The organism is Pseudomonas kielensis, from assembly GCF_014236655.1.
GTDB classification, from domain to species: Bacteria; Pseudomonadota; Gammaproteobacteria; order Pseudomonadales; family Pseudomonadaceae; genus Aquipseudomonas; species Aquipseudomonas kielensis.
In genome coordinates, this window is record NZ_JACMYG010000002.1 from 287,505 (window position 1) to 345,175 (window position 57,671).

Annotated in this window: 43 protein-coding genes and 3 pseudogenes (1 of these 46 only partly in view); 21 read left to right on the plus strand and 25 right to left on the minus strand. The window is 56.6% G+C overall.

Features of this window, described 5'->3' with window-relative positions; all coding sequences use genetic code 11:
- Window positions 1-450 precede the first annotated feature (450 nt).
- Window positions 451-1,464 (plus strand): helix-turn-helix transcriptional regulator, encoded by a 1,014-nt coding sequence (locus H7995_RS02910; protein ID WP_182340395.1) that lies wholly within the window; start codon window positions 451-453, stop codon window positions 1,462-1,464.
- An 88-nt stretch (window positions 1,465-1,552) separates the two neighbouring features.
- Here the strand turns inward: H7995_RS02910 and H7995_RS02915 are convergent, their stop codons facing one another.
- Window positions 1,553-2,464, minus strand: a complete 912-nt coding sequence (locus tag H7995_RS02915; protein ID WP_166589583.1) for a LysR family transcriptional regulator — start codon at window positions 2,462-2,464, stop codon at window positions 1,553-1,555.
- Window positions 2,465-2,573: 109 nt separating this feature from the next.
- Between H7995_RS02915 and H7995_RS02920 the strand changes: the two genes are divergently transcribed.
- The 4 genes from H7995_RS02920 (at window position 2,574) to H7995_RS02935 (ending at window position 6,195) form a co-directional block, all read left to right on the plus strand.
- Window positions 2,574-3,413, plus strand: coding sequence for a HalD/BesD family halogenase (locus H7995_RS02920; RefSeq protein WP_166589584.1), 840 nt, complete (start codon window positions 2,574-2,576; stop codon window positions 3,411-3,413).
- Between the two features lie 112 nt (window positions 3,414-3,525).
- Window positions 3,526-4,494: an ABC transporter substrate-binding protein gene (locus H7995_RS02925; RefSeq protein ID WP_166589659.1), complete on the plus strand. Its 969-nt coding sequence runs from the start codon at window positions 3,526-3,528 to the stop codon at window positions 4,492-4,494.
- 108 nt (window positions 4,495-4,602) lie between these two features.
- On the plus strand, window positions 4,603-5,721 hold the full coding sequence (locus H7995_RS02930) for an S-(hydroxymethyl)glutathione dehydrogenase/class III alcohol dehydrogenase (RefSeq protein WP_166589585.1): 1,119 nt from the start codon (window positions 4,603-4,605) through the stop codon (window positions 5,719-5,721).
- Window positions 5,722-5,811: 90 nt separating this feature from the next.
- Window positions 5,812-6,195 carry a VOC family protein gene (locus tag H7995_RS02935; RefSeq protein WP_166589586.1) on the plus strand — a complete coding sequence of 128 codons (384 nt, stop codon included), beginning with the start codon at window positions 5,812-5,814 and terminating at the stop codon, window positions 6,193-6,195.
- A gap of 158 nt (window positions 6,196-6,353) precedes the next feature.
- On the opposite strand, the gene H7995_RS02940 is transcribed toward H7995_RS02935, so the two are convergent.
- The 6 genes from H7995_RS02940 to H7995_RS02965 all read right to left on the minus strand — a co-directional run bounded on the left by H7995_RS02940 (window position 6,354) and on the right by H7995_RS02965 (window position 13,191).
- On the minus strand, window positions 6,354-7,346 hold the full coding sequence (locus tag H7995_RS02940) for a LacI family DNA-binding transcriptional regulator (RefSeq protein WP_166589587.1): 993 nt from the start codon (window positions 7,344-7,346) through the stop codon (window positions 6,354-6,356).
- A 75-nt stretch (window positions 7,347-7,421) separates the two neighbouring features.
- Window positions 7,422-8,891 carry a glycoside hydrolase family 32 protein gene (locus H7995_RS02945; protein ID WP_425312217.1) on the minus strand — a complete coding sequence of 490 codons (1,470 nt, stop codon included), beginning with the start codon at window positions 8,889-8,891 and terminating at the stop codon, window positions 7,422-7,424.
- A 29-nt stretch (window positions 8,892-8,920) separates the two neighbouring features.
- Entirely contained in the window at window positions 8,921-10,066 is a 1,146-nt protein-coding gene (locus H7995_RS02950; RefSeq protein WP_166589589.1) for an ABC transporter ATP-binding protein, read from the minus strand.
- Window positions 10,067-10,093: 27 nt separating this feature from the next.
- On the minus strand, window positions 10,094-10,936 hold the full coding sequence (locus H7995_RS02955; RefSeq protein ID WP_166589590.1) for a carbohydrate ABC transporter permease: 843 nt from the start codon (window positions 10,934-10,936) through the stop codon (window positions 10,094-10,096).
- Window positions 10,933-11,895, minus strand: coding sequence for a carbohydrate ABC transporter permease (locus tag H7995_RS02960; protein WP_185817950.1), 963 nt, complete (start codon window positions 11,893-11,895; stop codon window positions 10,933-10,935). Before H7995_RS02960 ends, H7995_RS02955 begins: the two co-directional genes overlap by 4 nt.
- 21 nt (window positions 11,896-11,916) lie before the next feature.
- Window positions 11,917-13,191 carry an ABC transporter substrate-binding protein gene (locus H7995_RS02965; protein ID WP_185817951.1) on the minus strand — a complete coding sequence of 425 codons (1,275 nt, stop codon included), beginning with the start codon at window positions 13,189-13,191 and terminating at the stop codon, window positions 11,917-11,919.
- Window positions 13,192-13,359: 168 nt separating this feature from the next.
- On the opposite strand from H7995_RS02965, the gene H7995_RS02970 reads away from it, so the two are divergent.
- The 4 genes from H7995_RS02970 to H7995_RS02985 all read left to right on the plus strand — a co-directional run bounded on the left by H7995_RS02970 (window position 13,360) and on the right by H7995_RS02985 (window position 19,135).
- Window positions 13,360-14,925 carry a carbohydrate porin gene (locus H7995_RS02970; RefSeq protein ID WP_182340387.1) on the plus strand — a complete coding sequence of 522 codons (1,566 nt, stop codon included), beginning with the start codon at window positions 13,360-13,362 and terminating at the stop codon, window positions 14,923-14,925.
- Between the two features lie 91 nt (window positions 14,926-15,016).
- The gene (locus H7995_RS02975) at window positions 15,017-15,955 is read left to right on the plus strand and encodes a carbohydrate kinase family protein (protein ID WP_185817952.1); all 939 of its coding nucleotides are present in this window, start codon (window positions 15,017-15,019) and stop codon (window positions 15,953-15,955) included.
- A gap of 223 nt (window positions 15,956-16,178) precedes the next feature.
- Window positions 16,179-16,829, plus strand: coding sequence for a dTMP kinase (locus tag H7995_RS02980; protein WP_166589595.1), 651 nt, complete (start codon window positions 16,179-16,181; stop codon window positions 16,827-16,829).
- Between the two features lie 179 nt (window positions 16,830-17,008).
- Window positions 17,009-19,135 carry a TonB-dependent siderophore receptor gene (locus tag H7995_RS02985; protein WP_185817953.1) on the plus strand — a complete coding sequence of 709 codons (2,127 nt, stop codon included), beginning with the start codon at window positions 17,009-17,011 and terminating at the stop codon, window positions 19,133-19,135.
- A gap of 120 nt (window positions 19,136-19,255) precedes the next feature.
- Here the strand turns inward: H7995_RS02985 and H7995_RS02990 are convergent.
- The 6 genes and pseudogenes from H7995_RS02990 to H7995_RS03015 form a co-directional block, all read right to left on the minus strand.
- A pseudogene (locus tag H7995_RS02990) lies at window positions 19,256-19,378 on the minus strand (LysR family transcriptional regulator); the annotation flags it as partial.
- 126 nt (window positions 19,379-19,504) lie between these two features.
- Entirely contained in the window at window positions 19,505-20,206 is a 702-nt protein-coding gene (locus H7995_RS02995; protein WP_185817954.1) for a VIT1/CCC1 transporter family protein, read from the minus strand.
- Window positions 20,207-20,209: 3 nt separating this feature from the next.
- Window positions 20,210-21,208, minus strand: a complete 999-nt coding sequence (locus tag H7995_RS03000; RefSeq protein WP_182344711.1) for an FAD:protein FMN transferase — start codon at window positions 21,206-21,208, stop codon at window positions 20,210-20,212.
- Complete coding sequence (locus H7995_RS03005) at window positions 21,198-23,378, minus strand: PepSY domain-containing protein (RefSeq protein ID WP_185817955.1); 2,181 nt, start codon at window positions 23,376-23,378, stop codon at window positions 21,198-21,200. Before H7995_RS03005 ends, H7995_RS03000 begins: the two co-directional genes overlap by 11 nt.
- A 25-nt stretch (window positions 23,379-23,403) precedes the next feature.
- The gene (locus H7995_RS03010; protein ID WP_166589599.1) at window positions 23,404-23,874 is read right to left on the minus strand and encodes a DUF2271 domain-containing protein; all 471 of its coding nucleotides are present in this window, start codon (window positions 23,872-23,874) and stop codon (window positions 23,404-23,406) included.
- A gap of 72 nt (window positions 23,875-23,946) precedes the next feature.
- On the minus strand, window positions 23,947-24,270 hold the full coding sequence (locus tag H7995_RS03015; protein ID WP_185817956.1) for a PepSY domain-containing protein: 324 nt from the start codon (window positions 24,268-24,270) through the stop codon (window positions 23,947-23,949).
- A 131-nt stretch (window positions 24,271-24,401) separates the two neighbouring features.
- On the opposite strand from H7995_RS03015, the gene H7995_RS03020 reads away from it, so the two are divergent.
- From H7995_RS03020 to H7995_RS28800, 3 genes and pseudogenes are all read left to right on the plus strand, one after another.
- Complete coding sequence (locus H7995_RS03020; RefSeq protein WP_182340364.1) at window positions 24,402-25,061, plus strand: response regulator transcription factor; 660 nt, start codon at window positions 24,402-24,404, stop codon at window positions 25,059-25,061.
- Entirely contained in the window at window positions 25,058-26,395 is a 1,338-nt protein-coding gene (locus H7995_RS03025) for a sensor histidine kinase (protein WP_185817957.1), read from the plus strand. The genes H7995_RS03020 and H7995_RS03025 overlap by 4 nt, the downstream gene beginning before the upstream one ends.
- Window positions 26,395-26,735: pseudogene (locus tag H7995_RS28800) on the plus strand (3-ketosteroid-9-alpha-hydroxylase); the annotation flags it as partial. The gene H7995_RS03025 and the pseudogene H7995_RS28800, both read left to right, overlap by 1 nt.
- On the opposite strand, the gene H7995_RS03035 reads toward H7995_RS28800, so the two are convergent.
- From H7995_RS03035 to H7995_RS03060, 6 genes are all read right to left on the minus strand, one after another.
- A complete protein-coding gene (locus H7995_RS03035; RefSeq protein ID WP_166589603.1) occupies window positions 26,727-26,900 on the minus strand; it encodes a DUF2256 domain-containing protein in 174 nt (57 codons plus the stop codon). The pseudogene H7995_RS28800 and the gene H7995_RS03035 overlap by 9 nt on opposite strands.
- On the minus strand, window positions 26,897-28,435 hold the full coding sequence (locus H7995_RS03040; RefSeq protein WP_185817958.1) for a cryptochrome/photolyase family protein: 1,539 nt from the start codon (window positions 28,433-28,435) through the stop codon (window positions 26,897-26,899). The genes H7995_RS03035 and H7995_RS03040 overlap by 4 nt, the downstream gene beginning before the upstream one ends.
- Window positions 28,436-28,496: 61 nt before the next feature.
- Window positions 28,497-29,207, minus strand: a complete 711-nt coding sequence (locus H7995_RS03045; protein ID WP_166589605.1) for an SDR family NAD(P)-dependent oxidoreductase — start codon at window positions 29,205-29,207, stop codon at window positions 28,497-28,499.
- Between the two features lie 35 nt (window positions 29,208-29,242).
- Window positions 29,243-29,803, minus strand: a complete 561-nt coding sequence (gene folE / locus H7995_RS03050; protein ID WP_166589606.1) for a GTP cyclohydrolase I FolE — start codon at window positions 29,801-29,803, stop codon at window positions 29,243-29,245.
- 145 nt (window positions 29,804-29,948) lie between these two features.
- The gene (locus H7995_RS03055) at window positions 29,949-30,413 is read right to left on the minus strand and encodes a thiol-disulfide oxidoreductase DCC family protein (protein ID WP_185817959.1); all 465 of its coding nucleotides are present in this window, start codon (window positions 30,411-30,413) and stop codon (window positions 29,949-29,951) included.
- A 222-nt stretch (window positions 30,414-30,635) separates the two neighbouring features.
- The gene (locus H7995_RS03060; protein ID WP_185817960.1) at window positions 30,636-31,565 is read right to left on the minus strand and encodes a LysR substrate-binding domain-containing protein; all 930 of its coding nucleotides are present in this window, start codon (window positions 31,563-31,565) and stop codon (window positions 30,636-30,638) included.
- Between the two features lie 179 nt (window positions 31,566-31,744).
- Here H7995_RS03060 and H7995_RS03065 point away from each other — a divergent pair, with 179 nt between their 5' ends.
- From H7995_RS03065 to H7995_RS03075, 3 genes are all read left to right on the plus strand, one after another.
- Window positions 31,745-32,773 carry an alpha/beta hydrolase gene (locus H7995_RS03065; protein ID WP_185817961.1) on the plus strand — a complete coding sequence of 343 codons (1,029 nt, stop codon included), beginning with the start codon at window positions 31,745-31,747 and terminating at the stop codon, window positions 32,771-32,773.
- A gap of 2,072 nt (window positions 32,774-34,845) precedes the next feature.
- Complete coding sequence (locus H7995_RS03070) at window positions 34,846-35,424, plus strand: hypothetical protein (RefSeq protein ID WP_185817962.1); 579 nt, start codon at window positions 34,846-34,848, stop codon at window positions 35,422-35,424.
- An 8-nt stretch (window positions 35,425-35,432) separates the two neighbouring features.
- On the plus strand, window positions 35,433-38,315 hold the full coding sequence (locus tag H7995_RS03075; protein ID WP_185817963.1) for a CHAT domain-containing protein: 2,883 nt from the start codon (window positions 35,433-35,435) through the stop codon (window positions 38,313-38,315).
- Between the two features lie 409 nt (window positions 38,316-38,724).
- Here the strand turns inward: H7995_RS03075 and H7995_RS03080 are convergent, their stop codons facing one another.
- Window positions 38,725-39,378: an HNH endonuclease gene (locus tag H7995_RS03080; RefSeq protein ID WP_185817964.1), complete on the minus strand. Its 654-nt coding sequence runs from the start codon at window positions 39,376-39,378 to the stop codon at window positions 38,725-38,727.
- Entirely contained in the window at window positions 39,371-40,477 is a 1,107-nt protein-coding gene (locus tag H7995_RS03085; protein WP_185817965.1) for an AAA family ATPase, read from the minus strand. Before H7995_RS03085 ends, H7995_RS03080 begins: the two co-directional genes overlap by 8 nt.
- Before the next feature lie 632 nt (window positions 40,478-41,109).
- Here H7995_RS03085 and H7995_RS03090 point away from each other — a divergent pair.
- Window positions 41,110-42,279 carry a hypothetical protein gene (locus H7995_RS03090; RefSeq protein ID WP_185817966.1) on the plus strand — a complete coding sequence of 390 codons (1,170 nt, stop codon included), beginning with the start codon at window positions 41,110-41,112 and terminating at the stop codon, window positions 42,277-42,279.
- Window positions 42,280-42,350: 71 nt separating this feature from the next.
- On the opposite strand, the gene H7995_RS03095 is transcribed toward H7995_RS03090, so the two are convergent.
- On the minus strand, window positions 42,351-42,710 hold the full coding sequence (locus H7995_RS03095; protein WP_244647576.1) for a hypothetical protein: 360 nt from the start codon (window positions 42,708-42,710) through the stop codon (window positions 42,351-42,353).
- 36 nt (window positions 42,711-42,746) lie between these two features.
- On the opposite strand from H7995_RS03095, the pseudogene H7995_RS03100 reads away from it, so the two are divergent.
- Window positions 42,747-43,046, plus strand: a pseudogene (locus H7995_RS03100) (transposase); the annotation flags it as partial.
- Between the two features lie 265 nt (window positions 43,047-43,311).
- Here the strand turns inward: H7995_RS03100 and H7995_RS03105 are convergent.
- Window positions 43,312-44,181 carry a hypothetical protein gene (locus H7995_RS03105; RefSeq protein WP_167664334.1) on the minus strand — a complete coding sequence of 290 codons (870 nt, stop codon included), beginning with the start codon at window positions 44,179-44,181 and terminating at the stop codon, window positions 43,312-43,314.
- Window positions 44,182-44,596: 415 nt separating this feature from the next.
- Between H7995_RS03105 and H7995_RS03110 the strand changes: the two genes are divergently transcribed.
- From H7995_RS03110 to H7995_RS28415, 4 genes are all read left to right on the plus strand, one after another.
- Window positions 44,597-48,550, plus strand: coding sequence for an NACHT domain-containing protein (locus H7995_RS03110; RefSeq protein ID WP_185817967.1), 3,954 nt, complete (start codon window positions 44,597-44,599; stop codon window positions 48,548-48,550).
- A gap of 92 nt (window positions 48,551-48,642) precedes the next feature.
- Window positions 48,643-50,685, plus strand: coding sequence for an ATP-dependent nuclease (locus tag H7995_RS03115; RefSeq protein WP_185817968.1), 2,043 nt, complete (start codon window positions 48,643-48,645; stop codon window positions 50,683-50,685).
- Between the two features lie 2 nt (window positions 50,686-50,687).
- Window positions 50,688-52,715 carry a UvrD-helicase domain-containing protein gene (locus tag H7995_RS03120; protein ID WP_047293608.1) on the plus strand — a complete coding sequence of 676 codons (2,028 nt, stop codon included), beginning with the start codon at window positions 50,688-50,690 and terminating at the stop codon, window positions 52,713-52,715.
- A 165-nt stretch (window positions 52,716-52,880) separates the two neighbouring features.
- A complete protein-coding gene (locus H7995_RS28415) occupies window positions 52,881-53,864 on the plus strand; it encodes a hypothetical protein (protein ID WP_244647577.1) in 984 nt (327 codons plus the stop codon).
- An 815-nt stretch (window positions 53,865-54,679) separates the two neighbouring features.
- Here the strand turns inward: H7995_RS28415 and H7995_RS03130 are convergent.
- Together H7995_RS03130 and H7995_RS03135 are read right to left on the minus strand one after the other, a co-directional pair.
- On the minus strand, window positions 54,680-56,770 hold the full coding sequence (locus H7995_RS03130; protein WP_185817969.1) for a hypothetical protein: 2,091 nt from the start codon (window positions 56,768-56,770) through the stop codon (window positions 54,680-54,682).
- Window positions 56,757-57,671 carry the 3' portion of a site-specific recombinase gene (locus H7995_RS03135; protein WP_185817970.1) on the minus strand. 606 nt of this gene lie beyond the right edge of the window, so only the last 915 of its 1,521 coding nucleotides appear in the window; its start codon lies off the right edge, out of view — the gene reads right to left on this strand; its stop codon occupies window positions 56,757-56,759. Before H7995_RS03135 ends, H7995_RS03130 begins: the two co-directional genes overlap by 14 nt.

Sequence of the window (57,671 nt, forward strand, 5' to 3'; positions counted from 1 at the left end):
CTACCACTTGATAAAAGGCGAATGAAACTTGATCTATCACGAACACGCGGTGTGCAGGAAGCCGACTCGCCAGTTGTGGCCTCTCGATCCAGTCACTACTTGCAGCATGTCGTTGTTGGTCAGTTGCACGCGTGCTGCACCAGGTAACGGGCGGCCCGTCCCAGCACAAGGGCCGTGAATGCCGGCGCAAGCAAGCTCAGGCTGGAGTGGAGATGGGGGGGCTGGTCCAGAGCACTCCAGACGCTGTGAAGGTTGAGCCCAAGCTGAGTGAAATTCATGTCTGGTCGATGCCTTTGCGGCTGGGCAATGGTGAAGCAGGTAGCTGTGTCCGTGGGCGAGGTGAAACCCTTCAGCCCGACGTACAAGCTTATCCAGGAGCAATTCTGGCGACTTGACATCAGGCGAATAAAAGTTGATTGATTGCGAAAGTACCCCCCAAGGAAAAGCGCGATGTTCCTGTTACGCAGCGGCGCAATCGAAGGCTATAGCCCTCTGGTGTCCCAACTGGGCGAGAACCCGGTGAACCTGTTGCGTGACGCCGGGATGGTGGTTGCCCAACTGCGCCAGCCCAACAGTTACCTGTCCTACGAGAAAACCGCGGACTTGCTCGATGAAACCGCGCGGCAATGCCGGGAACCGTTGTTTGGCCTGCGCCTGGCCTCTTGCCAAAACCTGTTGGCTATCGGTGAGGTCGCCTTGTCGGGCAGCGGGCAGGCGACCGTGGCTGACGCCCTGGATTTTGCCCGCCAGTACCTGTACCTGCACGCCAGTGGTTTGCATCTGGAGCGCAGCAAGCGCGGCGAACGCGCCGAAGTCAGGTTGAGTTTCGACTTCACCAACGAGCGCGGCTTACTGCACTTGAGTCAGCTCAGTGCGGCGCAACTGTTCAATGCGGTGAAAATACTGACCGGTGTCGACAGCCCGCACATACGATTGCACCTGCAGCAGGGCGCAGTGAAGAGCCCTGGGTGGCAAGCGGCCAATGCGTATGGCAAGGTGCGATTCGACAGCGCATTCGACGGCATCAGCTTTCCTGTTGAGTACCTCAAACGCTCGCCGCAGGCCAATGAAGACCTGATGCGCGAACACCTGCTGCACCGAATGCAGCTGCTCAAGACCCAATACCCTGACAACCTCAAGGCGCAGGTTTGCCATTTGATCGGCAGCCTCCTGCACACCGGTGAATGTGGCATTGATGCCGTCAGCAGCTCTCTGGGTGTGCAACCGCGAGTCCTGCAGAAGCGCCTGCAGTGCGAAGACACCAGTTTCAGTCGGTTGCTACAGGAAACCCGGCTGGAAATCGCCAAGCAGAACCTGTTGCGGGACAAAACCAGCATCACCGACCTGGCATTGAATCTGGGCTACGCCGACGTCTCGGTATTCAGCCGTCATTTCAAACAATGGACCGGGCTTTCCCCGCGAAACTGGCGGGCCGAGCAACAACCCAGCGCTGAACTCCGATAGTCGTTTACCGGGTAGTTACGCTGCGGTATTCGGTAACGTGCCGAGGGCTACACGCGGGTGTGGCTCAAATTCACGGGCTGACCAAGGATTAGCTGCATGCAGGTTTTCCTGCATTTTTAATCCAGGTATCAAGCTCCCTCACCATTTTGTTGACCTCACTGTCCTCTCGTTCCGAGGGGCGGACTATGGCGTTCCAGGCGATGTCGAGGCCGTCATTCAGGGCGGCCCACGCCAGCTCCCCACGCTCAAGGCTGGGGCTCACCAGATCCCGTTGCAATATGCTGATTCCGTATCCTGAGCGAACCAGTTCGACGATGGCTTCGATCAATTCCACCGTGATCATGCGGCGCGGCAGGATGCTGGCGGGAGCGAAAAACCGGTCATATTCCCAGCCACTGGCGCGATCGGTTGAGTACGTCACCAGGTTGTACGTCTTGAAGTCCTGCGCGTAGATGTTTTTCCGGCCGGCAAGAGGATGATCGGTCGCCATGATCGCAATCAGGTCGTCCCGAAAAAGCGGCAGTTTTGCGACGCCACTGGGCACCATGCCGTCATCGATGATGGACACATCAAGCCGACCTTGCATCAGGCTCGCGTAAACGTCGTTGCGGGGCACGGTCACCAGTGTGATTTCGATGTCGGGCCGAAGATGGGAGTAGTGCTTGATGAATTTTGGAATCCAGCGAAACGGGCCGTAGGAGGTGACCCCCATACGGACAAACGCGGTGACGCCACCGGCCATGGACCGAGCTTCGGACTCGGCTTCATTGAGAGTGGCGATGATGTCCTTGGCGGCTCGCTCCAGGCGCACCCCGGCGGGGCTGAGTCGCAGTTTGCCACCTGATCGTTCCGTCAGGCTCACCCCCAGGCGCCGCTCCGCTTCGCGTATGCGGTGACTGACGGCTGAAGGGGTCAGCCATAAGCGCTCGGCCACCGCGGTGACCGAGTCGACTTCTGCCAAGGTTTGCAACATCACCAGATGATCGAGCGTCAGTCTCATTGTCGTGCGACCTGAAAATAATTCACAAAATTGCGTAAAATTATGAGCGTGACTTGTTTTTGGCGGCGATGCAATCTGAATCCAGCAGAACCACCGGAGACCAACAATAATGACTACCCTGCCTTTCACACCTGCGCCAACCCTGAGCGATATCATCGATCTCGAGCGTTATCCCATTACCGATCGCACCAGCCCCGCTTATCTCGAACTGGTCAAGCACAGCCAGTCGTTGCTGGGACAAGAGGGGGTCGCGATCTTCCCGGGTTTTGTTCGTGATTCATCGGTTCTCGCGATGGCGCAACAAACACTTGCCCTGCACTCGCACATGTTTCATTTTCGGGAAAACCACACGGTTTACTTCAAACCGCAGGATGAAAGTGTTGACCCGGCGCATCCGCTACGGCGGTTGATGAACACGGCGAAAGACACCGTCGCGTATGCCGATATTCCCGGCGATCATTTGATCCGGCAGATCTACGGATCGGACGAAGTCCTTGCCTTCATCAAGGATGTCCTGGCCCTGGACACGCTCTATCGTCATGCCGACCCACTGGCCGCCCTTAACTTGCAGGGCTTCACGGCTGGACAGGAGTTGGGGTGGCACTTTGACCGTTCCGACTTCAGCGTCACGCTGTCCCTTCAGGCGGCGAATGCTGGCGGGGATTTTGAGTACGTGCGCATGCTGCGCAATGAAAACGACGATTGTTATGACGCCGTCAGGGAGTTCCTCGATAACCCGAACACTCAGCAGGTCGAGGTTCTGCCTCAAGTGCCCGGCACCCTGACATTGTTCCGTGGCCGCTATTCATTGCACCGGGTCACGCCGGTGGAAGGGGACAGGCTGAGACTCAACGCAGTGTTTGCGTACGTGGACCAGCCCAATGTCGAGTTCAGTGCCTATGCCCGGCAATTGTTTTACGGGCGTACCTCCGTTGACCCGACAGCCTGAGTTTTGCCCATAACAATAAAAGTAATTTGCCTTACGTGTTTGCGCGCGTTTGTTCCTGTGTCGCACACAACAGTTCGCTGCCCCCAATAAAAACGATTCGGAGCGTCTGATCATGAAAAACAGGAAGCGTTTGCTGGCCTCGTTACTTACCCTCGGCCTGCTTGTCGGCAGTGCCTCAAGCCAGGCTGCGGGATGGTGTGAATCGGGCAAGCCGGTGAAGTTCGCCGGGTTGAACTGGGAGAGCGGGATGCTCCTCACCGACATCATGATGATCGTGCTCAAGGAAGGCTACGGCTGCACAACGGACCAGTTGGTGGGTAACACCATCATTCTTGAGACCGCGCTGGCCAGCAACGACATTCAAGTGTTTGGCGAAGAGTGGATGGAGCGCAGCGAAGTCTGGAAGAAGGCTTCGGCAGCCGGGAAGGTTGTCGGGGTTGGCGCTCCGATCGTTGGTGCGACTCAAGGCTGGTATGTGCCGCGCTATGTCGTGGAGGGGGACGCAAAACGCAATCGACCGGCGCAAGCACCCGACCTCAAGACAGTCGCGGACCTGAGCAAGTACCCGGGCGTTTTCAAAGACGCGGAGGAACCGTCCAAAGGCCGCTTCTACAATTGTCCCGCTGGCTGGATCTGCGAGCAGGAGAATACCGAGATGCTGAAGGACTACGGCCTTGAAAGCACCTTCATCAACTTCCGTCCAGGCACGGGTGCGGCATTGGATGCAGCGGTCCTGTCCAGCTACAAACGCGGCGAGCCGGTCCTGTTCTACTACTGGTCACCGACCCCGTTGATGGGCGAGATCGATGCCATAAGACTGGAGGAAAAGACCGGGGCCAACAAAGACGTCATCACCATGGTCGGGCTCTCCAAGGCGTTTCATGAACAGGCGCCCGAGCTGGTCGCCGTATTGGAGAAGGTCAACATTCCCATTGATCTGCTGAATCAGAACCTGGCCAGGATGACCCGCGAACGCATCGAGTCGCCGAAGCTGGCCAGGATATTCCTCAAGGAACACCCGGAAGTTTGGCATGCCTGGGTGGATGAAGGCGTCGCAAAAAAGATCGAGGCATCGCTCTAACCGGCCTCCAGGGCAAGGACGCCCGCCTTCTGTAACACCCCTCTGAACATAACCTCTTTACCCTTTCTACAACGTGGAGGCTTCTCTTTGCCTCCGGGAATCATGACGATGATCAAATCACGAGCGGCCGTCGCCTTCGCGGCGAACCAGCCTCTGCAAATTGTCGAAATCGATGTGGCGCCACCGCAAGCCGGTGAGGTGCGGGTGCGCATTGTTGCGACAGGCGTGTGCCATACCGATGCGTTTACCTTGTCCGGCGCCGATCCGGAAGGGATCTTCCCTGTCATTCTGGGCCACGAAGGTGGCGGTATTGTCGAAGCGGTGGGCGAGGGGGTGACCTCGCTTGCAGTGGGCGATCATGTGATCCCGCTCTACACCCCGGAATGCGGGGATTGCAAATACTGCAGGTCCGGCAAGACCAATCTCTGCCAGAAAATTCGCGCAACCCAGGGCAAGGGATTGATGCCAGATGGCACCAGCCGTTTCTCCTACAATGGCCAGCCCCTGTTCCACTACATGGGCACGTCGACCTTTTCCGAATACACCGTGCTACCGGAAATTTCCCTGGCCAAAATCCCCAAGGATGCGCCACTGGAAAAGGTCTGCCTGCTCGGTTGCGGTGTGACCACCGGCATTGGTGCGGTGCTCAACACGGCAAAAGTGGAAGAGGGCGCCAGCGTGGCGATCTTCGGTCTGGGCGGCATCGGCCTGGCCGCCATCATTGGCGCGACCATGGCCAAGGCCGGTCGCATCATTGCCATCGATATCAACCCGGCCAAGTTCGACATCGCCAGGCAACTGGGCGCTACCGACTTCATCAACCCCAAGGATTACGACAGACCGATCCAGGACGTGATCGTCGAGATGACCGAGGGCGGTGTCGACTATTCCTTCGAATGCATTGGCAACGTCCATCTGATGCGCGCGGCCCTGGAGTGTTGCCATAAAGGTTGGGGGGAGTCGGTGATCATCGGCGTGGCCGGGGCGGGTCAGGAAATCAGTACCCGACCGTTCCAGCTGGTGACCGGTCGGGTCTGGCGCGGCTCGGCATTTGGCGGTGTCAAAGGCCGCAGCGAACTGCCCACTTATGTGGAAAAGTCCCAGGCCGGCGAAATACCGCTCGACACCTTCATCACCCACACCATGGGGCTTGAGGACATCAACAAGGCCTTCGCGCTGATGCATGAAGGCAAGAGCATACGCACCGTTATCCATTTCGATCGCTGATTGAATCGTCCCGGCGTTGAGCGTCTGACGTCTCGCGCACGGGCCAACTGCACTATCCACTCACTGTGTCTTTATAAAGAGAGCATCAACATGAGCATCTTCACTCACGTCACCGTCGGTACCAACGATCTGCAAAAAGCCCGCAGTTTCTACGACAACGTGCTCGGCACACTCGGCCAGAAACGCATCGCGGATCTGGAAGACAATGGTTCGATCTGGGGGGTGAATGCCCCGTCCTTCTTCGTCCTGAAGCCAGCGAACGGTGCACCGGCCAGCGTCGGTAACGGGGTCACCATCAGCTTCGAAGCACCGGATCGCGCCGCTATCGATGCCTTCCACGCAGCCGCCCTGGCCTGCGGTGGCAGCGACGAAGGTGCTCCGGGCCCTCGAGGTTGGGCCCCTAACGCCTATGCGGCTTATGCGCGGGACCTGGACGGTAACAAGCTGGCCGTGTACTGCTTCAAGGCTGCGTAAGTCTCATACAAGCCGCTCCTTCACGCCTGTGAACCGCTCCATCCAACAGGAGGTCGTGGTCATTTCCAGAAGATGCCCATGACCCCCTGTTTCACGAAGCGCCAGTTCAATGTCGGTGACCCAACATGGTTGGGGGCACCGACATCACCATGCCGCGCCTACAGTGATGCCCTGACCACCAACGGACAATCAACGGGCTGGGCGCCCGACGCCTCGAGGGTGTCGATCAGGTGCCGGGCTGCCTTGCGGCCGATCTCGTAGTACGGCAGTTGCACGGTGGTCAACGGTGGGATGAACAACTGCGCGATACCGATCATGTTGTCGTAGCCGAGCACCGCGACATCGTCGGGAATCTTCAGGCCACGGCCCAACAACAGCTGATAGGCACAAAAGGCAATACGGTCGTTGCCACAGATCAGAATGTCGAATTGGGGGCGGCCATCAATGATGTGCCGATCGAGGATACCGGCCGTTTCGCCATAGGCGTCATGGTCGCCAAGGTCGTATTGCAGGAGCGCCTCAGGTGGCAGTCCGAATGCCTGGCAGGCACGCTGCAGGCCTTTTTGCCGCAGGCCCCAGGCCAGGCTCTGTTTTGGCAGATTGATACACAGCGGCCGCCTATAGCCGCGACTCAACGCGTGGTGTACGGCCCGATACTGGCCCATTTCGTCGTCTGGCACATAGCTGACCAGTTGACTGTCATCAGCCAGGCAATTGGCGAGCACCAGGGGTTTGCTCTTCAATCGCTCGGGAATGCACACCTGGCGCAAGCCCATGGCACTGAAGATCAACCCGTCGGGACGGTGCGATAGCATCAGGTCGATATTCTGGTCGGTGGGCGGGTTGCTCAGCAGGTTGAGAATGAAGACATTCCAGCCAGCCTGCTGCGCGGTCTGTTCGATGGAGAGCAGCAGTTCGACGGCGAACGGTGTGGTCGCGGTGTCCAGTGCGAACACACCGATGGTTCGGCTCTGGAGGTTGTCACCGCGAATCCTGCGCGCCGACAGGCTCGGTACGAATTGCAGTTCGTCAATGGCCGAACGCACCCGCTGAAGGGTTTCGGGGCTCAGTTTTTCTGGGTTGTTGAGCGCTCGAGAAACCGTCATCAGGGACACGCCAGCCAGCTGTGCAACGTCTTTCACTGAAGTCATGCGAGGCGAAACCGGTCAGGTTGACGCTCAATCATGACACAGGGCCGGCGCTTCTCGCGACCCGAATGACGCCGCTCATAACCATCCCGAAGCCAGAGGCCACGCCCTGGGAATCGACACACGCCCGCCAGCCCCGCTTGCAAGAAGCTTCACCCCCAGGCTATCGGGCCGTGGGTAGATGCGACTGCTGAGGCTGAAGCGCCCGTTTTCGTCGAACACCTCGATGGACGAGCGATCGAGGAACACACGCAGCGCCAGCAACCCTTGTGCCGGGTCTATCGACACGCTGCGCTGACCGGTGACTTGCGCACCCGAGTGGCTGCGATCCAGCACCAGGCGCTGCAACGCGGCATCGTAGTAGAGCAACGTTTGTTCTTGGCCATCCTCGCTGCAGCGCAAGGCGACTCCCAGATGGCCGTCGGTGCAGCCAAGTAAATCCAGGTGCACTTGGATTTCGAGCATATCGCCGGCCACGTCTGCGACCCATTGGGTGCCCGACGCCTCCCACCACGGCGTGCCTGGCAGCAGTGTCTTGCGCAACGCTGTGAGCTCTCGTGCCGGATACACGCAAAGGCGATCGGCGCACAGTTCAAGTTCGCGCGGCAATCCGAGCATGCCGCACCAGTGATGGGCCTGGCTCGGCATCGGGCTTTCCCACATGTCGAGCCAGGCCCACACAAGGCGCCGACCATCGGCGGCCACCAGCGTTTGCGCCGCATAGAAGTCATGGCCGTTATCCAGCTCGATAAAAGGGCCGCCAGTGAAGTTCCATTCGCTGTCGAGTCGACCCACCCGGTAACCCGTCTGGTATTTGTTGAGTCGCTCGTAACCTTGGGGCGACATGCCTTGTGGGGAGTACAGCAGCACATCGCGTCCGTTCAATCGGAACAGATCCGGGCACTCCCACATGTAGCCATCGTCCTCCCTGCCGCCAGACACATAGTTGAGGAACTCCCACGTGTGCAGATCCGTGGAACGGTACAGCGGGAGCAGCGGCATATCGCCCAGACGTGCGCCGACAATGAGGTACCAATAGCCATCCTCCTTCCAGACCTTGGGGTCACGAAAGTGCATGATCGCGTCTTGCGGCGCCGTCTCGATGACGACGCCGTGCTTGGTGAAGCTGATGCCGTCGACGCTGGTGGCCAGGCACTGGACTTGACGAATCGAGCGTTCATCACCCACTTCCCCCAGCCAGGTGTGTCCGGTGTAGATCAGCGCCAGGGTATCCCCGTACACCAAAGCGCTACCGGAAAAACACCCATCGCGATCGAAGTCATCGCCGGGTGCCAGCGCAATGGGCAGGTGCTGCCAATGCACCAGGTCGGCACTCTTGGCATGGCCCCAGTACATCGGGCCCCATTTCGAATCGAAGGGGTAATGTTGATAGAACACGTGGTATTCGCCACGAAAGTACACGACCCCGTTAGGGTCGTTCATCCAGCCTGCCGGCGGGGCGATATGATAACCAGGTCGATAGTCGTGGATGACGCGAGACAGGCCGTCACTCAGTGCACGCTGCGCAAGGTCAAGCTGATCAGGCATGGGGTCGCTCATGTTGTGTGAAGAAAGGGTCATAGGGCGCGAGCTCGGACCGGGTGCAGAGAGATGTCATTGGGCTGGTTTTCACCGGCTTGCGGTGGGCGCTCCAAGGCCGTGCCGTCGTCGTCGAACAGGTGCAGGTTGTGGATGTCCAGTTGCAGTTCGACCCGATCGCCCGCCCGCCATCCGGCGCTGACCTCGCAACGGCAGATCAGTGGCTCGTCCTGACCGGTTTCGAGGTGCACATAGGTTTCGCTGCCCAGGTACTCGACCCCGGTCACGACGATGCCACCGGTTCCCTGCGCCGCCTTGAGCGAAATGTGCTCCGGGCGAATGCCCAGGCTCAGCGACGTGCCCGCCGCCAGGTTCGTGCTGTCGAAGGGCAGGGAAGTCATGCCCAGCACAGGGGTGTCGACCAGGCTGATGGTGCCCGGGGTATGCAGGCGCGCCGCCAGGAAGTTCATTCGCGGAGAACCCAGGAAACCGGCGACAAAGCGGCTCGCTGGACGCTCATAGAGTTCGCGCGGTGAGCCGATTTGCTCCACCCGACCGCCATTGAGCACAACAATTTTGTCGGCCAGGGTCATCGCCTCCACTTGATCGTGGGTGACGTAGATCATGGTCGAGCCCAGTCGATCATGCAGCCGGGCGATTTCGTTGCGCATCTGCACCCGCAAGGAGGCATCCAGGTTGGAGAGCGGCTCATCGAACAACAGAATGTCCGGTTCACGCGCCATGGCTCTGCCCATGGCTACACGCTGACGCTGCCCGCCCGACAGTTCTTTTGGCTTGCGCTGCAGCAGTTTGTCCAATTGAAGGATCTGCGCTGTTTTCAGCACGCGCTCGCGCAGGCTGCTCTTTTCAGTCTTGGCCAGTTTGAGGCCGAAGCTGATGTTGTCGTAGACGCTCATGTGCGGGTACAGCGCATACGACTGAAACACCATGCCGACGCCTCGCTCGCGAGGCTCCAGGTCGTTGACCCGCCGCCCATCGATCAGCATGTCACCGCCGCAGATCGACTCAAGCCCGGCGATCAGCCGCAGCAGGGTCGACTTTCCGCAGCCCGAGGGACCGACGAACACCACGAATTCACCCGCAGCGATCTCCAGGCTGACATCGCGCAGAATCCGCATGCCGCCCAATTGTTTGTTCACATTGTCCAGTTTCAACTTGATCACGATGCTGTTCCTTGTCGTTGTTGGGCATCAACCCTTGAGCGCGCCGGCAGTCAGGCCGGAAACGATTCGGCGCTGGAAAATCAGCACCAGAATCACCAGTGGGACGGTGACCAGCACCGATGCGGCCATCAGCAGCCCCCACGGCAGCTCATGGGAGCTGCCACCGGAAATCAGGGCGATGGCAACCGGCACCGTGCGCTGTGTGTCGGTGAGGGTGAACGTCAGGGCAAACAGGAACTCGTTCCAGGCGGCGATGAAGGCCAGCAAACCCGTGGTCACCAGTGCGGGCCAGAGCAACGGCAACAGCACCCGGGTGAGGGTGATCCAGGGCGACGCGCCATCCATGATTGCCGCCTCTTCCAGTTCATGGGGCAGTTGGCCCATGAACGTGGTCAGCACCCAGACGGTGAAGGGCAGGGTGAAAATCGTGTAGCTGAGGATCAACGCCCAGGACGTGTTGTACAGACCCAGGGCGCGGATCACTTCGAACAGCCCCGACAGTACCGCGACCTGGGGAAACATCGACACGCCCAGAACCATCATCAATACCGTGCCCCGCCCACGGAACTTCACCCGTCCCAAGGCATAGGCGGCGGTGACACTGAGGAACAGCGCCAGCGTCACGACGCAAAGCGCAACCACCAGCGAATTACCGATAGCCCGCAGGAATGAGGCTTGGTTCAGTACCGCTGCGTAATTGGAGAAGTCAGGGTTGTCGATCCAGTAGCTCACCTCGAACAAGGCACTGGAGGGTTTTAACGACGTCACGATGGCGTAGTAGAAAGGGAAGACGGCGTACAGCAGCAACACCCCGATCAGACTCCAGAGGCCCAGGCGCAACAGCGCCTTTTTCAGTAGACGCAGGCTCATGAGCGCACCTCCATCTGGCGGCGTCCGAGGTAGAGATAAAGCATGGCGATTACCGCAACGACCAGAAACAGCAGAGTCGAGGCCGCGCTGCCATAGCCCACATCCTGGAACTCCACCAGGTGTTGGCGGGCATAGACCGACATGCTCATGGTGCTCGACGAGTTGGAGGTCAGCACATAAATGACGTCGAATACCCGCAGGGAATCGAGGATGCGGAAGATCGCCGCCACCAACAATGCGGGCATCAGCAGTGGAAGCGTGACGTGCCAGAACACTTTCAGCGGATGAATGCCATCGACCCTTGCGGCTTCGTAGCAATCACTCGGCAACATCTGCAAGGCCGCCAGCATCAATAGCGTGACAAAGGGCACGGTCTTCCAGACGTCGACGATGATCACCGCCCACATCGACAGATCCGCATCTGCCGTCCAGGCCAGGGGGGCATCAATCAGGCCGACGCTCAGCATCATGTGATTGATGATGCCGAACTGGTCGTTGAGCATCCACGACCAGATCTTCGCCGAGACGATGGTAGGAATCGCCCAAGGAATCAGAATCAGCGCACGTACCAGGGGACGGCCGGTAAATTTGATGTTCAACAGCAAGGCCACCAGTAGCCCCAGGACGACTTCCAGTCCCACCGACACCACGGTGAAATGCAAGGTGTTGCGCACCGCGTTCCACCATTGGGGGTCGACCAGGATGCCCGACCAGTTAGAACCGTCGTGGAACAGATAATTGCTCAAACCGACAAAGGATCCCTCACGGGTTTGCCCCAGGGTGGCGTCAGTCAGGCTGAACCAGAAGGTACGCAGCAGCGGCCAGGCGGCCACCAGGGCCAGGCATAGCAACATCGGTGTCAGAAACAGCCAGGCGGCGCGTACTCGGCGAAGCTGGACTGGCGTTTCCCTGGTGAGCAGAAGCTCATCACAGGGGGCATGGGTAGTTAAGGCAGACATGGTGATTTCCTTCCTTGTGGCTTACCAGTTCCGGCGTTTGATGCGCGTGAGTTCGCTTTCCAGCTCGGCCAGCGCCTGATCGACAGGCAGCTCGCCCGCCAGCACGCCATGCACTCGATCGAAGAACGCATTGGAGACCCTTGGATAGCGATCGGCGGTGATCGAGGCGGGACGCATGACCCCGTCGTTGAGGATGCTGTGCAGCTGACTGTAATAAGGCATTGCCGCGAGCAGTTCGGGATCTTGATACAGCGACTCGATCACCGGGTTATAGGCGGCACTCAGCGCACGATGTTTTTGCTGTTGGGCACTGGTCAGGTAGCTCACCAGCTGTGCGGCAAGTTCTGGATGGGCGCTGTAACGCGACACCGCCAGGCCCCAGCCACCGAGGGTGGAGGCATGGGTGCCGGTTGTGCCGCCGCGGGGCAGGGGAGCGACGCCGACCTTGTCTTTTACGACACTGCCCTGGCTTTGTACCAACGCCCAGACATACGGCCAGTTACGCATGAACAAGGCATTTCCCGACTGGAACACGCCACGTCCTTCTTCCTCGGTGTAGTTGAGTACGCCACGCGGGGAGATGTCACCTACCCAGCTTTTGGCCAGGGTCAACGCCGCTCTCGAGGCCGGGCTGTTGACCACGATGTCGCCTTGTGGATTGACCAGCCCGCCTTCCGGTTGGCTGCTGATCCACTCCAGCGCATTACACGTCAGCCCCTCGTATGCGCGCCCCTGAAAGACGTAACCCCAGGCATTGGGGTTCCCGGCAGTGCGCTCTGCCTGTTGCACCTCCCTGGCGGTAGTCGTCATTTCCTCCCAGGTCTGGGGAACCTGTTTGTTGTACTTCTCGAGCAAGTCCTTGCGGTAATACAACAGGCCCGAGTCAGTGAACCACGGCATCGTCACCAGCCGTCCATTCACCGTGGCGTTATCCACCTGTGCCTGGAAGTAGCCTTGGGTCGCGTTGGCGGGCAGCACCTCGCGCAGATCCATCAGGTGCTTGGCCAACATCCCCGGCCACACCATATCGATCTGAATGATGTCGATGTCAGTGGACTGGGCACTGAGAATCTGTTGGTAGAACGACAACCTTTCGGTCGCCGAGTTAGGCGTAGAGACCACTTCGACGTTGTTGCCGGTCTGTTTCGACCACGCCTCGACGGCCTCTTTGCACAGTTGCAACTCCGCACCCACCGCACCGCAGGAGATCGTCAGATCAGCAGCGTTCGAGACGGATGGCAGTCCGGCACAGAGGGTGATTAGTGCTGCGGGCAGGAGAGATTTCAGATGTTTCATGGAGCACCCTTTATTTTTGTTTTTAGAAAAGTTAACGTTAACATCGCCAAATGTATCAGCGTATTTGCGATGAGGCATCCTTTTTTTCGTCGATTGCCACAGTTTTCAACTCACGAAAAAAAGGCCGGTAGCGGAAATTGAACAATAAAAACAAAACAGGGAATTCACATGCACAAAGCATCAAGCTGGCTAATCGCAGGCGTGCTCGGCACATCGGCGGCGACCTCTCAGGCCGCGACGCTGGAACAACGTATGGCTGCCTTTGAGGCACGTGCCAGCGCAGCGGAAAAGCGCGCAGCGGCCGCCGAACAGCAAACCCAGGCACTCGCCAGGGAACTGCAGCAGATCAAACTCGCCACCTCCACCGCGCAGCCTGTTGCGTCCACTGCGACAGCCACGGCAGTGCCCACGCTTGACTCCCGCCTGGCAACACTTGAAGCCCGGCAACAAAGCATGGAAAAGCAGGGCAGTACCGAACACCTCACGGATGGCTTCAGCTTCAAGGGCTACGCCCGCTCCGGGTTGCTGGTGAACGATGGCCTGGGGGGCGGCCGTGGCGGCCCGTATGCAAGCCCCGCAGGTTCAGTCGGGGGGGCTGTCGGGCGACTCGGTAACGAAGATGACACCTACATGCGCATAGACCTGTCGAAAGAACTCTATGCGCAGAACGGCACCCGTTCCAAATTCACGGTGTCCATCGCCGATGGCGTGGAAAGCTCCAATGACTGGACCGCGGATGAAAGTAACCTGAACGTGCGCCAGGTGTTTACAGAGCTCGACCATCTCGCTGCATTCAAGGGCAATTCAATGGTGCAGAACGCCACCTTGTGGGCGGGCAAGCGCTTTGATCGAGATAACTTCGATATCCACTGGCTGGACTCGGACGTCATCTTCCTGGCCGGTACCGGGGGTGGAATCTACGATGTGCAGATGAACAAGAACTGGCGCTCCAATTACTCCTTGATCGGGCGTAACTACGGGGACTTCAGTGAAGGCGGCGTTGACGCCGATGTGGAAAGCTACATTCTGACCTCTAACCAGTTCTTCGATGAGGGTCAGTGGCAGTGGATGTTCAACGCCATTGGCTCAAAGAAAAACGACATTGGCACCCGCAGTAATGACGCCGGCCTGACGCCTGCGGACTCCGGTCTGCACAGCATGCTGGCCAATCACCAGAAAACCTTTTTCGGCGCAGAAGGCTTCTTCAAAACGGCGCTGCTGTATGGGCAAGGTCTGGGGGCCGAGGTCAAGAACGTCGGCTCGGACGGTGAACTGATTGACGAGGCCCGCGCAGTGCGCCTGGCACTGTACGGCGAGACCCCCATTGCAGCGGGTTGGCGCATCGGTCCCAGCTTGCTGGCCGAACAAAGCAAGGATCGATACGTCAAGGGTGACAACTACGCCTGGATGACCCTGAACATGCGTTTGGCCAATGCAATCAACAGCAATTTCGAGATGGCCTACGAAGTGAGTTGGCAAACCATGGACCTCGACCCGAAGGGGTATCTACAACGGAATGCCGTCGATGGTAACTTCTGGAAGTTCACAATTGCCCCGACGTTCAAACCAGACGTTGGAGAGCTGCTCACGCGTCCTGAACTGCGTGTGTTCGCGAGCTTCATGGATTGGTCTTCGGAGCTGGACGGATACAGTACCCAAGACGCCTTCGGCAAGACGGACTTCAACGCCGGAGGGGTCTGGCAATACGGTATACAAATGGAAACCTGGTTTTAGCATTTGAACGCATTGGCCAGGCCAGCACCGATCAACAGGCCTATTCACGCGATCAACCCTCTGTAGCGAGCCTTTAAAAGAGCAAACGACTATGTATTTGGTATGTGGCGAAGCGCTGTTCGATTTCTTTAGTGAAAACGCTCCAGGGAATCAACGTTCAAAAATAAACTACAAAGCCATTGCCGGCGGCTCACCGTTCAACGTTGCCGTCGGGCTACGGCGCCTGGGGATCGACGTGGCGCTGTTGGCCGGGTTGTCCACCGACTACCTGGGCCGGCGTTTACAGCAAGTCCTGCAGGAGGAGGGCGTGCGCCTGGACTACCTTCAGGACTTCGACGCACCGACCACCCTGGCCATGGTCGCCGTGGGTGCCGATGGCTCGCCGCATTACAGCTTTCGCGGCGAAGGCTGCGCTGATCGTCTGCTGTTGCTCGGGCATTTGTCTGTGCTGGGCGATGAGGTACGAGGGCTGCATATCGGCTCGTTCTCGTTGGTGGTGCAGCCGATTGCCGACACCCTGCTGGCGCTGGTCCGCCGGGAAAGCGGCAAACGCCTGATCAGCCTCGACCCCAACGTGCGGCTCAACCCGGAGCCTAATATCCAATTGTGGCGTGAACGCATCGGCGCTCTGGTCGAACATGCCGATCTGATCAAGGTCAGTGACGAAGACCTGAGCCTGCTCCACCCTGAGCGTGATCCGCAGAGCGTGATCGAGGGCTGGCTGGAGCACCGCTGCCAACTGGTATTCCTCACCCGGGGCAGCCAGGGCGCGACCGTTTTCAGCCGCCACCACGGCACTTGGTCGGTGCCGGCCCGTACCGTGGTGATGGTCGACACCGTGGGCGCCGGCGACACCTTCCAGGCGGCATTGATCGCCTGGCTGACGGAGCAGCAGTTGGATTCGGTGGAGGGTTTGCAGCGCTTGAGCCGTGAACAGATCGAGGCAATGCTCAGCTTTGCCATCGGCGCCGCTGCGCTGACCTGCGGCAAAACCGGGCCGGACTTACCCTTTCGGCATCAGTTGGCTTGATATCCGGCCAGAGGCGGTCGATGAACGGGTCACGCTATTGAGCATGGCCCTTGTTCATAAACGGCCGCAATCCTGGATTGTGAGACCTGTCAGCCACAAACCCGGTTAGAGTGTTGAGCACTACCTGCTCATGAGCCCCCTCCATTCGATTCCCGTAGCCGCCCCCAGCGCTTGCAGCGGACGAACCGGGTAAACAAACCGTATATCAATCGTTATGTGAAGAATGAATCGTTCGCTGTTTGTGTCACTGGATGGGCCCAAGGGAACCGGTAAAACCACACTGTTGGAGGCCGTGACGAAAGTACTGAGGGCAGACCACAATAAGGTGATCCGACTGTGCGAGAAAAAAAGCGACCCCTATCGGGGTGAAACCATGGCCCTCGTCAACCAGTTCGTCAGAAATCCCTCCCGAGACCTGGAGCTGCAGGTGTGTGAGCGCTTTGCTGATAGCCGTGGCTGGATTTCCCGGCACGTGCTGACGAAACAGCCACCGGACAGCATCATCCTGATCGATCGCTGGTACCCCTCTGATGCCGCGTTTCGCCGGCAGGTCCCGTTTGCAGAGATCCTGCAGCTGAACATCGATCGAAACGTGCGAGTGCCAGACCTGCATGTCGGGGTTGTCACCGCCCCCGAGATTTCATGGGCGAGGGCAGCGGCACGCCAGCGTGGGCTGAACAGTACGGTGATCCATAGGCTGCAAGAGCATGTCGCTTGTACCCAGGCATTCGAGCGAGCGATTGCCGATCACGGCTGGGTTCTATGCCGCAATGAAGGCACCCTCGAAGAAGCGACGATGCAGGTGGTTTCGCAGATTTATCGCGTTCTTCGTTGCATCGGCCTTGATCCGGTTGAGATAGGCAGCACTCAGTGATTACGAGACGCTGACAGATTGTTCATTGCTCCAACCCGTGAGCTTGATCTAAAGCTCAGGTGGAATCAGCAAAATATAAATACGAATGCGTATCGTACGCTAGTGAGGTGGTATACCATGCGCCGCGAATTATTGGCGCGTATGCCGCCCCATTTGGCTATTCACTCAAGGTTTCCTCGATGCGTCGTACTCTGGTTTCTATCTGTGTGCTCCAGGCGTTTTCCGTTCCCTCTTGGGCGGAGCAAGCTTCAACTGATAAAACCACTCTGGAGTTGCAGGCGACTGACATCGTCGGTACCTCGGATTACGAAACAGCCCAAGGCCCGGTGGAGGGCTATCGAGCAACCCGTTCCGCCAGCGCGACACGAACCGACACGGCGATTCATGAAACGCCGCAGTCCATCAGTGTGGTGACCAAGGATGTTGTAACGGACATTGAGGCCACTCGCCTCCAGGACGCGCTGGACTATGCCGGCGGAGTAGGGCGGGCTAACAACTTCGGTGGCCAGGGGCTGACCACATTCACGGTGCGTGGATTTACGACTGGCGAGTTCTATCGCAATGGTTTTCCGATCAATCGTGGTTATCCAAACATGCCGGACGCGAACTCCATTGAGCGGCTGGAAGTGCTGCGCGGCCCGGCGACCACCCTCTATGGCCGGGGCGATCCTGGTGGCACGTTCAACGTGGTGTCCAAGCAGCCGCTGGCTGAACGCAGCGTGACGCTGGGCAGCCAACTCGACGATCAGGGAATGCAGCGTGGCACTCTGGATGCCTCTGGCCCGCTCGACGAGGAAGGCCGCCTGGCTTATCGCTTGAACGTGGTGGGAGAGGGGGGTGACACCTTCCGCCGTCACGTCGAGACCGAACGTTACGGTGTGACGCCCGTTTTATCGTGGCAGGCCAACGACGACACCAAGGTGATCTTCGAAGGCGATTTCATGCGCAACAACCATCCACTGGATCGCGGTGTGACGCGCTATCCGAATCAGATCGGCACCGCGTCGCGTGACACGTTCTTTGGTGAAAAAGACGTCGGCAAATTGCACAACGACAACAACATGGCGCAGTTGCGTTTCGAGCACTTCCTCAGCGACAACTGGACATTGGGTGGTGGTTTTCAATGGCTCGATGGCACCTTGCAGGGCAATGCCGTTGAAGCCAATGGCGTAGCTGACGACGGACGCACGCTGGGTCGCAACTGGAACTATCGCAAGCTGGAGTGGACGGACAAGGACACCCAACTGAACCTCACCGGACATTTCTCCGCCGGCGGCTTCGATCACACCCTGCTGACCGGAGTCGAGTACGAGGATTACGACTATAAGTCCATTATCCAGCGCTCCAGCGGTGCGGTGAGTGCCTACCCGATTGATATCTTCAACCCGGTATATGGCCAGCCTCGTCCGGCCCTGACCCGCACGCCGACCAATGATAAGGAAAACCTCAAGACCTACGCGGCCTTTATCCAGGATCAGGTGGCATTGACTGAGCGCCTCAAAGTCTTGGCCGGCGCCCGTTTCGAGCGCTTCGAGCATGACTACGAAACCTTCGTGCCGGGTGGCAGGAGCTGGGAAGCGAGCGACAATGCGGTGACGCCACGTCTCGGCGTGCTCTATGACCTGACCGATACCGTGGCGGTGTATGCCAATACCGCGCGCTCTTTCAAACCCAATAGCGGAGCCAGCCGAGAGGGTGGTGGATTTGAGCCGGAAAAGGGCAAGTCCTATGAGATGGGAATCAAATGGGAAGCGCTGGATCGTCAGCTGAGTGTTGATGGGGCAATCTATCAGATTGAAAAACGCAATGTCCTGACCACCGACCCCGTGGACTCGACCTTCAGCGTGGCGGCTGGCGAAGTGCGCAGTCGTGGCTTTGATTTGAACGTGGCTGGCAATGTCACCCCTGAGTGGCGGGTGATTGGCGGTTATGCCTATGTCGATGCCGAGGTCACCAAGGACAATGTGATCCCGTCGGGCACCCGCCTGATGAACATTCCGAAGAACAGCTTCAGCCTGCTCAACGTCTACGAGTTCCAGAATGGCGGGCTAAGAGGGCTGGGGCTTGGCACAGGGTTCAAGTACGTCGATGAGCGCGCAGGGCAGACGGCGAATACGGCGTTTTCGATGGGCAGTTACGCCGTCGTCGATCTGCTCGGTTTCTACAAAATCAATGACAACGTCAGGATGAATCTAGATGTGAAGAATGTGTTTGACCGGGACTATGAGGAAGGCGCCTTCGGCAATGTCTACGCTTACCCTGGTGAACCGAGAACCGTTCAGGTCGGTTTTTCTTACACCCTGTAGGCAATCCGGTGAATTGAGTTTGAACGTAAAAGGCCCTTCCTGGGCCTTTTACGTGGGGTGTGTGATGAGGTGCGTGGACCTAGGCGTCTCCTCAAACAAGATCCAGATCTTGGAGTGAGGTCATTTCTCCCACTGTTCCAGCAGTATCGAGACGAATTTTTCCGCTGCCGGAGACAGTGAGGCGCCTCTTCGGTAAACCAGTCCCAACGATCGGTTAACGATGGGCTCTATCAAAGGGACGCTCTACGTTTACCGCTCTGACTATTCCCGTGGACGTGACAGCAACCGGATCTACTTTACCTACGACATCGCTCTCTGGTGATCCCCCTATCGCGGCCTCGCTTGTGTTTTTTGCAGCCTCCAGGCGCGCTAGACCACCGCCCCGAACAACGATCCCACCAGCGCGGTGATGCCCATCGCCAACACCCCCCACACCGACACGCGCCACGCGCCGGTCACTACGCTGGCGCCCCCGGCCCTGGCCGCCACGGCCCCCAGGCTGCCGAGAAACACCAGTGACATGCCGCACAACCACGGCACCACGCTGTTCGCTGGCGCGATAAAAATCACCGCCAGCGGCAACGCGGCACCGACAACAAAACTGGCGGCGGAGGCGAGGGCGGCTTGCAGTGGTTTGGCGGTGAGGGTCGCGCTGATGCCCAGTTCGTCCCGGGCGTGTGAGCCGAGGGCGTCATGGGCCATCAATTGGTGGGCCACTTGATGCGCCAGTTCCGGCGATACACCGCGATGCATGTAAATGTTCGCCAGTTCGATGTGTTCGGCTTTTGAGTCGTTGGCCAGTTCGGCCCGTTCGCGCGACAGATCGGCCCGTTCGGTGTCCGCCTGAGAGTGCACGGACACGTATTCCCCGGCCGCCATCGACATCGCACCCGCCACCAGTCCGGCCATCCCGGTGACCAGCAGCGTGGTGTGACTGGCGTTGGCGGCGGCGACGCCGATCAACAGGCTGGCGGTGGACACGATCCCGTCGTTGGCCCCCAGGACGGCCGCGCGCAGCCAGCCAATACGCTCACTGCGGTGTAACTCGGTGTGCCGGTGCATGAATTTCATGGTTTAGCGGGACTCACTGTCATTGGGCGGATCAAACGCACGGGTATCAATGTGCGCCTGCAACTGGCCGCCGACTATAGAAATCTCCTTGAACTGTTGACCGTCGTGCAGCACGAACAGCGCGTCCATCCCGCGTTCCTGAGCCAAACGTGGGCCTTCGATGTCCCCCAGCACCAGCAGCGCCGTGGCCCAGGCGTCGGCGAGCATGCACGAGGCCGCCACCACGGTGACCGCCGCCAGTGAGTTGCGCAGTGGGGCGCCGGTGACCGGGTTCATGGTGTGGGCGTAGGTTTGCCCATTCACCTCGACCCACTGTCGATAGTCGCCCGACGTCGCGATGGCGGCATCGCTGAGTTCCATCACGCCCATGACTTCACGCGTGCCCCGGCAGGGCTTTTCAAGGGCCACGACCCAGGGTTGCGCATCAGGCTTGAGGCCGCGGGCGCGCATTTCGCCGTCGATGCCCACCAGGTAGCGCGTGATGCCAAAACCTTCGAGGCAGCGGGCCAGTTCGTCGACCCCGAAGCCCTTGGCAATGCCATTCAAGTCAAGGTGCAGCGGCACACGTTTGCGCACCTGATTGCGCTGCGGATCCACCGTCAGCGCTGCGCAGACGGGTAGTCGGGGGCGCGCTGGCGTTGCGGTGAGCGCCTGTTCACTGACTGGCCGTTCGCCGGAACCGAACCCCCAGGCCTCCACCAGATCACCGACGGCGATGTCGAAAGCGCCGTTGGATTGCTGACTGACCCGCAGCGCGGCAGCCAGCACCGTGGCCAGTTCCTTGGGCACCGGCAGCCACTCTCGTTCAGCGGCGGCATTGAGGCGGTTGAGGTCGGAGTCGGCTTTCCACGTGGACATTTGCTGGTCCACCCGGCCCACGGCCTGGGCCAGGCGGCTACCGATTTCATCGGTGTCGACACCCGTATCGGCATAGAACAGTGCGGTGTAGCGGCTGCCCATGGTCTCGCCGTTCAGGCTGTAGCGTTGCCCATCAGTAGACATCTTCACGGTAGCGTCCTTGTGCCTTGAGAGTCAGTACACTCAGGTTGAGCGGCGCCAACACTTCATCCAGGGCCAGCATCACGCCTTTGGCCATTTCGCGACTGCCGCACACCAACACCTGAGCCCCTTTTTCAATCAACCGGCGCAAGGCCAGGGCATCGCCGATCAATCGGTCCTGCACGTAACTGCGGTCCTGAACCTGCGAGAACGCGGCGCGTAGCGCGGTCAGACGTCGGTCGGCCAGGTAACGGTTGAGCTCCGGTTCGTAGAGGAAATCCGACGCCGGGTTGCGTCCGCCCCAGTACAAATGCATCGGGTGCCGGGCCTTGTTGTTACGAATAAAACCGGCCAAGGGGCCAATCCCGGTGCCGGCACCGATCAGGATCACCGGGTGCGCGCCCGAGGCTGGACGAAATTGTGGGTTGGGCTGAATGAACGCTTCGATCGACTCGCCAATCGCCAGGCCATGCAGGAACGCCGAACACAGGCCACCTTCGTGTTTACGGACGCAGATTTCCAGCACGCCGTCGTCGGAACCGCTGGCCAGTGAGTAGAAGCGTGGTACGGGGCTACCCGGCGGTAGAATCCCGACCAGGTCCCCCGCCTGGAAGGCGGGTAATTCACCCGGCGCCTTGAAGCGCAGAATGTGGGTCGGCGCATTCACCTGCTCGCCGTAGACCCTGCATTCGTGCAATACCAGTTGATGCGTACGCGGCTGTTGCGGGGTGTGGACCAGGGTCAGATCATCTCCCAGCGCATCGCCTAACGCGTGCCCCCATCGTGCGAACTCTTGAGGGGACTGGCGATTGATTGTCTCCAGCCCCACTAATGCTGTGCCACCGGCCTGCACCAACGCATCGTGCACTTGATGGGCGTACTGACAGAATTTCGGAAACTGTCGATCCCCAAACCCCAGCACCGCAAACGGTAGGCCTGGCGTGAGGCCCACCCGGGTCAGCCGTGCCAGGAATTGCGACGCCGAGGCGGGGGCATCGCCGTCGCCATGGGTCGCGGTAAGAATGAACAGCCGTTGGGCGCTGCGGTAATCGCCTGTCCATTGATTCATCGCCGCGCTGTGCACCCGATGCCCGGCCCGGTGCAGGGCATCGTGCAGGGTGTTGGCAAAGCCCCAGGTGCTGTTGTTTTCACTGCCCACCACAATCACGCTGTCGGCGCAGTGAGCGGGGCTGTTGTGGCGGATGTTCGGGCCGGCCTTGCGGCGGCGCCACCAGAGCAGCATGCCGGTCACACTCATCAACGGTACGCACAGGGCGCACAGACCGAGCAGCAGGCCCAGCCACCAAAGGCCTTCACCGGTGTGCAACCGGTAGATCAGTTGGTAAACGTTGTGCATCGAGTCATGGGCTTGCCAGGACAACAGGGTGCCGCTGACCGGGTCCACGTAGCCGTCGCCCTGGGCCGTGCGCAAGGAAAACACGTCCTGCGGATTGCCGGGGCTTGGGTAGACCAGTTCGTGCAGGTCATTCAGGTCGATGGCCTGCAAGGCTTGCAGGTTCGCCACCGGCAACGCCTCGCCGGTGCTGATGTGATTGGGGAAGGGGGGCTCGTTCTGACTGCCGTCGGCGATCAAACCGAAGGTGGTGGCAGACATGTAGAGGCCACTGAGGGCTGACAACAACAGCCCCAGCAAGGCCAGGCGCCCGACTTCAGCATGCCAGCGCTGGCTTAACGTACCCCGCAGTGGTCGCAGTAGATTGCGCCAGCCGCCCAGGCGTCGGGCCAGCAGCAAGGCGCCGGACACCGAAAGGATCAACATGAACAGGGCGCCGGCGCCCGACACACCGTGGCCCGGCGTGCCCATGAACAGCGAGCGGTGCAGGTCTTTGATCCAGCGTGTGAAGGCCGACGGTGCATAGGGCGCAAGGCCCTGGCCGGTCAGTGGATCGACCATATCGGCCCCGGACTGACCGCCCTGGCTGTAGTAGACGATGACCGTTCCCGACGCGGTGCGCTGGATTTGCTCGGCGCCCCGATAGTGGTTGGCAATGCGCCCGGCCAATTGACCCACATTCAGTTGGCCGGCAGCAACAGGGGGGCTGTGCAGGCGTTCCAACGCTGGATCCACGGACAATATCGCGCCGCTGATGGCCAATATCATGACCAACAGGGCGGCAATCAGGCCGGGCAAGGAATGCAACTGACGAAGCATGTTCAGCCTCCAGTACGTGCAGGTGCTACAGATCGTAAGTAAAGGAATCGACGTAGGTGTTGCCCGGCGCGGGGACGCTCGAACCCTTGGAGGTCAGGGGGACGCTGATGTCGGCTCGGGCTTCACGCTTGTCCTCCACGGCGCTGTCGATGCGGATCTGGTAGCCGGCATCAATCAAGGTGTCCGCCAACTCAACGCTGACTTTGAGGGTCTGCCCACTGCCGACACTGGCGCCACTGACCCCGTCATACTCGCTCGGGCGCATACCGCTGCCCCGGGCCCAATCGGTCAGGTGCCGGTAGTACTTGGCCTTTTTGCCAGCCACCCAAAGCGTCTTCTGGTATTGGCCATTGGCGTCGGTGAGATAGATCGCCAGGTATGCATCGTTTCCGCTGTAGTTCTTCAGTTGCGTGGTCAGGGTCACTTCACGGGCCTGGGCCAGCCCCGGGAGGGCAATGGCACCGACCAGGCAGGTTGCAGCGATGATCTTTTTCATGAGGAAGTCCTGTTTGTACGATAGGGCGGGAGCCTGAACCTGCTTGCTGACAGCAACCTGAACGGCCATGAATCATTCGTGAGCCGGCTGGGCGAGGTAGTCCCCGGCGTCGCCGTCGTCACCGAAATTGATCTGCAACGAGCGCAAGCGTAGGGAGGCGGGGGCGTAGCGGGCTTCGATGGCGTTGCCCTTGCGGTCGGTTCCTTTGAGTTTGTAGCAACCGTCGTCGACCTTGATGCGCTGCACGCTCCAGCCCCATTGCTGTTCCACGTTCTGGCGCAGGGTTTCGCGCGGTTGCCAGTCGCTGACGGGCTCGCTGCAGTCGTCATCGGCCAGGGCACAAGCGCTGAGCAGCACGCTCAACAGGGCGGTACTGGCAATAAAAGCTGATTTCATGATCTGTCTCCTGTCGGGCCGGCGTGAGTGGCATACCCTAAGGTGCATTCCTGACAACCAGCTGAATCTTCAGATTCACGTCAGGCAAGGCGATTAAGGTGCTGCATGACAACGATCACAGGGGATGCAAGATGCGGGTTTTATTGGTCGAGGACGCACCGGGGCTAGGAGAGGCGGTACGCGAGCAGATTGCCGATGACGGTCACGCCGTGGATTGGGTGCAACGCCTGGACCATGCGCGCAATAGCGTACGCACGACGCCATACGACTTGATTTTGCTGGACCTGATGCTGCCGGACGGTCGCGGCCTGGATTTCCTGCGCCAGCAGCGCTTGGCCGGTGACGTGACCCCGGTGATCATCCTGACCGCCCAGGATCAGATCTCCGACCGTATTGCCGGTCTCAATGCCGGGGCTGACGACTACCTGGTCAAGCCGTTCGACCTGTTCGAACTGTCCGCCCGGGTTGCAGCCGTGGCCCGACGCTACAGTGGCAATCCCAATCCGCAGATCAGGCTCGGTGATCTGCAAGTCGATATGAGCGCCCGCACGGTACAGCGCGCCGGCGTCACGGTAGATCTGACGGCCCGCGAGTGGGCGCTGTTCGAGGCCTTTGTCCAGCGCCCCAGTGCGCTGCTGTCGAAGTCGCAGCTCGAGGAGCGCCTGTATGCCTTCGGCGCGGAAATCGAGAGCAATACCATTGAGGTCTACATCAGTCGCCTGCGCAAAAAACTCGGGCGCGAGCTGATTGAAACCGTGCGCGGCATGGGTTACCGGTTGATGCCCCTATGAAGTCTTCAAGCCTGCAAAAACGCCTCGGCCTCGGTTTGACACTGGGCATGACCTTGCTCTGGCTGGGAGCGACCGTTGGCGCCTGGCTGGTGGTGCAGCACGAGTTGAATGAAGCCTTCGACAGCGCGCTGGAGGAGACCGCGCAGCGCATCTTGCCTTTGGCGGCACTGGAAATCAGCAACCGTGAAGAACCACGAGATGCACAACACATCGCCACGCTGAAAATGCACAAGGAATACCTGACGTATCTGGTTCGCGATGCCAACGGCGAGATTCTGATGCAGTCCCACGATGCCAACCCAAAGATCTTCAACAAACGACCGAGCGAAGGCTTTTCCACCACCAAAAAGTACCGCCTGTACGGAGCTTCAGCGATGCGCGGAACACTGTTTATCGAAATCGCCGAACCGCTCGGCCATCGCCGTGAAGCGGCGCGCGAAGCGCTGTTTGCCTTGCTGTTGCCGTTGCTGGCGTTGATCCCCATCAGCCTGCTGGGCACCTGGGTGTTTGTTCGCATCAGCCTGCGCAGCGTGTTGGCCTATCGTCGGGCCGTGGAAGCGCGGGGCGTGGGTGACCTGTCTGCGATCAACGTGGCGCAACTCCCTGCGGAAATCGACCCGCTGGCCGATGCGGTCAACCACCTGCTTGAGCGTCTACGCAAGGCATTGGAGGCCGAGCGCAGTTTCACCGCCAACAGCGCCCATGAACTGCGTACACCGCTGGCGGCGACCCTGGCGCAGATCCAACGCCTGCGCCAAGAAGCGCCCGAGGGGCCGTTGCGGGTACGAGCGGCGAAGATCGAAAACTCCTTGCGTGACCTGGCACGGCTCTCGGAAAAACTCATGCAACTGGCCAAGGCTGAGGGCGGCGGGCTGTTGCCCGAAGCGCCTCAGGACCTGATTCCATTACTGGCCCATGTGGTCGATGAGTGGAACCACAGCAGCGGGCATCGGATCGAGTTGCAATTGCCAACCCAGGCCAGTGTGTACTCGGCAATTGACCCGGATGCCTTCGGCATTCTGTTGCGCAACGTAATCGAGAATGCGTTGAAGTACGGCGCAGCAGACCAACCGATCAACGTCAGTCTCACCAATCAGGCGCTGCTACGGGTAACCAATGGCGGCCCGACGGTGCCAGAGTCAGCCTTGCAGCAACTGACCGACCGCTTTGTTCGGGGTAACAACCAAGCCAGTGGCTCGGGGTTAGGGTTGGCGATTGCCAAAACCATTGTGCAAGGCGTCGGCGCCAGTATGACCCTGACATCACCGGCGAAAGGGAGGGCGGATGGCTTTGAAGTGAGCATCCAGTTTTGCTCGGCCGAGGCTCCTCGCTGACCCTCTGCTTCGCCAACGTCTTTGAAGGTCACATCGGGCACCCGATTTTCCATGGTGACTCCGAGCGCCTGGGCGGCGACCTGATCGCGCCATCGGCCTACTACCGACCTGCTACCCACTTCACACAGATCAGCTTGATGTTCGGCGATGTACGTATCTACGCCATTTTGCTCAACAGCCACGTGCCGTGATGCCGAACAGCTTCGATTTACGTTTTGGGTGCATGGTCAAACGGGTCCCGGGCTGGACTGAAGAACAGAACCAGGAGGTGGCCAGGGCGTATGTCCAGGGCAATCGGGATTCGTTCTATCAGGACGTCGTGATCCGCCAGTCATCCATTTCCAGCAGTTTGGGAGGGGATGACATGACGTCCACTGCTCCTGCGCCGTTGGCAACGCTCCGAGCAGTAGCGCACCTCAGCCCAGCAGCGCGCCCATTTCTTGCGCCAGGCGAAAGGCAATCCGCAGACCGCACACGCCTTTACAGGCAGTTCACTCTTCTTCAAAACGACTCCCCCGCATCGAGTTTGGCGAGCAGTTGTTGGCCCCGTTTCCAGAGTCCTTGCTGCTTGGCCTCAGTCATCCGATCGAGGTTCTTGTAGACCATGCCCATGCGCTGATTGCTGCGCAGAAGGTCGCCGTGACGCATTAGGAAATGCCAGTAAAGCGAATTGAAAGGGCAGGCGTCGTCCGTCGTGCTTTCACTGACTTTGTACGCGCAGTTTCGGCAGTAGTCGGACATACGCTTTATATACTGGCCGCTGGCGCAGTAAGGCTTGGAGCCCAAGTAACCACCATCGGCATGCATGACCATGCCCAATGTATTGGGTAGCTCGACCCAGTCGAATGCGTCCATGTAGATCGCCAGGTACCAGTCGCACATCTGGCTCGGTGCGATGCCCGCCAGCAACGCAAAGTTGCCGGTCACCATCAACCGTTGGATATGGTGGGCATAGGCATGTTTCAAACTTTGGCCGATCGCCTGGCCCATGCAGTTCATCCTGGTGTCGCCTGTCCAATAGAACGCTGGAAGCGGCCTGCTGTTACCAAACAGATTGCCGCCGGCGTAGTCGGGCATTTTCAGCCAGTACACGCCGCGTACATATTCACGCCAGCCAATGAGTTGACGGATAAAGCCTTCGGCGGCGTTTAATGGAATTCTGTGCGACCAATACGCCGCCTCGACGTCGCTGCACAATTGACGCAGATCCAGCAGGCCAATATTCAGCGCAGCGCTGATTCGCGCATGGAACAGGAAAGGTTCATCACTGGCCATCGCATCCTGGTAGTCGCCGAAGGCTGCCAACCCCCAGTCGAGGAAGTAGTCCCACAGCGCTTGGGCATCGGCGTGAGTCACCGGGTAGTCAAAGGTGTCGAGGGCGCCGTAGTGGCTGGAAAAGTTTTTTGCGACCAGCGCTAGCACGTCCTGGGTGATTGCATCGGCCGAAAAACGGAGGCGGGAGGGGGCTCTAACGCCTTTAGGCAGTGCCTTGCGATTTTCGGCATCAAAGTTCCAGGCGCCGCCGACCGGGCTGCCATCGCCGTTGAGCAACAAGCCACTCTTGCGTCGCATCTCGCGGTAGAAGAACTCCATGCGCAGCTGCTTTTTGCCTTCGGCCCAGGACGCAAACTCGAGTCGGGTGCAAAGAAAACGGCTATCGGTATGCCACTGGATCGCCAAGCCGCAATCTTTGAGCGACTGCTCCAGGCGCCAGTCACCGCATTCTGTCAGGTGCAACTCATCCGGCTGCAGCAACGACTGCCAGCGCCGCAACTCGCCCGGCACCGAGCCGCTGTTTTGCGGATCATCAAGCGTGACGTATTGCACGCGGATGCCACGCTGCTGCAACGCCTCAGCAAAATGACGCATCGCACTGAAGATCAGTGCGATTTTTTGCGGGTGATGGGGCACATGACTGGCTTCCTCCATCACTTCGACCAGTAAAACCGTATCGCGCTGGCTGTCCAGCCCCTTCAATGAGGCCAGGTCAAAAGACAACTGGTCGCCCAAGACCAGGCACAGTCGGTGAGTCTTGTTCATTCGACAGCGTCCAACGGAAGGTGACTCACCAAGGCGCAGTCAGCGAGAACGGAATGCGTAACTACCACGGTAGGCGTTCTGCGTTATAAGCAAAGAAATTGCCGCTGTCGGCAGGCGCCAAGCGGTCAATCAGTGATAACAATTCGCGGGCAGCGAGGCTTGCAGGCCTGGCGGCGCAAGCGCCTTTAAAGGGCTGGGACAGGCCCGAAATGACCGTGCCTGGATGAAGACTCAGCAAGCGGGTCTGAGGGCGTGTTCGTGCTAGTTCAATCGCCGCCGTTTTAATCAGCATGTTCAACGCAGCCTTGGAGGCGCGATAGGCATACCAGCCGCCCAGACGGTTATCGCCAATACTGCCGACCTTGGCGCAAAGCATTGCCATCGCACCACGAGGGTCAAGCAAGGGCAGGAAGTGGCGCAAAACCAGTGCAGGCCCGAGTGTGTTGACTTGGAATATTGCCTGAAGCGCATCCGCTTCAATGGAGGTGTAACTTTTTTCAGGCTTGATGTCTTCGCGATGAAGCAGACCGGCAGCATGCAAAATCAACTGATACGGGGCTTCTTCGGCTAATTCGGCGGCTGCGCTGGCGATACTGTCGGGCTTTTCCAGATCCAATCCTGGAACACTATTGCGCCCCAGCTCACGAACCACCGAGCATCCTGGATCTTCGTTGAGCCACTCACAAAACGCCGCGCCGAGCGCTCCACTGGCGCCTATCACCAAGGCACGGTAGCCCTCGCCAAGGGAGTTCATCCTGAAGGAACTGTTCATTTAGCCTCTCCGCAGACAGACGTGATCTATTGGCGCTAAGCGCGTCGCCCTATCAGTTGCAGGAACTCGTGACGCGTAGCGGACGAATCGCGAAAGGCGCCCAGCATCACCGATGTAGTCATCACCGAGTTTTGCTTCTCCACGCCTCGCATCATCATGCACATGTGCTTTGCCTCAATAACCACAGCCACACCGGCCGCATCGGTGATGTGATGGATGGCATCCGCAATTTGTTTTGTGAGGTTTTCCTGGATCTGCAAGCGGCGAGCGAACATATCGACGACTCGGGCGACCTTTGATAGACCCAGTACCCTGCCTGTGGGGATGTACGCGACATGAGCCTTGCCGATGAAGGGCAGCAGGTGATGCTCACACAATGAATACAGTTCGATGTCGCGCACGATGACCATTTCATCGTTTTGCGATTCGAACAGGGCACCGTTGGTCACGTCTTCCAGACTCATCGTGTAGCCGTTGCACAGGTATTGCATCGCTTTGGCTGCGCGCGTGGGCGTGTCCAGCAATCCTTCACGCTCAGGGTTCTCGCCTACGGCGACGAGAATTTCACGGTAATGCTTGGCTATTGATGGGTTCATTTAGACTCCTCGCAGGCATGCTGCGCTTGATGTGGCGGCAATCCTTGGCAGTAGGAGAGTGCCTGCTGCGCACCAGAAAACACGTTGTTCACCCGATCAGCTATGACCCAGGTTCTTGGTCGGGCCAGTACCAAAGCGAAGCGTTCTAGGGCTGCTTTGTTTTCAACGTGGGCCCCTCGGCTGGTGCGGGTTTTGACTCCAGTACCCCGCAACGGTCGTCCACACAGCGACGGCGGCCATCAGGGTGAGGAAGCCACGCCAGATGGGGGCGCAAGCGGCAGAAGAAGCGATAACCTAAAACCAGCAGTGGCCGGGTGGCACGCCATGTCAGGGGCGATACCCAAAACCCTAAGCCGGCGGCGCGCCAGCTCCACAAGGTGGCGTCCAGACCGGTTACCCAGCGGCCATCGGCGAAACGGGCGTGCAGCGAGGACTGCATTTGCTCGAGCGTGAACCCGAGTGCCTTGGCGTCGAACGCACCGCTGCTGATGTCAATAAAAAGCAGTCGACTTTCTGTGGCGTGTCGATTCAGGATCTTGATTTCGCGCGCACACAGCGGACATTGGCCGTCAAAGTACAGCGTCAGTGGCCAATCCTTTTTGTTGTACATTTCTAGTGGTCTTGTATAGGTTTTGTATAAGATAGGCTGAAAGAAAAGGACTGACAATGGGCTCTATTCATTTGCCGCGAGATTGGCCACTACCGCCCATTTGGAAGTGACGACAGCCTGGCGAGGTGCGAGCGCAGCAGAGGATGCTAGCCGACTGATAGCAGAGTGACACGCATCGCCAAAACCCTTTACGGGCGTCATTTTTGTATAGGTTATGTCTGCTCACGCATCCCTTGAAGTTACGGTGCCATCGGGTGGCAACCGATCCACCCGCAGTGCATCAACGACTAGCGAAAAAGCCTGGGAAGGCTGCCGGCGGCTGGGGTAGTACAGGTGGAAACCGCCGAAGGGCTCACACCAGTCTTCCAGCACCCGTACCAGGAGTCCTTGAGCCAGTTGCGAGGAAAATTCGTCCTCGGGCAGATAAGCGATGCCCAGCCCGCTGACCGCGGCATCGGCGATATGGGTAGTGGAGTTGAATACCAATTGGCCAGCTACCCGCACTTTCAGCTTCTTGCCCTGGCGCTCGAATTCCCACGCGTCCATGCCGTCATAGGTGGGGAAGCGTATGTCGATGCAGCGATGTGTTGCCAGATCGCGAGGATGTTCGGGAGCGGGGTTTTGGGCGAAGTAACTGGGCGCTGCCACGACCGCCATTCGTATCGCCGGGCCGATGGGCACGGCAATCATGTCTTGGGCCACCGTGTCACTGAAGCGCACGCCGGCATCGAAGCGGTCGGCGACGATATCGCGAAAGCCATAGTTGATATCGAATTCCAGCTTGATATCCGGATACATCTGCAGCAGTGGCGTTAGCTTGGGCAGCAGCGTGGTCTTGATGATGCTGTCACCGCAGGTGATCCGCACCGTGCCGGCTGGTTTGTCGCGCAACTCAGTCAAGGCTTCCACTTCGGCTTCGATTTCATCAAAGCGATGGCCCACAGCTTCCAGCAATCGCTCACCCGCCGTAGTCAGAGAAACGCTGCGCGTGGTGCGGGTAAGCAAGCGAATTTTCAGACGTGCCTCCAGGGCCGAAACCACCTGACTCACTGCCGATTGGGTCACCTCAAGTTGAACTGCCGCGCGGGTAAAGCTGCCCGTGCGCGCCACGGTGACGAAGGCCAGCAGATCGTTGAAATTGTGTTTAGCCACAGCGATGTACTCAGGCGATTGATTAGCTAGGCTTATATCCGAATTAAGTATTCATTAGCTAATCAAAATCTCTTGGTTCAGCAACAATAGCTGGCATCCCAACCCTGCCTGCGGGGAGAGGGCAGAGCCTTGCGCTAACTGCCTGCTTCGCCGTTGGCTTCCTCTGAAAAAGATGCCCTATGAAAAGCCTTCTCGTAATGCTCGGGTTTATGTTCTGTTCACTCACCGCTTTAGGAGCCGATATGTCCAACGGTGCAGATAATTTCTTCAAAAGTGACAAGGTGACCATGCAGAAGGTCAGCTTCAAAAATCAGTATCAGCTCAATGTGGTGGGCAATCTTTTCGTCCCTAAAGGTCTGGCCAACACCACCCGCAGCCCGGCCATTATCGTTGGCCACCCCATGGGCGCGGTAAAGGAGCAAAGCTCCAACCTTTATGCGCAAAAACTGGCGGAAGAGGGCTTCGTTACCCTATCGCTGGATTTGTCGTTCTGGGGCGAAAGCGAAGGCAGCCCACGCAATGCGGTGCTGCCGGACGTATACGCCGAGGACTTCAGCGCCGCCGTGGATTATCTCGGCACGCGCCCCTTTATCGACCGTGAGCGCATCGGCGTCCTGGGTATCTGTGGCAGCGGTAGCTTCGTGATCAGCGCGGCCAAGATAGACCCACGCATGAAAGCGATCGCCACTGTCAGCATGTACGACATGGGCGCCGCCAACCGCAACGGTCTCAAGCACTCGCAAACCCTTGAGCAGCGCAAGCAGGTCATCGCAGCGGCGGCCGAGCAGCGTTATGTGGAATTCACCGGCGCCAAGACCGAATACACCGGTGGCACCGTACAGGCGCTCAATGCCGACACCCACCCCATTCAGCGCGAGTTCTTTGATTTCTACCGCACCCCGCGCGGTGAATTCACGCCGGCCAGCTCCACCCCGCAACAGACCACCCGCCCGACGCTGAGCAGCAACACCAAGTTCATGAATTTCTACCCATTTGTTGATATCGAGAGTATTTCGCCCCGCCCGATGCTGTTTATAACAGGCGCAAACGCCCACTCCCGCGAGTTCAGCGAAGAAGCGATGCGCCTGGCCGGAGAACCTAAAGAGTTGGTCATCGTGCCCAACGCAGGCCATGTCGATCTGTATGACCGGGTCGATCTGATTCCTTTCGCCAAGCTGACCCAGTTCTTCCAGGATCATCTGAATTAACGGGCAGGCACCATCAAGGCTTTTCAACACGATGAACAACACTTGCACTGACACCCACCCGAGCGCCAATTCCACCCGCGAATCTAACTAATCGTCGCAGACAAAGATAGGACAGAAATTTGATCAGTGCCTGTGTATCGGGAAAAAGTTGAGGCGAATCTTGATCCTGCCCGGCAGTAAGGAGGAGCGTTGGTAAATTGACGGATATGCTGCGTGCGGCGTTATCTGCACCCTCAACGCGCGCGAGCGGGGATGAATCAAACGCGTTATCAGACTGAAGCAAGAGTCCTGCTTGGAGCCATCAGTCGACGTGGACAATTTATTGATATTGCAGCGAAATCAGCTAGTGAACTTGAACCTGAAGGTAGGCTCGCAGGAAAACAAACCCACACGCAGACATAACGCGAGCAGCTGAAATCTCTGCCCCGATGAAACCGACATTGCAAAAACCTTTAGGAAGCATCTGCCTGGAAATGCGGTGCACTGCTAGACGTGCATTAAGTTTGTGCTCACGCGTCGCTTTAACCGCAGGCGGCCAAGAAACTAAATTTTTCGAAAGGTGAAGGGCATCAAATTACTGATGTTTACTTCCTGAAATTTCGCAAGTTCAGTTCTGAGCACTTCAGCCAGAGAAGGCTTTCATCCATGAGTGTGTTCCGAGTTCGTAAAGGGCGCGAAAATTGAGAGGAGTCAAAATAACATCAATAGTAGCGAATCAAGTCATTAACACGAAGTACATGGCCCGTTGACAGAGTGGACGTCGTGAACATTTCTAACATGGCATCATATTTAACTTATGGGCGATGTCAGATGTTCATAGGCAGCTCATGAGGCCGAAATTACTGGCTCAGTGTTCCCGAAATGAACGTAATTGTTCATCGATTGATGTTCATAGACTTAGTTTCCCCCGCCATCCTTAGCCTCATCGTCCCGACCTCTGACGGTCCCAATCCAGAGGGTGATGAATGCTGGATTTCAAGAAACATGCCTTGGGATCTAGTTGAAAATCGGGTAGAACCTGGCAACCTCATAATTGAGCAGTGCGGTTTGTCCCGGAGCTGGTTGCTCATGGCACTTCCTAATTGGCCTCAGTTCAAGGCTAAGAGATGTCTACCCACCCGGGGCGATTCAATTGTGATCAGGAGCAGACCACACTGGTGCTCTACCGGAAGAATGAGACCAAGAAAGAAGTGCAGGGCAAGTCAGGTCCGTTCTCGGGCAAACCAGAAGATTCAAGCGTTCCGCGAGCATCAAGTTTTTGACATACCACGGCTCAAAGGGCTAGAGGCCGACTCCGTATTTTCAGTCGGGGACTTCTCACAGATAGCAGTCTCGCCTTACCGCAACATGGCTTATCGTCAGGCTATATTAGGCAAGCAAGGTGACCACAGGCTCTATGACACTGCTCTAGGAGAGAAGACGCTTCGCTTAGCCTACGTCGCGATCACGCACGCAAAGAAACACTGCTACTGGTTTATCGAACCAGCTCAGCCGCTCAAAGGTGGTCTGATCAGCGCCCTGGCGCAAATGTCCTTCAGGGAGCCGCTCTTTGAAGAATCGAGGGCGCGGTAGTCTTACCACCTTGCATGCAGGCAGCATCGGCTGAGTCGGTAAGCAAGGCGAGTCAGCTACCGCAGCCCTGAACATCAACGCCTGCTTAGCAGCACTCTGGCGGAACGAAATTACGTGTTACCTGTTTATTATGGCTCAAATGGCGTCGAGCGAAAGCTCATGGGGGGGCTGGACGCGGTAAACGATAGGTACGGAAGGTGGGTGATGCGCCTGGCCAGCGTGCCTGTTGATCCAGCACGGGCATGCGCCGGAAAATGTTGAGCCAGAGCTCCACGTCCCGTATTGATGAGCATGGACGGTGTACTGCAAATAGTAAATCTAGGTACTGAACCAACTACCCTCAATAGCCGATCAAGCCCACGCGGTTGTAAGAATCTCGCTACAGGGCTCTTTTACCGACTTGTGCGAGCCTTTTTCTAGCGCGGAAGCAGCATTCTAGACGTTTGGCAATGCTCTCGTTAGCGAGTATGGTTCACAGAATTTTGACCCGGAGCGATGCCTTGCGAAACCAATTTGTTGACCGCACTGAAGCAATCTCTTTTCTGGCAGAGCACTTGGCTAGAGATGGAGTGGGCCCTCACGCCAATGCTCTTGCGCAAGCATTGGTTGATGAATGGCAGGTTGCTCAGTCTAATAAAGGCGGTGATAGTTCTCATCGGGCAGTCTTCAAGCCCACACGTTGGGTGATCCGGAATGAAGACCTGCAGCTTTTGAGCAGCTTGTTCGGCCTATTGAAAGACGTGTTCACCGATACTGCGATTTTTTCCGGGGCGCTATCTGAATCCGACATGCTGAACTTGGCGCTTTCCGTGGGCAAGGCACTCACCAAGCTGGCGCTGAATCTACATAAAAAAGGTGTGCAGCTCGGGCAGAAAGAGTTCTTTGTTTTGATGCTGCTCCGTGAAGACTCAAACGGGAAGCAATTAGTCACGATTGAGGCAGCGTTCCATGCGCGTTTCGGTAGCGATCACTGCGTGCTTGAAGTGCTCGAGAAACTCGAAAAATGCCCCACGCGTGCCGGGGACATAGAACTCGTTCGGGCAGGTGAAAACGATTATTGGTTTGCGCAGGACGTATGAATCCAGCTATGAAGGAAACCAAGTTCTTTCGCCTTTGCCTTGCGAGTTTCACCCGCAGCAGTGCAAAAAAAAGTCGGCAGGAGTTGATAGCGTGCGCTCGTAAATTAGGAGCGGGCGACAACGAGCGGGCGAGAGAGCTGTTCCTGAGTGCAGAGGGCTGGCTGCGTTCTGGTATAGCCAGCCCCATAGCTTCTCTGACGTCAACACGGCAAGCCGCGTTTATGGTCTGGCTCACAAAAATTCTTTACAGTAAACGACCTCTCCAGCGCGCCGACTTCCTGTACGAATGGGCAACGTACTGCTTGGGAATGGTTGAGAATCCCCACTATGCAAAACGCGCGTTGCAGCGCGCGCTCTCTATACTCCGACGCGAGTGCCGTGACTGGACTCGATTGGTAAATATCTTATCTCAGCTAGCGTTAGCTCTCGATGAAACCGGAAGACGCCGTCGTGCGACCCAGATACTAGAGATAGCCTGCCGCCTATGCGATGGTCATCAAGTAGAGCCAATCGCCAATGACACATGCTTGCGCCTCTCCGCAGCAGCCCATGCATGGCAAGGTGATTTGGATACAGCTCTGAAGCGCATGGATCAAGCTAGCGCAATAAACGCAACTCTCAATGGAGCCTCCCCGCTACAATCTGCCATCGCTTGGACGATCTCAATTTGCCGGTATGGGTTTCCACTGGAAGGCCCTCCTTACACACTTCGGGCAGCCTTTGCAATCGCATCCATGGACATGGCGGATAAACAGAGCCCCGCCGATCGGTGGCTCGAAGTTGATGGACTAATGCACGCGCTTAACAGAACTCCGCACTCACTACTTGCTATCTTGTCCACACATACAACTGTATGGCTTGCCACCGAGGCAACCGAGTACGTTCCGACTGCCGGCGATCTCGCAACACTATTTAATAATTACGGCAATGCTCTTGCAGGGGGTAACTTAAGCGAGCGAGCACTCGCTGCTTTTGGAAGGGTACTTCGTTGTGCGGAGGAGAATACTGACCCTTTCCAGCAAGCTGATGCGGACTACCAATGCATTCATGCTTACAGTGGGATCGGCTTTGTTCACTTCAATTTAGGTATGAGGACGATCGCCCACGCCGAAAAACAGGCATCACTCCATCAAGCTGCATACTGGTTTGCCAAAGCTGCGCAACAATGTAAGCAGGTCGGGTCAAGAGCGTGGTTCGAAGGAAGAGGCTGGGCGTGTGCGGGGCTGGTGGAGTCATACTTAGAGCATACTGAGCAAGCTTGGTTTTATTTCGCTTGGGCGCTACTAGCCGGATTATCAAACTGGGGCCGCACCAGCGATCAGGCGACGTTGGAAGGCTTTTTAAATCCTGACTCCTTCATTCGGTTAAAGATGGTTGAGGGTTTTGAACGACTCAATGCTCGCCATGCTGCTGTGCTGTTCGGCAAGGCAGCTGTTCACGCTGTATACAGGGAAGCTTATCCTAGCGAGACACTCGAATCGATCGGGGCAGCTTTGTACCTAAGATCACGATCAGACGCCCATCGCAAACTAGCTCAAAGCCTAACCATTGCCGGCAGATACAACGAAGCGGAGCAGGCGTTTGCATTGCTCAAAGATGACGCATGGGGCGTATATACGCGACGCGACAGTGTCCCAGTCGAGATTGAAGCTGCCATAGCCCTCAACCAGGCTGAAGCTGCGGGGTTACACGAGTCGGGCATACTGTCGTTTTTGACCTCGATTCCAATGAACGAAAGCTTAAGCGACGCGACGATCGAACGCATGGGCGACTTGCTGGCTGGCCTTGATCACGCAATTGAAGCTCAAATCAATCGCCGTAAGATGTTGCAGCGCCAAGCTCAAGGCAATTTATCTCCAGACGTGCTAGCTCCTGGGGATGCTCGGATCCGATACCTTGTGTCACCTACATACATGACGGTCACGGTGCAAGTAGGGGCCTCGATTTCAACCTATCAAACCGACGCAACGTTCGAAGAAATTTCTTTGATCTCCTTTGCGTTGCGTCAATCGCACTCTGCGAGCCAACGCGACTTTTTGGAGCTTGCCTCTGCACTGTACGGCGCATTAATTAAGCCCGTGGCTGATGCGTTGCAAGGTGTTACTCATTTATGGATCGAGACAGACAGCCCACTGGATGGAGTTCCATTCGCGGCGTTGTTCGATGGTGAAAGATATCTTTTTGAGCGCTACTCAATCGCTTACTTCAATGCTGCCGGTAGCTTAATTCCTGCAAGTACAGCACATAATAGTTCATCTGTGACTATTTTTGCCTGCTCTGAGTTAGCTGATGGCCGGTTGCCTGGGGCGGCTCTAGAGCGTGAGTTTATCCAAGGTGCGCTGGAATCCAAAATACCACCTGTGGTCTGTGAAGCTTACAGCCATGACGAATGTTCGATTGATCGTATGCTAGTTAAGCTTACGCTCGATGGACAAAATAACTGTGCCATCCATCTTGCGACGCACGCTGTATTCAATGCGACCAGTGACTCGCTGTCGATGCTAGCTCTTGCCGACGGCAATTTGAGCATGAACCGGCTGCGTAAAGCTACTGAGGCTGAACAGTCGGATTTGGGGCTGTTTGTACTATCAGCCTGCGGAACAGCACGTCAGGATTTGGACGTGGAAGGATTCTCGCTTACGCTGCTGCGTGGAGGTGTTCGAAGCGTGGTGTCCAGTCTCTGGGAAACCTTGGATGTCAGCGCACCAAGCTTTTTCAGGAAATTTTATGAAACATGTCAAGCGTTTGAATCTCCACGCACCATCGCTGTCGCGTTACGTGAAGCTCAGATTAGCCTTAATGAATACTATCGCGATCAAGCGATCAATACAGGGGTGAGCCAAGCAGCGCACTGGGCGCCGTACGTTGTTATGACAGGTCGAATTGGTTGACGAATAGCCTGCTGGCATTGAATCTATCCAAGCTCTCAAGCCGGAACATCATGCTGGCGTGTTGCCGCTGATGCGAATTTGACCCACGTAACGGTACACAGCTGACCCACAGTATCCTTCTCAAAATCCACCTCTGATGGGGCTCGGAGAACGAGCGCTTGGGTCAGTGAATAGTCAGCCGTTGGGTCAATTTTGCTCCGGCAGTAACACCGTAAGCACAGTAGGTCGCGTGAGATGCCCCCCGGGGTTTCGGCTTCACAAGCTGGGTTCCTCGATGGAAATTCAACAGCCAGGGCTATCGAGGCGCAGCGCGGGGTGACATGAGATTTCCTTTTGTCGCACCCGCTCCATGGTGCGTCCATGCTGCCCACCACATCTAGTCGGCAGCATGGATGGATAGACTGACCAGCTAGCCCAACTGGCTGACTAATTGATCCAGGCGCTCGCGTATGAGGTTAGTTACGCTTGAAGTATCAATGCCCTGACCCTGATCGAAGCTATTCACTTCCAAGGCTCGCAAGTCGAAATAGGAGTATGTATATTCGGCCTTGGGATGGTCCGATTTTGTGTATTTAACGTAGACTTGATCATCTTCCTCATAGCTTATTTTTTTGATGAACTGACTGTATTTGTCAAAATTTGGATGGATGAACCGATATTGATCGCTTGAGCCGTGATTAGTGAGAATGGTGTCGCGACTTATGAGAAATCCCACGTCATCCTTTTTGAATTGCATGTTGCACCGCTTGCAGGCAACAGAAAGGTTGGAAATAACGTAGGTCAGGTCGCGGTACTTATCCTTGGGGACGATATGTTCACGATCAACGATGAAACTGCCTCCGCCGTGAAGATTCATACGACAGTAGCAGCACTTAGAACTCTGTCTTTTTAGGTGGAAGCTACGAACTCTATCCTTCAAGGCGACCAAGACAGCCCTTACACCCTTGAGGTCGTCATGCTCATGCTTCCAGGGCTTACTGGTGGTCAATGCAAATTCGACGGCTTCTTCCTCTTCTGCTGTAAAAACGAAATCAGTCAGTGGCGGCTGCAAGGGGTCAGACATTTTGAGCTTCCTGATGAATTTCGATAGCCAGTTTCTTCGCAGCCTCTAAGACCTTTCCTTGGCGCTCGTCATAGGACGCGCGCTCCATACTTTCCAATGCTTGTGTAACTTCATAAAAGGTGCGCTTTTTATTGTCTAGATCTTCCAGGAGATCGACGACATGGTCGCTAACATATCTGCTTTCAGGTGTAATCGTTTCGAATTGCTCCCAGAGGCTTTCTTCTACGCTCGGAACTGGATGATCACCCAAGGTCGAAAATCCGGTTTCCGCATAATGGAAGCTAATCCTGTCTTCGCTATTCCTTATACCTGAGACGATAAGTGGGGAGTGGGTGGCAATGTGGACTTCGACATCATACCGTCCGATCAGATCACCTAATTTGTTTACATAGTCCTTTTGCCACTGGGGGTGGAGGCTATTTTCTGGTTCATCGATCAAAATCAAGCTGCCGTCTCGCACATTGGTGAGAATAAAAACCTGCGAGGCGATCATCGCTAGCTCCCCTGAACTCGCTTGGTCGATCCTTAGAAATCCATTTCCATGCTCATGTTGGATATATACTTCTACGCTTTTTAAAAGCTTTAGTTTCTTTAGGTAACGTTCACCTTCCAGTATCGCTAAAAGCATTTCCTGAACTCTCGGCTCCATATAACTCTGGGCAAGATTGATTTCAAAAACCAGGTGCCCATTGCCTATCGATTCTGAAATCGACTCCATGACATTGGGGTTTATGTCAAAGTCTATTCTTCCCCCAATGCCTATACGGTTAAGCTCTGCGAGCTTTTCTTCGGCGTCTTTGTGTAGCACCCCTATGAATGTTACTCTCGGATTGTAATTGCAGTATTCAAGGACCTTTGCGATCGCGTTTAATCTGTATGTGCCTTCGCGGGCCAGCTCTATGAAAGCGGATTTAATAATGTTCGATGGCGTGTTTCTAGGGTTGCGTGCAGAAAACTTTTTTACACTAGGTCGCAATCTGTATCTGTCGTGCACAGTATTGCAGATAACTAATGTATCTCTTCGTGAAAATTGAGCGATCTCTTGGAGGTGACGGCTTTTGCCTGATCCATTTTTCCCGACTACAAAATTAATATGCATGCGATCCCGTCAGGCCGTAAACGACCTTTGTCGATGGTTGTGTTGTGGCAGATTTTAGACGCTGTGAAGATGTAGCAGGCAGCAGCCGGCAAGCTTTTGTGGAGTGGTTTTTTTGCTTCCACTTATAAGAAATTGAAATCGCTGAAAGTGCACCTATTGGCATAGATATATCTTCTTCCATGATGTAGGCCACAATGTCCGGTCACCGCTCCCCGTGTGGCGATGCAGTCCTAAGCTTAAGCGCTGGGGTGCTTCGGAAGGAAGAGAGTTTAGGCTGTAATAGGTCTGTTTTCCCGCGCTCCGGAGAAATCTAGTTGATCTCATGCCCCCAATATCCCAACATCGGTGTATCGCTGGGCTAGAAGTCGCCTCGACGAGCGCTGCTCTACTCGCGTTACAATTGTGACTGACCTCGGCAGGTCTCCGACTGATCGATGAGATTGAGTTCGAGCAAAAGCTGCGTCGTTGTTCTCCGAGTACAATTTTTCGCTCCGTGATTTGACCAGCCTGCTGGATCCGCAATCGATACGCCAGGTGCCTACGCTAAGGACATTGATCTGGTTCGTTAACTTGCTTTCTGTGAACCGCCTGCGTTTGCAGCCCGCGGAAGCAAACAGACAAGGAGCGGCACATTGTCAGCTGAAAACCAACTAACAGAACCTGAAAACCAAAACGACTCAATCAAGCCAAAAAAGGCGTTCGTGCTCACCGATGAGATGCGCCGGCGGATAGCGGAATCGGAAAAAGAGCACCGTCGTTACAAGCGTCGGGAAAGGCGGTTTGAGTTCAGCCGGATTTCCTGGTTTTGGGATGAATTCCCGAATGAGGAGCTCTACAGGCCTCCCTTGGCTGAGCGACGCAACACGCGCCAGGAAATGGCATATCACCGGTTTCGACAAATGATGAGTTGGTCGTTCTGGTCGCGGATGAAGTCAGGCGCCGGTATCAAGCTCGCAGCGGTGGGGGGGTTGGTCGCCGCATTCATTCAGGCAGCTCCGCCATTGAAGGGCGCAGAAGCCGCGGTCGGGCCTTTGAGCTGGTTGCTGGTGGGCGGGGGCTTTTACTTGTTAGCGGTGATCTGGTTCGAGTGGAAGTGTCCGGTTCTGCTAAAGCGCACGCTTGCTGGGAAGGAGGAATACCTTGGCATTGAGGGGCGGCGCTGGCTACTCGCTCTTGTTGAGGATGAGCTGCGACGCTGGTGGAGCGTTAAACCTTATGACTTGGATGTAGGCGGAATTAAACCAGAGTCCTATAAACACCGACTTGCGCTTGACATCACTCGGCATGGTGAAATTCCAGCCTACGGCGGCTTTAGTGAATTCGCATCCGCACGGATCGAGTATGCACTTCGTGAATACGCCAAACTGACATCGACAGCGATCTGGCGAGAAGAATTCAAGCCGAACGAATTCCAAAAGTTCATGCCGGTACATCGAATGTGCCCACGTAATATGCCTCTGCGTAACCTCCACTTGAGCGTCATGAATGAGAGTGAGGCGGAAATGGCTAAGGTGGGCAAGGAGGGCGACTTGGTGGTGCGCTGGTTCGACAACTCACTGGATTTTCAATCGCGGTTACCAACCCCTCGAAATTTGGTGGTGTCGGCGTACGCGGAAGGTTTCATCTACTTGTTCCGCACCGACGCTTCTGCGCTGACATTCACTCGTATTGTGGCGCAGTGGCAAAACACGATGCGCCCGTTATGCCGGCTCACTCTCATTGGCCTGTTCCTGGCCAGCGGCGGTTGCTTCTTGTGGTTTGTCTTCCTACAGCTGAAGATTCTCCTGCCGAATCTGCTTTGAGTTGCTGTCTGGCGAAGTCTCAGCGGCAGGCAGTGAGCCTGCCGCATCAAACTCCCAAGCAAGAACCTAATTCAGGCTTGAGGTGAGGTTGGAGTGGGCGGTTTGGCCGGCTCCGCCTCACCAGCTCGGGTCTGTCCACTCCGGGTTTTATCAATGCCCCACACCGCCTTCGCGACCTCCTCAATTTTCGCCACGAACTTGTCGACGTTGAAGCCAGCTATGAAGGCCAGTGCGAAAAATCCAATTTCGCTTGCTCCGGCGTTCGCGGTCGACTCCAGTACCAACAAGCCTGCCTTCAAGAAGAGGTAGCTCACCGCACCGGCGATTGTGCTGGTGATGGGGCGGATGAAATACCAGACGTGCCAGTCCGGATCCCAGCGCTTGTGGACGCACTTGTTGAGGTAATGAATCGCCCCGGGTTTCGTAGACACCTCTTTGCCTTAAACTGAGGCCGTTTAGGAGGTGCCATGAGCAACCCGCGTTACCCCGAAGAATTCAAAATCCAAGCGGTCAATCAAGTGACCGGAAGAAGCTGCCTGTCGCTGATGTAGTGGCTCGTCTCGGCGTGTCGACGCATAGCCTCTATGCCTGGATAAAGCGCTACATCAAACCTCACGAAGAACGGCAGCAGGACGATGATCAGTACGGTGATCAGTACGCTGAACTGCGTCGCCTGCGAGTGGAACTCAAACGCGTCACTGAAGAGCGAGACATCTTAAATAGGCCGCAGCGTACTTTGCCAAGGAGTGCGGCTGAAGTACGCCTTTGCTGCGCTCCCGAGTTCTTTCTGAAGCCGTCGCTATGATGCGAGTTGATGCAAAAGTGGAAAAAAGTTTACTTCTACCCCAAGGCCGAGGACTTCGGAAAACCATCGAGGACTTTGCCGATCTGGTCTAACTGGATATCAGGGTGGCCGTGTTCGACCCGGTGCTTTTCGTCTTTCTGAGTCGTCACCGCAACCACCCAATTTCGCGAGATCACGTGAAGCCCATTGCTCACCGCAAAGGCACTTGGGGAGAGCATGATGGCCAGCTAAATTTCAGGTTCATACTTGAAGCCTACGGCTTCCCAATCCCGCCAGTCAGGATTCGCGCCGTCAACCCATCGAACGTCTATGGCGGTCGGGTTGCTCAATGCTCCACTCCCTCCCTGATACCAGGCTCCGGTTACTTTCCCATTTGCTTCGACGGCCAAGGGCATAAAGTTTGAATGAAATGAAGGAGGGCGTGATTGTTTCCATCTAGGAACCAACAGATTTCTGACCCGCTCGTGCTCTTGGCGTTGGAGTTCATGGAGCACAGGGACCAGCTCGCTGAAGCCACATCGTACTGAGATCTCTGAGAACTTCTTGAAACCCACCGATTTCTGGGGCGCCTCCACATTGATGTCCAATGTTCTGCCGCTGCACAAGTAGAATTCAGCCTCGGAAAGGTTCAGGTGCGTCACGCTCACTTCAGGATCTTTTTCAACAACCGCGAGGATGTAGTATTGGGCGGGAAAGACTTTTTCGACCTTGTTCTTGTCTTTAGCCATATTCCATCTACACGTTTTATTGAGCCTCCAGTTTTCGCGATTGCTCGTACTTTTAATTTCAATCGTCACACCCCATGTCAGCTGCAAGTCAAAGACATCACCATGGGGTTGGTTGCTGTAAAAAGGTGCCAAGCTTTTAGCCAGCTGTCCTGGAAGCGGAACTTGGTGCGTCAAGTCCAGCACCCGGCCCAACACTATGTCGTCGACGTGATCTATCAGGTGTCGAGCCAGAATGAATTCGATCATGACACCGCGAATGACGGGAGTCGTGATGTTCGAAAATGCCCAATCCCAAAACTCCCCAACATCATAAGCGAGACGTTGATTGTCAAAAGAAAATTTCAGGTCTCTCGTTACTTTGGGGGACATGGTACACCGGTATTTGGAAGGGGCCGCATTGTAGCCATGGGTACTTGGCCAATCCAATCTGCGCGGAATTTTTAAACTGATGGGAGTCGGCCAGCAATCTCCAGTGCGGTGTATTTCCGTGAATGCAATGTCGGAGCTGCAATTAAAGGACATTCGGGTGATCGGCCTGGAACACTTACCGTACCGGCTACTGCCGCAGATCAAGAATGCAGCCCCCGCGCGGTAAGAGTAGTGGAGTCATCTGGGCATACCGTATGATGGCGACACCTTTGTCGCTCGGTGCCGCTTCGCAATGTCAATCGCTCCGCTTGATAGGCTCATATCTATATCATCAGGCCCTGACGAGTACAAAGACGCCCAGCGCCTAAGTGATCTGGCCGAGGCCCCCTATGTTGTTTTGTTGGGCGCGCCTGGCATGGGCAAGACTGTGGCGTTCGAGCATTTTGCGGACCGAGCGGGAGCATCGTGCATTTCCGCCTTTTGGTTTCGCAGCAAAAATCTTTCCAATGTCACGACAGTGTTTATCGATGCTCTCGATGAAGTCCCCATACAGAACGCCATTGAGATTGCAAAGTGCTTAGAAGAGCTACCGTCGATGCGATGGCGAGTGAGTTGTCGAGCGGAGGACTGGAACGAGGGTGGAAAGCTCAGCAGAGCGTTCGGTCAGGGGCTGGCAGCCCTTGACGAGGCCCCCGTCGTGGCTCAGTTGCAACCTCTTAGTGAGGAGGAAGCAGTCGCAGTACTCACAGCGTTTGGCTGCTCAGAGCCCATCACGCTCCTCTCCACGCTGCAGACGCTACGATCGACGCCCTTCGTGCTATCCCCGCTGGGGCTGAAATTTCTCATGAGTGTGAAGCCCGAACGGTTGCCGTCGCTCACCCGTTTCGAACTGTACGAGTCCGGTGCACGCCATTTCGCTACCGAGCACAACCCCTCCAAGGCAGAAGACCGGCAAGACGGCGAACCTGCGCCCGATGTCGTCCTAGATCATGCTGGGCGCATCTTTCTGACCCTGCTCCTGGCCGGAAAGCATGGCTTGCAGCGATCTGCTCCGGTCCCAGACACCATGCTGTCGGTGCATGACGCGGGGCTTGACCCGATCGCTCGCGAGACCGTCCTGTCCACCGCTCTGTTCATGAAGAAGGGCGAAGACTTCCTGCCCTTTCATCGCAGCATCCAGGAGTTTTTGGCCGCGCGCTACCTGGCTCGCTTGGTGACAGGCGCCCTCGGGGGCGCAAGACTACATATCGAACGCGCGGTTGCACTGTTGGTCTCGGTCGATGGATTGCCATCCGAAGGTCTGAAGGCGCTGTATGCATGGTTCACCTGTCACCTGGTCAACGAGGGCGCACTACACCACGCCCAACGGCTGGTCCAGCGTGACCCGGAAACGCTTTTACTGCATGGCGATGCGGCCACACTTCCCGCTGCGTCTCGAGTCACTGTGCTGCAGGAGGTTGGGGCACGCGATCCGTTTTTTCGCTGGACTCCGGAGCAGTGGGGCCCGGCGCGGATCTGTTCCGTGGGACTTGTTACCCCCGACCTTGCGCCGCTGGTGATTGAGCTGCTGCAAACGGAGGCGTCCACGCACCGACTCAGCATGTTGCTGGAGGCGTTATCGACCGGGCCGGCGCTGGCCTCCACCGCTGACGCCTGCTGGAGCGTCGCGTTACGCCAGAGTGAGGTGCAGTGGTGTCGAGAGCAGGCTATTGATGCCTGGCTACATAATGCAGTGACCTCAGCGGATGACATTTGGGGGCGGATCGAGGAGCTCTGTTCCTCCGGGGAGACGTTGCGCGGTCACTTGCGCAGCATTGCACAACTTTTTTGCGCGATCCCTGCGCAACAGTTAGTGGTCGGCGACGTGGAGCGGGTTCTGGCTAGGCTGCAAAGAGCCAATAATGCACTTCTTCCGCGAGCTGCACCTGAAGATGGACGCATGGAGAGCACTTACGCGATTAGGGATATCGCCTGGCATGTGGCAGCAGATTTGTGGCGCCCCCTGATTTTGGATACACCTAAGCGCTGGCGGCTACAGGCTGGACTGGGTGCCTTGGAGCACAAATTCGCCTCGGTGCTGTGCATCGCGGCCTTGTCGCACGAGGGCGTAACCGCGAAAGAGTTCGCGCACATGATGGTCGCTACTGGTGTGATCACTGGGGCCGAGTCAACCTTCAAGAAGGCTGCCGGAGAATGGTTGATCGCTCGATCCGCCTCCGAGGAGGTATTGCACGCGTTGCTTTTGATTGCGGACCAGGACGTAGCCGATAGCGGATCGCTTGCACTCGGACTGCGAGCGCTTGGCTTGAAGCCTAGCGAGACGCTGGTGCGCCTGATGCTGAATTCCGACCCACTGATATCCAGCGTCGGTTCAGCATACGTCGGCAGACAGGTGGGTAACTGGGCACTGGAACGAGGAGAGCCCGTACCGGCCTGGCTAATTCCGGTACTCCACGAGAGCCCGGGTGCTGTCGCTGACGCCGCCCTGCAATACGTAAGGCTACACGTTGAAGAAGAATCGGAGCGACAAGCGCACCAACGGGATAGCATCGAGCAGTGGCTAGTCCGTCAAATAGCCGAATGGCAGTTGCAGTTACCCTCAGTGGTCGCAGGTAAGGTCGACGGGGCCTTGTACTGGGGAGCAGAAGTCTATTGCGGTAGTCGCCCGATCACGGGTCGTCACGGAAGCGGGATAGAGGCGCTGCAGGAAGTGTTCGGTGAGCCCCTGGCTCAGTCAATCCTTGAGGGGCTCTCCCGTGTGTGGTCGAAGGGCGAGTATGAAGATGAACGCGAGGCTAGCGGAGCCATCACAGCCGCGTCTGCTTCCATTCACCTGGCGGACGGACAGGATTTCTCTGCGGAATCTGCGGGACGAATTCTCAAGGTCCTTTTCGCCACAGTAACGATGCGAGATGCCTATCTCAAGGAACGCTTAGAGAGCTTCTGCATTGATCAACTCATTCGATCGTTCATAGACGATCCTGCTTACTTTTGTCAGCTCGCCCATAAGCGGGACGCCAATTGGAGCGCGCTTTTGTACAAGCTGCGAGAGCATCCAGCGCGGTCCGCGTTACATGCGTGGGCCGTGCAGGTGGCATTGGAGCAGCCTGATACGCTGAGTGGAAGTCTTCTAGACAGCGTGCTTCGGCTGGCTGAACTGAATGTTGAAGCGCCAGCACTGACGCCGCTATTGACTGATGTGCTGTCCCATTGGTCGAACCAGGGCGACGGTACTGATGCTTTGGTCACGGGTAGCGATCTGCGCTGCGCTGACCGCCTGCGCTGGGCATACTTTGCCGTCTGCTTGCAGTCGGATGTGTTCAGCAATGACTTCGTACATGCCCTTGACGAGGCAGAGGACGCTGTAATTCACCGGGTGATCTTCGACGGATACCCCAACTGTAGCTATTGGCAGACGCCGACGTCCACGCTGGCCGTCAGCCGCCTCCTGTTGCAGTTCCTGTTCCAGCGCACTCCATTGATGCAAGGGCACTTTGAGCGCGTTTGGCCGGACACAGTGAAAGTATTGAAAGCCGTTTCGTTGTCGGATGAACCAGGTGTTGAGACGATCCTTTTGGAATTGCTCACGGACTCTGAGGGTACACGCTGGATTGATACCATCAGGCACGAGCTCGAGCTTTACAGGCGAGATGTCCGATCGCAAACACAGAAGCTACTCTCCCCGACAGATCTGGCAAAGGTGCTGAGCGGCAGAGGCCCTATTAATGCGCAGGACCTGAAGGCCTTGGTGCTGTTGAGCCTTGAGGAAGTCGCTGCCGAGTTGCAGCCTTCTCCACATAACCTGTGGAGGCTTTTTTGGGACAACAAAAAGCCCAAGGTCGAGAACGATTGCCGAGACGTGCTGGCCGGCAAGCTCAGAGACAAACTTGGCTTTTTCGGTAGCTTCGAGGTGTCCCCTGAAGCGGCGTCATCCGGCGGAACGCGGGCGGACCTGCTTGTTACCCATGGCCCATTTACCGTGCCGGTCGAAGCGAAACGGACGAGTCATACACATCTCTGGTATGGGCATATCGGTCAGCTTCAGACCTACACATTGGGGAACAGTACCGAAGGTCAAGGCATTTATGTGATCTTCTGGTTCGGTAATGGGCTTGGTGTGACGCGGCCTCCAGCAGGCATAAAACCCGAAAAACCTGAAGCGTTGAAGGCGGCACTGGAAAATCTGCTGCCAGCCGAGCTAGCTGCTACAACGTCAGTGGTGGTATTGGATGTCTCCAATGCCGCGCAGGCAGCGAAAGTGCGAAAGGACATCGAGTTCAACAAGGCGAAAGCAGCCAAGCCTCGGCGCCCAAAAAAATCGAAAGCTGTGGCAGAACTCCCCCAAGGAAGTGAAGGCAAAGGCACCTAAAAGGTGCCCACCATGCTGAGGCCACTCGCTAAAGCCCGCGTGCTATTGCATGCGCGTATCGTGCCAAAACCTTTTGCGACAGGAAAACACGGATGTATTTGTCAGCGCTCACGATTCAGAATTTCCGGCAGTTTGGAGCTGGACGGCAGGGGTTGGTAATTCGCTTCAACAATGGCGTCACAGCGCTGGTAGGCGAGAACGATGCGGGCAAGTCGTCCGTAATTGACGCATTGCGGTTGGTGCTGCAGACCCGGGATGGGGAGTACGTACGCTTGCAGCCTGACGACTTCCATTTCCCTGAGAATGGTCAACAAGCCCATCAGATCAAGATCGTAGCAAAGTTCTCCGCCCTCTCGACTGCCGAGCAAGGCGCTTTATCAGAGTACGTCACGTTTAACAAGCAAGAAGCTGCGGTGTATGTGCACTGGACTGCACGCCGACTGAATGACGATCAGTTGGCTCGTCGCTGGGTTGATATCGCGGTCCGTAGCGGCCATGGCGGAGGAGGGCCAAGCTTAGACGTCAATGTGCGTCAGTTGCTAGCCGCCGCGTATCTGCGACCGCTGCGCGATGCTGAGCGCGAGATGTCGCCTGGCCGTGGGTCTCGACTGTCCCAGGTTCTGAAAAACTTTCCTCACATCAAGCACGGTGCTGATTTTAACGCTGACCAACCTCTTGCAGACCTCAATCCTGCCAGCCTGAGCCTTGCGGGTTTGGCGGAGTATCTGCGTCACCTGGTCAACCTGCACGGGGGCGTGAAGAAGGCCCAGGACACGATCAACGATAACTACCTCTCCCACCTAGGGTTGGAGGGCGATGATCTGCACAGCCACATCAACTTTGTAGAGGGCGGGTCGGAGTCATCGCGCTTGCGCCAGATCCTTGAGCGCCTGGAACTCGGGCTACTAGATCAGCAATCTGGTGATACGAAGGGTTCCTACGGACTTGGTTCCAACAACCTGCTGTTCATGGCCTGCGAGCTGCTACTTCTGGGTAGAGAGCCTGACGGGCTGCCTTTGCTGCTGATCGAGGAACCGGAGGCGCACCTGCATCCTCAGCGGCAACTGCGGCTGATGGAATTTTTGGAAGCTGCGGCCAAACCAATGGCATGCAAGCTGGAAGAGCCCAACCTGGAAGAGATCAATCAGCAGCGCCCCGTGCAGATCATCCTGACCACTCACAGCCCCAATCTGAGTTCCAAGATCGCATTGAATAACCTCGTGCTCATGCATCGGCACAAGGCCTACTCGCTCGCGGAGCAGCAAACTAACCTTGATGCAACCGATTACCGGTTTCTGGCGCGGTTCCTGGACGTCACCAAAGCCAACCTGTTCTTTGCACGAGGTGTGCTCATCGTTGAGGGGGATGGGGAGGCTATCCTGCTGCCAGCACTGGCGAAGATCATGGGCCGGGATTTCACCCGGCACGGGGTTTCCGTGGTGAATGTGGGCGGCACCGGGCTCGGTCGATACTCTCGCATACTGCAACGGGCGATACCGGAGGAGGGTACGCTCAATATCCCTGTCGCCAGAGTCGCAGACATGGATGTGATGCCTGACTGCGCTCCGGCAATCTTGGGACTGGTGGACGATGACAACGATCCCAGGTGGAACGGGAAGCACCGTCGGTGGAAAGCCATGAGGCATTTCGGGGATGATGAGAAAACCCGTGATGAAGCCCTAGCGGCTCGTCGCACAAACCTCAAAAGCGACGATGCCCAGAACGTTCAAACCTTCATCGCGAATCACTGGACGCTCGAATACGACCTGGCATACGCGGGCCTTGCGAAGGAGCTTTTAGTAGCCGCCAGGCTCGCGGCAAATGATGACGCGCTGAACATGGAGCGGAAAAAAGTTAAGGAGGTCGTCGAGGCGGCAGAAGCAGAGTTTGAGCAGCTTCGCCAGTCAACGGACACCCATGCCCATCTCTGCTCACACATTTACAGCCTGTTCACGTCTAGGACTGCATCCAAAGCCATCACTGCACAATATCTGGTCGACTTGTTGGAGGATTGCCTGCAGCGCCAAGTGCTCAGCCACGAGCAGATTATGGGTTGGCTGCCAGGGTATCTAACCGAGGCGATTACCTACGTGACAACGCGTCTCGAGTTAACTCAAGAACCGTCCGGAGATTGATCATGACCGCGTTTCGAGATTTGGTGTCCGAGATTACGGAGGATGACGTTGCCTGGGTCGTTGAACTCATGAAGCTCAAGGAGCTCGATGCGCCTCGAATCGAGTTCCTACGATCGCGTGAGACGCTGGATGTCTCCGCATGTCCTGGGAGCGGCAAAACGACGATGGTCGTCGCGAAGCTTGCTATTCTCGCGCGCAAGTGGACGAGCCGTACCCGCGGTATCTGCGTCCTATCCCATACGAATGTTGCGCGTCACGAAATTGAGCACCGGCTCGGGAACACCGAAATGGGACAGCGGCTGCTCAGCTACCCACACTACATAGATACGATCCACGGCTTTGTCAGCCGATTTCTCGCCACGCCATGGCTGCTATCTGCCGGGTTTCGGTTCACATCCATCGATGATGAGCTGACGCATCGCATGCGCTTCAATTGCATGACGCTCGCTGATAGAAAAAAAGTCCGTGGATATTTCGAGCGTAGCAAATTCAAAGCTGAGAGTCTCAGGCTGACCAGCACCGACTTCACCGACCCGCTCACAGGCAATAACTTTCCCTGTGGTCCGGATGCTGACAGCTATAAAATCATGGCAGCCGCGATGGGTGAGGCCGCCAAGCGTGGTTACTTTTGCTATGACGAGATCTTCGTTCTGGGCAAGGCACAACTAACCGAACGACCGGGCGTTGGCGCATCCCTCCGGCACCGTTTCCCCTGTGTACTTGTTGACGAAATGCAGGACACGTCTGATCTTCAGAACGAATACCTCAGTACCATTTTTCCACGGGAAGATGGGGGCATCTGCGTGACACGAGTGGGCGATCCTAACCAGGCAATTTTCGACTCTGAAGCAAGCTCCCAAGGCAACGATTTCCCAGATGTCAAACAATCGCTGGACATCGCCAGCAGTTTTCGATTCGACGAATCAATCGCGCTGCTCGCTAATCCTTTTGCGTTTCATCCCGTCGCGCAGCGCCTTAGAGGGCTTCGCGCGAAGGGGAATGAGCAACGGCTACCTCATACCATTTTCGTTTTCCCGGATGGAGATTGCGGCGAGGTGCTCGATGCTTATGGTCGCCACGTACTGCAGCACCTTCCTATAGATCTGCTTCAGAAAGCGACCATCACTGCTCTAGGCTTTACGCACAAGGGCATAGACCCGGAAGACCAGGACGAGCATTACCCCAAAACAGTGGCGCATTACTGGGGGAAGTACGACCGCAACGCCGGTGGCTCAGGTTACAAGCCACCCACACTTGTGGAGCGACTACGTTTAGCCAGGCATCACCTTACTAAAGGGGAAACGGCGCATCAGGCGGTGGAGGAGATGGCTCGTGCGTTGATCCACCTGGCGAACCTGTCTGATCCTCGTATGAGGATCAAGCCTGGAGCGCGGCAGCACGTCCAGGTACAACAGCTATTGATCAAGCCTGATGATCTGCAACAGTACCAACACCTGGTAGTCGAGGTTTTGTTCAGCTCCGAAACGATCAGCCAGCGTCGCTGGAAGGTACTGGGACATCGCTTCTCATCACTTGCGAAGGTACTCGCGGCTACCAACGAGCTATCGGAGGCTGGAAAGGACTATCTGGGTTGGGTAGAAGACGCTCAGGAGACTATCCAAGAGGAAACCGTCGCGCCGTCAATAAATACGTATCGATGCGTGCACGAGCAAAGAACGGTCGACATCAAGCTTGGCTCCGTTCATTCGGCTAAGGGCCAAACACATACCGCGACACTGGTTCTGGAAACGTATAACTATGGCCATGTACTCAACAGCCTGATGCCCTGGATGCTGGGGCAACAGTGTCATGGCGGCAAGTCTGTGAAGATTCGCCAGAGGAGGCGCCTTCTGGCGATGTATGTCGCCATGACCAGGCCAACACACCTGCTGTGTTTGGCGATTAGCAGGCGATCACTGGGAGAAGGTGAAGCGTTTGAGCAGAGTCGCCAGATGTTGATCGATCAAGGCTGGAACGTTCATCAGATAGTACCCAGAAACACCGTCGATAGTGTTGATCCAACTCCGTGAAAACTTGCGCTTTTGTTAGCCTCCGATAAGGTGGAAGTTATTCGTCTTGAATTTTTGGCACTCATCTCCTGTGCAACCTCAGAGACAATGAGAATGAATGCAAGCCCCTGTCTGCCACCCTATGTGGGCAAGACAACCGTTTATATAGATCAAAACGTACTGACCATGGCTGTCAAAGGCCACGACCCTGCATTCTTTACATCGTTACTTGACCGATTTCAGGTCATCTACTCGGACGAGACGCTGCGTGAGATCAAGCGCAGCGGCCAGCCTGATAAATTCCTGGCAGCCCTCGACTTCCTGAACGCAATGCACTTCAGGTATCAGGTCAACGATAGCTTCGAGCCTACCGGGGAAATGATCCTCCATGAGGTTCCTCCCGTCCAAGCCTATGACAATTATCTCCAGGCGGAGCCGGTCTACGACATCATGTTGGCGGCAGCTCATCAAACCACACTCAAGCTCTACGGGGGCCGCAGCGACTCGACTTTCACCGAAATAGCCTCTGAACAGATCGACGCGTTCGATGGCCTAATCAAAAGTCTGTCTGCCCCTCTTGCCCAACTCGACCATACCCACCCTCATCTGCGCGCGCCCATCGAGCAATACCTCAAAATCCTAAAGTCCCAGTACGAACAAGTTTCTGTGATGGCCGCCGCCGAGATGAGGAAACACATCAGCGATGAGAGAGATCAATCGGGAGTGAAAAATTACCGGGCCTCGGTTGGATTGGGTCCGAAGGAACTCAACAACATAAAGCCTCCTCGCGTCATTGAGAAAATATGGCAGGCCTATCAGGACCTTGATGGCTACCGCGGTCGGGGCTACTCGATCGAAAACTTCCTCGGCATCGCCGCCACGCCTCTGTACAGCCGAGACATGCACGTGCATGAAAAAGTTACGGCCATTTACAACTTGCTGAACGTCATTGGCTACAAGACCGACAGCAAGCTCAAGCGTGGATCCAGATATGTTGCCGCCATCAGCGATGCTGCTCATGCGGCAATCGGATCCCGCGCTCACATTCTGCTCAGCGCAGACGAAGTTTTTGTGGACAAGGTCCGGACGATTTACGAGTTTCTTGGGGTGACCACCGAGGTGGGGCTTGTGTCTTTGGTCGACGGTAGAGTCCTAATAAAAAGCGAGTAGTAGGCCATCGAATACACGCCAGCGATAAGGCCCAGTCAACAGGCATTAACCAGTAAAGCGCCAATACATCTCGGGGGACAAACGGTCGCCTGAATGCTCTTCCTTCAAACTTACGCCTGTTGATCACGCCAGTACGCAGCCCGCAGAACAGACACACAAAGGCAAAAGCCCGGTCGTTACCGGGCTTTGCAGATCCCTCAAGGGGAGATAAAGCTCAAGTGCCTCAAGGGCTACCAGCCAAACTCTACGAGCGGTTGGCGCACATGTCAACGCTTTACGTCTGGGACGAAGTAGCCAGGATACGTGTACCGTAATGTGTAGTCGTGAGAGCTGACGCAATCCTGTCTAGAACTGTGGGCGGATTACCATGCCGTAATTTGTAGTCGATATGAAGACTACTCAGCCTGATTATCGGGTGTTTCTCAACGGTGCCATTACTGACTCTACGTCCAAACCGTTCATAAGGCAGTTGTGTGCTATTACTGACAGAGCCTCGAAAAGCTTGTCTCGCTGTATTGCCAACGCAGCGTTCTCCGCTTGAAGACTTGCAATACGCTCTTCGAGACTTCTGCGCCGGCGGGCACCATCCGGATCCCTCCCGCTTTCTCTCATTTGAACAATACGCGCGGCCTCAATTCTTTCTCCACGGTCACCTCCTAGTGTAGCTCGGCTTGTCAGGCCCAGTCTGCGCTGCACCTCCGGTCGGGAAATGGGAGCGATCTCCACTCCTGAGCTAATCATCTGGGCGAGGAGAGCGTCTATTGCTTCGTCAAGAGTGCCACCCCTCAAACCCTTTCGTCGCGCCATAATTACCCCTAGTCGTCTGAAACCGAACTGTGTCGTTTGTCCGAGTCCGCGACCGTCATTGGACGCCCATTTGGAAACACTCGTTGCACACCTGCATTGGTGTCGCGTGCTAGGACGGATTTTAGATTGTTGAGTTTGTCTTCCTGATCTACCAGCCATACATCGCTGCCTGCCTCTCCGGCACCGGCATCACGCATAATGGTAATTGCGTTCGTCAGATTCTCGGCTTGTCTCTCAAGGTTGGTTCGCTCCGATGGAGTGCCCATCAAATGGAGATGCGAGCAGCCATTCCAGCACTGAAGATGCTTGGGGCAGGGCGCTTGGGAGAAATCGTGAATGCACCCTCCAAAAGGTGTCACGTGCAGCGCCGTAGCGTGTACGGCAAGGAAGGCTTCTGCCGTGGTCGTGCCTTTATCTGACAGTAGCGCATGGTAACTGTCGGTCAAAGCACCCTGAATGCGCTTATGTCTTATTCCCGTATGTAGAAAGTCGATGCGGTCTCGATGACTATTGAACGCCAAGAACTCTTGATGGGTAGCAGTGTCTTCTTCAATGCTCGTGTGTTGGTAATAGACATTCTGGTCGAGACGTTTTCGCCCCAGGGCCAGCGCCTGCTGAACATTGCTCATCCCAGTAAGATGGTAAATAGTATTTCGCCAATGGCGCGGTTGATGGCTAGTCAGCTTGATCGGTGTCCCATCAGCTTCAAATAATGAACGGCGCGAGAATATGGACGAGAATCGCGGATCCGCGCCGAGCGCTCGGTTAATGTCAACCAACATCACTCGTCGTGGGATGGCACGGAACACATTGGCCTCACGCCCCCCCAATCGAAATTGTCCTTCAAATGCGATGGCAAGTGTTTCACTCGTTTTTAGGACAACACGAAGCTTACCGCTGACATTTTCGGTAAGCGCGGCATGACCGTGAAGTTTAGGGACTAGAAAACTCTCAATATCGCCGGCCAAGTAATGTCGCCTCCGCGCCTTGCTAGGATGGATTCCATTTCTTGAAAAGTACGCACTTAGGTTCCGAGACGCATCGCGATTCTGACTGAATCCAAGCCAGCTAAAAACTTCAGCTTCTGACATTTCCTCCTTGGGCGAGTAGTCCCAGAGCCGCCCTGGATGATCTTCTTGCCATTTAGCTATTTCTCGCTGTTCCTGGGTCAGTGACTTAAGTCGCTTGACTGCACGCCTAGCTAGAGGGACATCGCTTTCCGCAAACCATTGAATACGAGATTGAAAATGCTTCTCCGCAAAGTACCTGATACCACATTCGATCAGGCGCTTGCCATTTGCATCTACAACTAGCTCGCCTGTTGCTCCTTTAATTGGTCTTTCGACCCAGCAGTCAAAAGGTATTACCGCTACCTCGTTCCCCCTTTGGCCTGTCGCGATCAGTAAATCGATGACGCGCAGCAAGATTTCTTCACTGTCACTAAGCGGGTTATTTGAGCAAAGGGCGTAGGCTTCCATCGCCTCCCGAGTGGGTAGCTTCTCGTCAGATTTACGAAGTTTTACATCACGATCGGGATCATTCAGTGAAATGTAATCGTGACGGCGCTTTTCTGGTTTTGCATCATGCTCAAAGTGGATGGCGATCTCAGTCAATTGCAGACTATCAATCGTATCCGCTATTACTTGGAGATGAGAAATTGCGTCATAGAAGTTCTTGTAGCCACTCTCGCGGAGAAAACCTACGACGCGGTCGAAATCACCTCGCGTCAAGAGTGTGGGGTCGGATACGCCGCGCTCAAACAGGGTGTTGTACAGCCGTCGAACGGCAATATTGTATGCAGCCACCATCGAAAACTTCAGGCTTCTGGTGCGTTGTAAATATACAATTAGAGCCTTGCTAAAGTCTTGGAACGCAAAGGGGAGTGGCCCCTTCGGCGGTGCAGGATAACCTGTCTTTTCCAGGGCTTGTCGGTGCGTCTCGAACGTAAGTGCATGTTTGTTAACATCCCTTTGCGGCAACCAATTTCCGATACCCCACAATGGTTCTGCCCACGGTGTTGACATCGGTAATGACCGAAAAATCGCTTGCTCCTGTGCAATAAAGTTTTCGAGGCTCAGTCTTGCCCTAGACAGCGTCATCTTCGGCACCCTCCGTGTGCTGCCGGCAGCGTTCGATCGTAGCGCTTACTGCCAGGATGGTTGTCTGATGCTGGGCGAGGGGCCGGTTATGACTCAGATCACCGGCTTGTTCTGCCATATCAATGAACCGTTGGGCCTCCCGCTGGAGTGCGTCCTTTACCTGCTCGTGGCGGCCGTCAGCAAAGGGGTGGAACTTCTTGCAGGTGTAGCACGCGTATATAGGGTTGTAGGGACAGTGGGTATGAACGGGCAGGGCGCAGGCACCAATATCGCCTATGTATTGTGTATCAATGACGCCGCGGACTGCTGCTTCAGGAGCCGCATCGCGGCGTTGGACGATTTTCCCAGTTAATAAGCTGCGCATGATGCGTTGATAGGCCGGGCTCTCACCCAGTGCTTTCTCTTTGATCCGGGCAATGTTAGGGGTGGCCGTTACGTAAGCACGCGCTGCAACCGTGCTGTTGTGACCGAGCAGTTCAGCAATCATGTCTGCTGGAGTACCCTGATCCGCCAAGCCTTGCCCGAGGTGATGACGCAACAACATGGATACCTGATTCGGCCTATCTATCCCAGCTTCACGCAGCTCGTATTTGAGGCCTGTACCGATTTCAATAACAGAGAGACGCCTTCCACAAGGATTGACAAATAATGGTTCACAGTCGCTACCAAAACGGCGTTGAATTTCTAAAACGTGGCGTGAGATTTTCTCACCCAGGCGGGTGGTTATCTTGCGGGGGCGCCGCTCAGGTCTGCGCTGGCCGACTTTTTTGGCCATGGGTAACCACAGGGTATAGTACTTCTCGTGACCTGCGCTCTCAATAAACTCAAAGTCAGCAATGTCAAGTGAATGAATTTGAATCGATCGAGGTGCGATCTCGAAACCCAAGTGAAGCACTATATT

Bases quoted from the DNA above. Each gene is read 5' to 3' on its own strand.
- H7995_RS02940 (WP_166589587.1), bottom strand. From the start codon at position 7,346: ATGACTTCAGTGAAAGACGTTGCACAGCTGGCTGGCGTGTCCCTGATG.
- H7995_RS03105 (WP_167664334.1), bottom strand. From the start codon at position 44,181: ATGTCCCCCAAAGTAACGAGAGACCTGAAATTTTCTTTTGACAATCAA.
- H7995_RS02930 (WP_166589585.1), top strand. From the start codon at position 4,603: ATGATCAAATCACGAGCGGCCGTCGCCTTCGCGGCGAACCAGCCTCTG.
- H7995_RS02975 (WP_185817952.1), top strand. From the start codon at position 15,017: ATGTATTTGGTATGTGGCGAAGCGCTGTTCGATTTCTTTAGTGAAAAC.
- H7995_RS03085 (WP_185817965.1), bottom strand. From the start codon at position 40,477: ATGCATATTAATTTTGTAGTCGGGAAAAATGGATCAGGCAAAAGCCGT.
- H7995_RS02945 (WP_425312217.1), bottom strand. From the start codon at position 8,891: ATGCCTGATCAGCTTGACCTTGCGCAGCGTGCACTGAGTGACGGCCTG.
- H7995_RS03005 (WP_185817955.1), bottom strand. From the start codon at position 23,378: ATGCTTCGTCAGTTGCATTCCTTGCCCGGCCTGATTGCCGCCCTGTTG.
- H7995_RS03040 (WP_185817958.1), bottom strand. From the start codon at position 28,435: ATGAACAAGACTCACCGACTGTGCCTGGTCTTGGGCGACCAGTTGTCT.
- H7995_RS02910 (WP_182340395.1), top strand. From the start codon at position 451: ATGTTCCTGTTACGCAGCGGCGCAATCGAAGGCTATAGCCCTCTGGTG.
- H7995_RS03130 (WP_185817969.1), bottom strand. From the start codon at position 56,770: ATGACGCTGTCTAGGGCAAGACTGAGCCTCGAAAACTTTATTGCACAG.
- H7995_RS03080 (WP_185817964.1), bottom strand. From the start codon at position 39,378: ATGTCTGACCCCTTGCAGCCGCCACTGACTGATTTCGTTTTTACAGCA.
- H7995_RS02915 (WP_166589583.1), bottom strand. From the start codon at position 2,464: ATGAGACTGACGCTCGATCATCTGGTGATGTTGCAAACCTTGGCAGAA.
- H7995_RS02980 (WP_166589595.1), top strand. From the start codon at position 16,179: ATGAATCGTTCGCTGTTTGTGTCACTGGATGGGCCCAAGGGAACCGGT.
- H7995_RS02995 (WP_185817954.1), bottom strand. From the start codon at position 20,206: ATGAAATTCATGCACCGGCACACCGAGTTACACCGCAGTGAGCGTATT.
- H7995_RS02960 (WP_185817950.1), bottom strand. From the start codon at position 11,895: ATGTCTGCCTTAACTACCCATGCCCCCTGTGATGAGCTTCTGCTCACC.
- H7995_RS02935 (WP_166589586.1), top strand. From the start codon at position 5,812: ATGAGCATCTTCACTCACGTCACCGTCGGTACCAACGATCTGCAAAAA.
- H7995_RS03015 (WP_185817956.1), bottom strand. From the start codon at position 24,270: ATGAAATCAGCTTTTATTGCCAGTACCGCCCTGTTGAGCGTGCTGCTC.
- H7995_RS03055 (WP_185817959.1), bottom strand. From the start codon at position 30,413: ATGTACAACAAAAAGGATTGGCCACTGACGCTGTACTTTGACGGCCAA.
- H7995_RS03045 (WP_166589605.1), bottom strand. From the start codon at position 29,207: ATGAACAGTTCCTTCAGGATGAACTCCCTTGGCGAGGGCTACCGTGCC.
- H7995_RS03065 (WP_185817961.1), top strand. From the start codon at position 31,745: ATGAAAAGCCTTCTCGTAATGCTCGGGTTTATGTTCTGTTCACTCACC.
- H7995_RS03020 (WP_182340364.1), top strand. From the start codon at position 24,402: ATGCGGGTTTTATTGGTCGAGGACGCACCGGGGCTAGGAGAGGCGGTA.
- H7995_RS02925 (WP_166589659.1), top strand. From the start codon at position 3,526: ATGAAAAACAGGAAGCGTTTGCTGGCCTCGTTACTTACCCTCGGCCTG.
- H7995_RS03075 (WP_185817963.1), top strand. From the start codon at position 35,433: ATGAAGGAAACCAAGTTCTTTCGCCTTTGCCTTGCGAGTTTCACCCGC.
- H7995_RS02920 (WP_166589584.1), top strand. From the start codon at position 2,574: ATGACTACCCTGCCTTTCACACCTGCGCCAACCCTGAGCGATATCATC.
- H7995_RS03000 (WP_182344711.1), bottom strand. From the start codon at position 21,208: ATGTCTACTGATGGGCAACGCTACAGCCTGAACGGCGAGACCATGGGC.
- H7995_RS03110 (WP_185817967.1), top strand. From the start codon at position 44,597: ATGGGCAAGACTGTGGCGTTCGAGCATTTTGCGGACCGAGCGGGAGCA.
- H7995_RS03010 (WP_166589599.1), bottom strand. From the start codon at position 23,874: ATGAAAAAGATCATCGCTGCAACCTGCCTGGTCGGTGCCATTGCCCTC.
- H7995_RS02955 (WP_166589590.1), bottom strand. From the start codon at position 10,936: ATGAGCCTGCGTCTACTGAAAAAGGCGCTGTTGCGCCTGGGCCTCTGG.
- H7995_RS28415 (WP_244647577.1), top strand. From the start codon at position 52,881: ATGGCTGTCAAAGGCCACGACCCTGCATTCTTTACATCGTTACTTGAC.
- folE (WP_166589606.1), bottom strand. From the start codon at position 29,803: ATGAACCCATCAATAGCCAAGCATTACCGTGAAATTCTCGTCGCCGTA.
- H7995_RS03120 (WP_047293608.1), top strand. From the start codon at position 50,688: ATGACCGCGTTTCGAGATTTGGTGTCCGAGATTACGGAGGATGACGTT.
- H7995_RS03025 (WP_185817957.1), top strand. From the start codon at position 25,058: ATGAAGTCTTCAAGCCTGCAAAAACGCCTCGGCCTCGGTTTGACACTG.
- H7995_RS03115 (WP_185817968.1), top strand. From the start codon at position 48,643: ATGTATTTGTCAGCGCTCACGATTCAGAATTTCCGGCAGTTTGGAGCT.
- H7995_RS02970 (WP_182340387.1), top strand. From the start codon at position 13,360: ATGCACAAAGCATCAAGCTGGCTAATCGCAGGCGTGCTCGGCACATCG.
- H7995_RS02965 (WP_185817951.1), bottom strand. From the start codon at position 13,191: ATGAAACATCTGAAATCTCTCCTGCCCGCAGCACTAATCACCCTCTGT.
- H7995_RS02985 (WP_185817953.1), top strand. From the start codon at position 17,009: ATGCGTCGTACTCTGGTTTCTATCTGTGTGCTCCAGGCGTTTTCCGTT.